The sequence below is a fragment of the Vibrio sp. 10N.239.311.G01 genome, from assembly GCF_041465805.1.
GTDB lineage: Bacteria > Pseudomonadota > Gammaproteobacteria > Enterobacterales > Vibrionaceae > Vibrio > Vibrio crassostreae_C.
The window spans coordinates 191,066-240,117 of the sequence record NZ_JBFSRM010000005.1 but is presented as its reverse complement, the minus strand read 5'-3'; the positions used below and the strand labels follow the sequence as shown (position 1 = coordinate 240,117).

48 protein-coding genes and 4 tRNA genes (1 of these 52 cut by a window edge) are annotated in these 49,052 nt (G+C 44.3%); 17 read left to right on the top strand and 35 right to left on the bottom strand.

Annotated features, from left to right (window positions below; translation table 11 throughout):
- Positions 1-130: 130 nt before the first annotated feature.
- The 8 genes from AB6D06_RS06345 to lolB form a co-directional block, all read right to left on the bottom strand.
- Positions 131-205 (bottom strand) — tRNA-Gln (locus AB6D06_RS06345).
- Positions 206-233: 28 nt separating this feature from the next.
- Positions 234-318, bottom strand: a tRNA-Leu gene (locus tag AB6D06_RS06340).
- A gap of 65 nt (positions 319-383) precedes the next feature.
- Positions 384-460 (bottom strand) — tRNA-Met (locus AB6D06_RS06335).
- A 280-nt stretch (positions 461-740) separates the two neighbouring features.
- Positions 741-1,832 carry a redox-regulated ATPase YchF gene (gene ychF, locus AB6D06_RS06330; RefSeq protein WP_372074751.1) on the bottom strand — a complete coding sequence of 364 codons (1,092 nt, stop codon included), beginning with the start codon at positions 1,830-1,832 and terminating at the stop codon, positions 741-743.
- A gap of 10 nt (positions 1,833-1,842) precedes the next feature.
- Complete coding sequence (gene pth / locus AB6D06_RS06325) at positions 1,843-2,433, bottom strand: aminoacyl-tRNA hydrolase (protein WP_004739815.1); 591 nt, start codon at positions 2,431-2,433, stop codon at positions 1,843-1,845.
- 223 nt (positions 2,434-2,656) lie between these two features.
- Positions 2,657-3,601 carry a ribose-phosphate pyrophosphokinase gene (locus AB6D06_RS06320; protein WP_004739814.1) on the bottom strand — a complete coding sequence of 315 codons (945 nt, stop codon included), beginning with the start codon at positions 3,599-3,601 and terminating at the stop codon, positions 2,657-2,659.
- A gap of 27 nt (positions 3,602-3,628) precedes the next feature.
- Positions 3,629-4,504, bottom strand: a complete 876-nt coding sequence (ispE, locus tag AB6D06_RS06315) for a 4-(cytidine 5'-diphospho)-2-C-methyl-D-erythritol kinase (protein WP_170962373.1) — start codon at positions 4,502-4,504, stop codon at positions 3,629-3,631.
- Complete coding sequence (gene lolB, locus AB6D06_RS06310) at positions 4,501-5,148, bottom strand: lipoprotein insertase outer membrane protein LolB (RefSeq protein WP_372099497.1); 648 nt, start codon at positions 5,146-5,148, stop codon at positions 4,501-4,503. The genes ispE and lolB overlap by 4 nt, the downstream gene beginning before the upstream one ends.
- Positions 5,149-5,308: 160 nt before the next feature.
- On the opposite strand from lolB, the gene hemA reads away from it, so the two are divergent.
- The 8 genes from hemA to ybaK all read left to right on the top strand — a co-directional run bounded on the left by hemA (position 5,309) and on the right by ybaK (position 13,533).
- Positions 5,309-6,568 carry a glutamyl-tRNA reductase gene (hemA, locus tag AB6D06_RS06305; RefSeq protein WP_372099495.1) on the top strand — a complete coding sequence of 420 codons (1,260 nt, stop codon included), beginning with the start codon at positions 5,309-5,311 and terminating at the stop codon, positions 6,566-6,568.
- A gap of 28 nt (positions 6,569-6,596) precedes the next feature.
- Positions 6,597-7,685, top strand: a complete 1,089-nt coding sequence (prfA, locus tag AB6D06_RS06300) for a peptide chain release factor 1 (RefSeq protein WP_017062313.1) — start codon at positions 6,597-6,599, stop codon at positions 7,683-7,685.
- A gap of 5 nt (positions 7,686-7,690) precedes the next feature.
- On the top strand, positions 7,691-8,551 hold the full coding sequence (gene prmC / locus AB6D06_RS06295; RefSeq protein ID WP_372110040.1) for a peptide chain release factor N(5)-glutamine methyltransferase: 861 nt from the start codon (positions 7,691-7,693) through the stop codon (positions 8,549-8,551).
- A gap of 194 nt (positions 8,552-8,745) precedes the next feature.
- Positions 8,746-9,129, top strand: a complete 384-nt coding sequence (locus AB6D06_RS06290; protein WP_009848726.1) for a SirB2 family protein — start codon at positions 8,746-8,748, stop codon at positions 9,127-9,129.
- Between the two features lie 6 nt (positions 9,130-9,135).
- On the top strand, positions 9,136-9,945 hold the full coding sequence (locus AB6D06_RS06285) for a SirB1 family protein (RefSeq protein ID WP_372110039.1): 810 nt from the start codon (positions 9,136-9,138) through the stop codon (positions 9,943-9,945).
- A 22-nt stretch (positions 9,946-9,967) separates the two neighbouring features.
- Positions 9,968-10,822 (top strand): 3-deoxy-8-phosphooctulonate synthase, encoded by an 855-nt coding sequence (gene kdsA, locus AB6D06_RS06280; RefSeq protein WP_372110038.1) that lies wholly within the window; start codon positions 9,968-9,970, stop codon positions 10,820-10,822.
- Between the two features lie 457 nt (positions 10,823-11,279).
- Entirely contained in the window at positions 11,280-12,941 is a 1,662-nt protein-coding gene (gene ushA / locus AB6D06_RS06275) for a bifunctional UDP-sugar hydrolase/5'-nucleotidase UshA (protein ID WP_017064163.1), read from the top strand.
- Between the two features lie 118 nt (positions 12,942-13,059).
- Positions 13,060-13,533: a Cys-tRNA(Pro) deacylase gene (gene ybaK / locus AB6D06_RS06270; RefSeq protein ID WP_050651812.1), complete on the top strand. Its 474-nt coding sequence runs from the start codon at positions 13,060-13,062 to the stop codon at positions 13,531-13,533.
- Between the two features lie 103 nt (positions 13,534-13,636).
- Here the strand turns inward: ybaK and rluF are convergent, their stop codons facing one another.
- The 3 genes from rluF to AB6D06_RS06255 all read right to left on the bottom strand — a co-directional run bounded on the left by rluF (position 13,637) and on the right by AB6D06_RS06255 (position 15,839).
- Positions 13,637-14,770 carry a 23S rRNA pseudouridine(2604) synthase RluF gene (gene rluF, locus AB6D06_RS06265; protein ID WP_017064161.1) on the bottom strand — a complete coding sequence of 378 codons (1,134 nt, stop codon included), beginning with the start codon at positions 14,768-14,770 and terminating at the stop codon, positions 13,637-13,639.
- A 176-nt stretch (positions 14,771-14,946) separates the two neighbouring features.
- Entirely contained in the window at positions 14,947-15,528 is a 582-nt protein-coding gene (gene smrA / locus AB6D06_RS06260; RefSeq protein ID WP_017062320.1) for a DNA endonuclease SmrA, read from the bottom strand.
- 170 nt (positions 15,529-15,698) lie between these two features.
- Complete coding sequence (locus AB6D06_RS06255) at positions 15,699-15,839, bottom strand: DUF3149 domain-containing protein (RefSeq protein ID WP_017062321.1); 141 nt, start codon at positions 15,837-15,839, stop codon at positions 15,699-15,701.
- A gap of 255 nt (positions 15,840-16,094) precedes the next feature.
- On the opposite strand from AB6D06_RS06255, the gene AB6D06_RS06250 reads away from it, so the two are divergent.
- Positions 16,095-16,171, top strand: a tRNA-Pro gene (locus AB6D06_RS06250).
- A 102-nt stretch (positions 16,172-16,273) separates the two neighbouring features.
- Here AB6D06_RS06250 and AB6D06_RS06245 read toward each other — a convergent pair.
- The 3 genes from AB6D06_RS06245 to AB6D06_RS06235 form a co-directional block, all read right to left on the bottom strand.
- Positions 16,274-16,942 (bottom strand): LuxR C-terminal-related transcriptional regulator, encoded by a 669-nt coding sequence (locus AB6D06_RS06245; RefSeq protein ID WP_017064159.1) that lies wholly within the window; start codon positions 16,940-16,942, stop codon positions 16,274-16,276.
- A gap of 494 nt (positions 16,943-17,436) precedes the next feature.
- Entirely contained in the window at positions 17,437-18,294 is an 858-nt protein-coding gene (locus AB6D06_RS06240; protein ID WP_102428680.1) for a curlin, read from the bottom strand.
- 85 nt (positions 18,295-18,379) lie between these two features.
- The gene (locus tag AB6D06_RS06235) at positions 18,380-18,991 is read right to left on the bottom strand and encodes a hypothetical protein (RefSeq protein WP_017064156.1); all 612 of its coding nucleotides are present in this window, start codon (positions 18,989-18,991) and stop codon (positions 18,380-18,382) included.
- 313 nt (positions 18,992-19,304) lie between these two features.
- Here AB6D06_RS06235 and AB6D06_RS06230 point away from each other — a divergent pair, with 313 nt between their 5' ends.
- The 3 genes from AB6D06_RS06230 to AB6D06_RS06220 are packed head-to-tail and all read left to right on the top strand — an operon-like array spanning position 19,305 to position 21,055.
- The gene (locus AB6D06_RS06230; protein WP_017064155.1) at positions 19,305-19,781 is read left to right on the top strand and encodes a curli production assembly/transport protein CsgE; all 477 of its coding nucleotides are present in this window, start codon (positions 19,305-19,307) and stop codon (positions 19,779-19,781) included.
- A 10-nt stretch (positions 19,782-19,791) separates the two neighbouring features.
- On the top strand, positions 19,792-20,202 hold the full coding sequence (locus tag AB6D06_RS06225; protein WP_102333662.1) for a curli assembly protein CsgF: 411 nt from the start codon (positions 19,792-19,794) through the stop codon (positions 20,200-20,202).
- A 16-nt stretch (positions 20,203-20,218) separates the two neighbouring features.
- Positions 20,219-21,055, top strand: coding sequence for a CsgG/HfaB family protein (locus tag AB6D06_RS06220; protein ID WP_102428681.1), 837 nt, complete (start codon positions 20,219-20,221; stop codon positions 21,053-21,055).
- 84 nt (positions 21,056-21,139) lie between these two features.
- Here the strand turns inward: AB6D06_RS06220 and AB6D06_RS06215 are convergent, their stop codons facing one another.
- The gene (locus tag AB6D06_RS06215; RefSeq protein ID WP_102321503.1) at positions 21,140-21,562 is read right to left on the bottom strand and encodes a hypothetical protein; all 423 of its coding nucleotides are present in this window, start codon (positions 21,560-21,562) and stop codon (positions 21,140-21,142) included.
- 131 nt (positions 21,563-21,693) lie between these two features.
- Positions 21,694-22,572: a TraB/GumN family protein gene (locus AB6D06_RS06210; RefSeq protein ID WP_029235194.1), complete on the bottom strand. Its 879-nt coding sequence runs from the start codon at positions 22,570-22,572 to the stop codon at positions 21,694-21,696.
- A 404-nt stretch (positions 22,573-22,976) separates the two neighbouring features.
- Between AB6D06_RS06210 and AB6D06_RS06205 the strand changes: the two genes are divergently transcribed.
- The gene (locus tag AB6D06_RS06205) at positions 22,977-25,628 is read left to right on the top strand and encodes a beta-N-acetylhexosaminidase (protein WP_372099493.1); all 2,652 of its coding nucleotides are present in this window, start codon (positions 22,977-22,979) and stop codon (positions 25,626-25,628) included.
- 533 nt (positions 25,629-26,161) lie between these two features.
- Entirely contained in the window at positions 26,162-26,854 is a 693-nt protein-coding gene (locus AB6D06_RS06200) for an oligogalacturonate-specific porin KdgM family protein (protein ID WP_017064150.1), read from the top strand.
- A gap of 261 nt (positions 26,855-27,115) precedes the next feature.
- On the opposite strand, the gene AB6D06_RS06195 is transcribed toward AB6D06_RS06200, so the two are convergent.
- Both AB6D06_RS06195 and AB6D06_RS06190 read right to left on the bottom strand, forming a co-directional pair.
- Positions 27,116-27,556 (bottom strand): DUF411 domain-containing protein, encoded by a 441-nt coding sequence (locus tag AB6D06_RS06195; protein WP_372110037.1) that lies wholly within the window; start codon positions 27,554-27,556, stop codon positions 27,116-27,118.
- On the bottom strand, positions 27,546-30,350 hold the full coding sequence (locus AB6D06_RS06190; protein WP_372099490.1) for a copper-translocating P-type ATPase: 2,805 nt from the start codon (positions 30,348-30,350) through the stop codon (positions 27,546-27,548). Before AB6D06_RS06190 ends, AB6D06_RS06195 begins: the two co-directional genes overlap by 11 nt.
- Positions 30,351-30,650: 300 nt before the next feature.
- Between AB6D06_RS06190 and gltX the strand changes: the two genes are divergently transcribed.
- Positions 30,651-32,078 carry a glutamate--tRNA ligase gene (gene gltX / locus AB6D06_RS06185; protein WP_017064147.1) on the top strand — a complete coding sequence of 476 codons (1,428 nt, stop codon included), beginning with the start codon at positions 30,651-30,653 and terminating at the stop codon, positions 32,076-32,078.
- 84 nt (positions 32,079-32,162) lie between these two features.
- On the opposite strand, the gene AB6D06_RS06180 is transcribed toward gltX, so the two are convergent.
- From AB6D06_RS06180 to AB6D06_RS06100, 17 genes are all read right to left on the bottom strand, one after another.
- Complete coding sequence (locus AB6D06_RS06180; RefSeq protein ID WP_017062286.1) at positions 32,163-33,386, bottom strand: beta-ketoacyl-ACP synthase; 1,224 nt, start codon at positions 33,384-33,386, stop codon at positions 32,163-32,165.
- Complete coding sequence (locus tag AB6D06_RS06175) at positions 33,383-34,108, bottom strand: 3-ketoacyl-ACP reductase FabG2 (protein WP_017062285.1); 726 nt, start codon at positions 34,106-34,108, stop codon at positions 33,383-33,385. The genes AB6D06_RS06180 and AB6D06_RS06175 overlap by 4 nt, the downstream gene beginning before the upstream one ends.
- The gene (locus AB6D06_RS06170; protein WP_102428626.1) at positions 34,105-34,569 is read right to left on the bottom strand and encodes a hotdog family protein; all 465 of its coding nucleotides are present in this window, start codon (positions 34,567-34,569) and stop codon (positions 34,105-34,107) included. Before AB6D06_RS06170 ends, AB6D06_RS06175 begins: the two co-directional genes overlap by 4 nt.
- Positions 34,562-35,761: a beta-ketoacyl-[acyl-carrier-protein] synthase family protein gene (locus AB6D06_RS06165; RefSeq protein WP_102428627.1), complete on the bottom strand. Its 1,200-nt coding sequence runs from the start codon at positions 35,759-35,761 to the stop codon at positions 34,562-34,564. The genes AB6D06_RS06170 and AB6D06_RS06165 overlap by 8 nt, the downstream gene beginning before the upstream one ends.
- Before the next feature lie 5 nt (positions 35,762-35,766).
- Positions 35,767-36,390: a DUF3261 domain-containing protein gene (locus tag AB6D06_RS06160; RefSeq protein ID WP_102428628.1), complete on the bottom strand. Its 624-nt coding sequence runs from the start codon at positions 36,388-36,390 to the stop codon at positions 35,767-35,769.
- Positions 36,387-38,759: an MMPL family transporter gene (locus AB6D06_RS06155; RefSeq protein ID WP_372110036.1), complete on the bottom strand. Its 2,373-nt coding sequence runs from the start codon at positions 38,757-38,759 to the stop codon at positions 36,387-36,389. The genes AB6D06_RS06160 and AB6D06_RS06155 overlap by 4 nt, the downstream gene beginning before the upstream one ends.
- Positions 38,731-39,411, bottom strand: a complete 681-nt coding sequence (locus AB6D06_RS06150) for an outer membrane lipoprotein carrier protein LolA (protein ID WP_017064143.1) — start codon at positions 39,409-39,411, stop codon at positions 38,731-38,733. The genes AB6D06_RS06155 and AB6D06_RS06150 overlap by 29 nt, the downstream gene beginning before the upstream one ends.
- Complete coding sequence (locus AB6D06_RS06145) at positions 39,398-39,901, bottom strand: thioesterase family protein (RefSeq protein WP_017062279.1); 504 nt, start codon at positions 39,899-39,901, stop codon at positions 39,398-39,400. Before AB6D06_RS06145 ends, AB6D06_RS06150 begins: the two co-directional genes overlap by 14 nt.
- A 39-nt stretch (positions 39,902-39,940) precedes the next feature.
- A complete protein-coding gene (gene hutH, locus AB6D06_RS06140; RefSeq protein ID WP_102428630.1) occupies positions 39,941-41,488 on the bottom strand; it encodes a histidine ammonia-lyase in 1,548 nt (515 codons plus the stop codon).
- Entirely contained in the window at positions 41,466-43,265 is a 1,800-nt protein-coding gene (locus tag AB6D06_RS06135) for a glycosyltransferase (protein ID WP_102428631.1), read from the bottom strand. The genes hutH and AB6D06_RS06135 overlap by 23 nt, the downstream gene beginning before the upstream one ends.
- Positions 43,258-43,620 (bottom strand): 3-hydroxyacyl-ACP dehydratase, encoded by a 363-nt coding sequence (locus AB6D06_RS06130; RefSeq protein ID WP_017062276.1) that lies wholly within the window; start codon positions 43,618-43,620, stop codon positions 43,258-43,260. Before AB6D06_RS06130 ends, AB6D06_RS06135 begins: the two co-directional genes overlap by 8 nt.
- A gap of 88 nt (positions 43,621-43,708) precedes the next feature.
- Positions 43,709-45,097 (bottom strand): AMP-binding protein, encoded by a 1,389-nt coding sequence (locus AB6D06_RS06125; protein ID WP_372110035.1) that lies wholly within the window; start codon positions 45,095-45,097, stop codon positions 43,709-43,711.
- A gap of 6 nt (positions 45,098-45,103) precedes the next feature.
- Entirely contained in the window at positions 45,104-45,661 is a 558-nt protein-coding gene (locus AB6D06_RS06120; RefSeq protein WP_048669155.1) for a septation protein IspZ, read from the bottom strand.
- Positions 45,661-45,918: an acyl carrier protein gene (locus AB6D06_RS06115; RefSeq protein WP_004739745.1), complete on the bottom strand. Its 258-nt coding sequence runs from the start codon at positions 45,916-45,918 to the stop codon at positions 45,661-45,663. Before AB6D06_RS06115 ends, AB6D06_RS06120 begins: the two co-directional genes overlap by 1 nt.
- Before the next feature lie 10 nt (positions 45,919-45,928).
- A complete protein-coding gene (locus tag AB6D06_RS06110) occupies positions 45,929-46,189 on the bottom strand; it encodes a phosphopantetheine-binding protein (RefSeq protein WP_004736154.1) in 261 nt (86 codons plus the stop codon).
- Positions 46,190-46,294: 105 nt separating this feature from the next.
- Positions 46,295-47,065 (bottom strand): 1-acyl-sn-glycerol-3-phosphate acyltransferase, encoded by a 771-nt coding sequence (locus tag AB6D06_RS06105; RefSeq protein WP_017062273.1) that lies wholly within the window; start codon positions 47,063-47,065, stop codon positions 46,295-46,297.
- Complete coding sequence (locus AB6D06_RS06100; protein WP_198599058.1) at positions 47,065-47,811, bottom strand: beta-ketoacyl synthase chain length factor; 747 nt, start codon at positions 47,809-47,811, stop codon at positions 47,065-47,067. The genes AB6D06_RS06105 and AB6D06_RS06100 overlap by 1 nt, the downstream gene beginning before the upstream one ends.
- Positions 47,812-47,883: 72 nt before the next feature.
- On the opposite strand from AB6D06_RS06100, the gene AB6D06_RS06095 reads away from it, so the two are divergent.
- Both AB6D06_RS06095 and AB6D06_RS06090 read left to right on the top strand, forming a co-directional pair.
- Positions 47,884-48,273, top strand: a complete 390-nt coding sequence (locus tag AB6D06_RS06095) for a hypothetical protein (RefSeq protein ID WP_017062271.1) — start codon at positions 47,884-47,886, stop codon at positions 48,271-48,273.
- A gap of 28 nt (positions 48,274-48,301) precedes the next feature.
- On the top strand, positions 48,302-49,052 hold the 5' portion of the coding sequence (locus AB6D06_RS06090) for a methyltransferase (protein ID WP_017062270.1). It continues 323 nt past the right edge of the window; 751 of the gene's 1,074 nt are visible here — the first part of the coding sequence; it begins with the start codon at positions 48,302-48,304; its stop codon lies off the right edge, out of view.

The following is a 49,052-nucleotide window of genomic DNA, read 5'->3' as shown; positions in this document are numbered from 1 at the left end:
CTGCGACCCCATCATTATGAGTGATGTGCTCTAACCAACTGAGCTAAGTAGCCATCTGAGAGCGAGACAATATAATATAATCTTGCTTTCAATGCCATTATCTTTTTAAAGATAATTACACTTTAAATTGTGGCTGGGCTACCTGGATTCGAACCAGGGAATGCCGGCATCAAAAGCCGGTGCCTTACCGCTTGGCGATAGCCCAACAATGATATCTTAAAGATATCTCAATATGGTGCGGTCGGAGAGACTTGAACTCTCACACCTCTCGGCGCCAGAACCTAAATCTGGTGCGTCTACCAATTCCGCCACGACCGCGTTATTTCCTAAAAACTCTTTGTTACTAAAGACAAACTTTAATATCAAATAGAGTGCTTAGGAAATGGTGGCTACTGCGGGATTTGAACCTGCGACCCCATCATTATGAGTGATGTGCTCTAACCAACTGAGCTAAGTAGCCATTTCCATATTGTTGCTCATTTCGAAACGTTGCCGCTTCGCTGTGAACGGGGCGCATTATGCGGAGTTGAGTGAAACCCGTCAACTTTTTTTTTGAATAAATCGCGAATAAACATCTGTTCGGTTTCTTTTTAGGCAAAGAGGCGTATTTGTCGACAAAAAACAGGTCTAAAAGGCGATATATATAGGAAGTTAACTTTCTGGTGAGGGACAATTTAGAAAGGGGAAAAACAAAAAGGCCAGTGAATTCACTGGCCTTTTTTCTAGATGTTTAATCAGAATTATACATTGAAGCGGAAGTGAACAACGTCACCATCTTTAACGATGTATTCTTTACCTTCAAGGCGCCATTTACCTGCGTCTTTCGCACCGCTCTCACCGTTAAATTCGATGAAGTGATCGAATCCAACAACTTCAGCACGGATGAAACCTTTCTCGAAGTCTGTGTGGATCTTACCCGCTGCTTGTGGCGCAGTTGCACCTACAGGGATTGTCCAAGCACGAACTTCTTTAACACCAGCTGTGAAGTAAGTCTGAAGAGTCAGTAGTTCGTAACCAGAGCGGATCACTCGGTTAAGACCTGGTTCTTCGATACCCATATCCGCAAGGAACTCTTCGCGATCTTCGTCATCAAGCTCAGAAAGCTCTGATTCGATTGCTGCACAAACAGCAACAACAACGTTGTTTTCGTTTTCTGCGTATTCACGAACAGCGTCTAGGTATGGGTTATTTTCAAAACCATCTTCTGCAACGTTTGCGATGTACATTGTTGGCTTAAGCGTTAGGAAGTTTAGGTAGCCGATTGCTGCCGCTTCTTCTTTGCCAAGTTCAACAGTACGTGCCATACCACCTTCAGTTAGAACTGGAAGTAGCTTTTCTAGTACAGTGATTTCGAATTTAGCGTCTTTGTCGCCGCCTTTCGCTTTCTTTGCGTTACGTTGAATTGCACGCTCACAGCTGTCTAAGTCAGCCAGTGCAAGTTCTAGGTTGATCACTTCGATATCTTCAATTGGAGATACTTTGCCAGCAACGTGAACAATGTTTTCATTTTCAAAGCAGCGTACAACGTGACCGATAGCGTCAGTTTCACGGATGTTAGCTAGGAATTTGTTACCAAGACCTTCACCTTTAGATGCGCCAGCAACTAGGCCCGCGATATCTACGAATTCCATTGTCGTTGGAAGGATCTTCTGTGGATTAACAATTCTTGCTAATGCATCTAAGCGTAGATCTGGAACCGGAACGATACCTGTGTTTGGTTCGATCGTACAAAATGGAAAGTTTGCTGCTTCGATGCCTGCTTTAGTCAGTGCGTTAAACAGAGTTGACTTACCAACGTTTGGTAGACCAACGATGCCACATTTAAAACCCATGATATAAACCTTATTCTGCTTTGAACGTATGTAAGCGATTTTGTGCTTTTGGTAGGCCATCTTTTAATAAGATGTCTAGGCTGCGAACCGATTCGTCAACGACGGCCTCGATACACTCTTGCTCTTTTTGAGGAGCTTTGCCTAATACATAACCTGCAACTTTATCTTTGTGTCCTGGATGGCCGATGCCTAATCTAAGACGATAGAATTCTTTATTGTTACCCTGCTTGCTGATGATGTCTTTCAGACCATTATGTCCGCCATGACCACCACCTTTTTTAAACTTTCCAATACCAGGAGGCAGATCTAACTCATCGTGAGCGACCATGATCTCTTCTGGTTTAATTTGGTAGAACTTTGCTAAGGCTGCAACTGCTTTGCCTGACAAGTTCATAAAAGTCGTTGGGATCAGCAAACGAAGATCTTCACCGTGAACCATGATACGACCCGTTAGGCCAAAGAACTTTGGTTCGTTCTTTAGTGTCACGTTATGTACACGCGCTAATTCTTCAACTACCCAAGCGCCCGCGTTGTGGCGAGTTTTGGCGTATTCTGGACCTGGATTAGCCAGTCCAACGAGAAGTTTTATTTGTTGGCTCAAGGTATGGATCTCTCTTGGGATTTCAAAAAGCGCCGTATGATATCACAGTTTATGAAAAAGGTGCGAGCTAGCTGATAGCTGCGCGATTATTCCTGTTTGTGATAACTAGCAGTGCAATATTACTCAGACATAAAAAAAGCACTTCATTGACTGAAGTGCTTAATATCTTTCTCTCGCGTGTTTCTAAAACCAAGCTTTTGTAAAAAAAGCTATTGGGCTTTGATTAGTTGAACATCGCTGAGATTGATTCTTCGTTGCTGATACGACGAATCGCTTCAGCAAGCATGCGAGAAAGGCTAAGTGTTGTCACTTTACCCGTCGCAGCCATCTCTGGAGATAGAGAGATAGAATCCGTTACGATAACTTGGTCTAGAACAGAGTTCTTGATGTTGTTCGCAGCAGTACCAGAGAAAACAGCGTGAGTTGCGTAAGCGAATACACGCTTAGCACCGCGCTCTTTAAGCGCTTCAGCTGCTTTACATAGTGTGCCACCCGTATCGATCATGTCATCAACGATAACACAGTCACGACCTTCAACATCACCGATTAGGTTCATTACTTCAGAAACGTTAGCACGTGGACGACGCTTATCAACGATAGCGATGTCAACATCACCTAGCGCTTTAGCCGTTGCACGAGCACGTACAACACCACCAAGGTCTGGAGAAACCACTACTGGGTTTTCTAGGCCACGGTTAGCCATGTCTTCTAGAAGAACTGGAGTGCCGAAGATGTTATCAACAGGTACATCGAAGAAGCCTTGGATTTGCTCTGCGTGTAGGTCGATAGTAAGAACGCGGTCAACGCCAACGTTAGAAAGGAAGTCTGCAACAACTTTTGCAGTAATTGGCACACGAGCAGAACGTACACGACGATCTTGACGGGCATAACCGAAGTAAGGGATTACAGCAGTAATACGGCCAGCAGAAGCACGGCGCATTGCGTCAATCATTACCACCAATTCCATAAGGTTGTCATTGGTTGGTGCACAAGTTGATTGAATCAGGAATACATCGCTACCACGAACGTTTTCATTGATTTGAACAGCGACTTCGCCATCAGAAAAACGGTCTACAGTAGCATCGCCAAGAGAGATGTATAGACGATCAGCAATACGTTGGGCTAGTTCAGGTGTTGCGTTACCAGCAAATAGCTTCATATCAGGCACGGTGGAAACCTCGGGTTGCGTCCAGTTTTAAATAGATTGTGGGTGGGCTGATTGGTATTCAGCCAGAGTTTCTTTTAAAGGAGAAATGTTTCTTCCTTTCGCTACGAAAGCGGAAACTGTGTCAGGCAGTTGTTCTCGCACCAATTCGGCTTCTTTTTTGCTGTTAAATTCAGCAAAAACGCACGAACCTGTACCAGTCAATCTCGACGGCGCGTATTGTAGCAGCCATGAAAGTTGCTTATCAACCTCTGGGTACAGCATTCGCACAATTTTTTCGCAATCGTTTACGTATTCTTGCTCTAGAAGCGTTGCTAGCGCTCGCTTTGGCGTATTTCGAGTTAATTCTGAATGTTTGAATATGTCTGCAGTTGCTATGCTCACTTGAGGTTTGGCGACTAGATACCATTTTTCATCCGGATTAGCTGGTGACAATTGTTCTCCAACCCCTTCAGCAAAGGCGGCGTGGCCTCGAACGAAGACAGGAACGTCAGCACCAAGCTTCAAACCGATCTCGGCGAGTTGATCGTCTGACAGGTTGAGTTGCCATAAATAATTCAGAGCGACCAACACGGTTGCTGCATTTGAAGAGCCTCCGCCAATACCGCCACCCATAGGCAGTACTTTCTTGAGTTCAATATCGGCACCGAAACAGGTTGAGGTATATTGCTGTAGCGCAGTAGCGGCTTTCCAGATCAGGTTGTCTTCAAGTGCTACCCCAGGGATTTCTGGTGTGATTGTTATCGAGCTAGTTTCTGAGTTTGCGGTAACCGTCAGTTCATCACCAAAATCGACAAACTGAAATAAAGTTTGAAGTTCGTGATAGCCATTGTCACGTCGACCAGTGATATAGAGAAATAAATTCAGTTTAGCCGGAGAAGGCCAATGGGTTGGCGTTGTTATCATCTTTTCAGTGTCCACTTCGAAACTACAATGTTGATTTTGTTATTGTCTTGCTTGAATGACAATCGAGTAGGGAGGGGGATGCTTTCTACATTAGTGTTGTCTTCATCTGAGAGGTGTTTACTCTGCATCTCAGTATTTCGATAATTAGCGAAGTTCAGTGTCCATAGCTGGCTGCTGACTTGTTTGGTTAGAGACTCAAGCGTGTTAGTTGTATTTAACTGGTAGCTGTCAGCTTGGTCTGGAATGCCAAGGAACCATTGTGGCAGGTGATCAATAGGGATCTGTAAACCTGTCAGCTGCTCAACCAAGACTGAAGCGCTCGCATGAGTAAATACTTGATCGCCATAGGTCACGACTTTTGCACCCGATGGATCTATGGTTAGGTTCAGTGCAGTTTGACCGAGAAAAGTAGTGAGCCTTAATTGACTTTGATTTGGTGAATGTTTCCAAATGAAATTTAGGCTTTGACGTTGCTCTGGGGAAATGTAAGCGAGCTTGCCTGAGGCTTGATAGTTGTCTATCTGTAAAAGCCGATCTTGATGACTTTGCCATTCAACGCTGGTTGGTTGTTCTGGGATAGACGAGCAACCCACCATAGTTATGGCCATAAAAATAAGAGACGCGATTTTGAGAAGCTTGCTCATGTTTGCTCACAACTTGTTCAAATTTATCTAAAAAACGCTTCAACTATAGCATTGAATTCACGAACTCAGGAAAACAAATCCCGCTTGCTCTTTAAATAGAGCCATGCATCAAGTAAAATTCGCCCCTTGTTTCCATTCCCTGATCGAGAACTTCTGATACATGTCTTTGCTTGCCGTAGGTATCAATCACAATACAGCGTCGGTTGAATTGCGAGAAAAAGTCGCTTTTGGTCCAGATAAATTATCTGAGGCACTCAAGCAACTTAACGCAAATGCACACGTGAATGGAAGTGTCATACTTTCTACCTGTAATCGAACTGAAGTGTATTGCGACGTTAAAGGCGTGGCTAAAAACAAACTCATCGATTGGTTGTCGGTTTTCCATCAAGTTAGCCCAGAAGAGCTAAAGCCAAGCCTTTATATCCATGAAGAGCAGGCGGCGATTAAACACTTAATGCGCGTTGCTTGTGGTTTGGACTCTTTAGTCTTGGGTGAACCGCAGATCTTAGGTCAGGTGAAGCAAGCGTATACGGACTCGCGAGAGAACAAATCCGTTGATGCTTCAATGGAAAAACTATTCCAGAAATCATTTTCTGTTGCGAAGCGTGTTCGAACTGAAACTGAAATCGGCGGAAGCGCGGTTTCTGTAGCTTACGCAGCCTGTACCTTAGCCAAGCATATTTTTGAATCCATCGCAGATTCAACCGTGTTACTGGTTGGTGCGGGTGAAACCATTGAGCTGGTGGCTAAGCACCTTTCGGCGAATGGCTGTGCAAAAATGATTGTGGCGAACCGAACTCGAGAACGTGCTCTAGGGCTAGCAGAAGAATTTGGTGCTGAAGTGATCAGCTTGAATGAGATCCCTGATCATCTTCATCGAGCGGACATCGTAATTAGCTCAACCGCAAGTCCATTGCCTATTATCGGTAAGGGTATGGTTGAGACTGCTCTAAAAACAAGAAAGCATCAGCCGATGTTATTGGTTGATATTGCCGTTCCACGTGATGTGGAATCGCAGGTTGGTGATCTAAATGATGCCTACCTTTATTCGGTTGATGATTTGCAGTCGATTGTTGATGGCAATATCGAACAACGTAAAGTTGAAGCGATTCAAGCTGAAGCGATCGTCAGTGAAGAAAGTGCCGCGTTCATGAGTTGGATGCGCTCTTTACAAGCGGTAGACAGTATTCGAGATTACCGTAAATCGGCTAACGAAATCCGCGAAGAATTATTAAGTAAAAGTTTACAATCGCTTGCCGCTGGCGGTGACCCTGAAAAAGTTTTACTCGAGCTCAGCAATAAGCTCACAAACAAATTGATCCATGCTCCAACGCGCGCACTTCAAAGTGCAGCTGAGCAAGGAGAACCTGCAAAATTAATGGTCATTAGACAGAGTTTGGGCTTAGAAAACCCTCAATAATATTAGACCTCCAACAAGATAAGACATTATGAAAGCCTCGATTCTAGTAAAGCTTGAAACACTTGTTGAACGCTATGAAGAAGTTCAACATCTACTTGGTGATCCAGATGTAATCGGGAATCAAGACAAATTCCGTGCACTTTCGAAAGAATACTCTCAACTTGAAGAAGTGACAGCTTGCTTCCAGTCATACCAGCAAGCGAAAGAAGATCTAGAAGCTGCTGAAGAGATGGCAAACGAAGACGACGCAGAAATGCGTGAAATGGCTCAAGATGAAATCAAAGATGCGAAAGCAGCAATTGAGCGTCTGACTGATGAGCTACAGATTCTTCTTATTCCAAAAGATCCAAACGATGAGCGTAACTGTTTCCTAGAAATCCGCGCAGGTGCGGGTGGTGATGAAGCAGGTATCTTCGCGGGCAACCTGTTCCGTATGTACTCTAAGTTTGCTGAGAAGAAAGGTTGGCGTGTTGAAATCATGAGCAGCAATGCTTCTGAGCAAGGCGGCTACAAAGAGATGATCGCTAAGGTTAGTGGCGACGCTGTTTACGGCACCATGAAGTTTGAGTCAGGCGGTCACCGTGTACAACGTGTACCTGAAACCGAATCTCAAGGCCGTGTTCACACGTCAGCATGTACGGTTGCGGTTATGCCTGAGATCCCAGAAGCGGATCTTCCAGAAATCAAAGCGGGCGACCTTAAAATTGATACTTTCCGTGCATCAGGCGCGGGTGGTCAGCACGTTAACACCACGGATTCAGCAATCCGTATTACTCACTTACCAACGGGTACAGTAGTAGAGTGTCAGGACGAGCGTTCTCAGCATAAAAACAAAGCGAAAGCGATGGCTGTTCTTGCTGCTCGTATTGTTCAAGCAGAAGAAGAGCGCCGCGCGGCAGCGGTTTCTGATACACGTCGTAACCTACTAGGTTCGGGTGACCGTAGTGACCGTATTCGTACGTACAACTACCCACAAGGCCGTGTTTCGGATCACCGTATCAACCTTACAATTTACCGTCTTAACGAAGTACTTGAAGGTGACATGCAAAGCTTGCTTGATCCTGTACTTCAAGAGCACCAAGCCGATCAGCTTGCTGCACTTGCAGAGAACAACTAACCAGTATGCAGTCAGCATATACGGTTGAAAGTGCTTTAAAAGCAGCAATCGTAAAGCTTCAAGAGGGTGATAACACATCACCCTCTATTGATGCCGCGGTACTGCTTTGTCACGCCTTAGATAAACCAAGATCTTACCTACTGACTTGGCCTGAGAAGCATCTCACCTCTGAGCAAGAGTCTGAATTCAATGCCCTTCTAAAACGTCGCTTAACCGGTGAGCCTGTGGCTTACATTATCGGTGAGCGTGAGTTTTGGTCACTGCCGTTAAAAGTTTCCCCTTCTACATTAATCCCACGCCCAGATACCGAGCGTTTGGTTGAAGTAGCGTTGGATAAAACCTTTGGCAAGCAAGGCGCGATTCTCGATTTAGGGACAGGTACAGGTGCTATCGCGTTAGCATTGGCGTCTGAGATGCCGAATCGACAGGTGACGGGTATTGATCTTCGCCCTGAAGCGCAGCAGCTTGCGACAGAGAATGCACAGCGTCTCAACATCACCAATGCGACTTTTTTGCATGGTAGTTGGTTTGAGCCTTTGATCTCTGAAGGCGTTGTGAAATTCTCTCTGATTGTTTCTAACCCGCCATACATTGAGAAGAATGATCCTCATTTGTCTCAAGGCGATGTGCGTTTTGAGCCGATCACAGCACTGGTTGCTGAAGAGAAAGGGCTTGCAGATATTCGATACATTTCTGAAAACGCACGTGGCTTTTTGGAAAATGAAGGTTGGTTAGCATTTGAACACGGCTATGACCAAGGTTTGGCAGTTCGTGAGATTATGCAGGCGCTCGGTTATCTCGATGTTGTCACAGAGAAAGATTACGGTGGTAATGACCGAGTGACATTGGGTCGTTACTGTTCATAGTTAGTGATTGTTAATCGTCTTGTGAGCAATGGATGATGAACTTGCTAAATTGATACCTTTAACTCGACAATACATTTAACCCGATAATGCATTTAACGCAGAAATACAGAGATTTTATGCAGAACTACAGAGCATTAACGGGTATTGTGAGGCTCGTGTTAACGAAAGCACATATAAAAATATAAAGGAATACCATGTACGAAGGTCTAAAACATTTTCACCTATTAACGATTGCTATAAGTGCGCTACTTCTCTCGATTCGTTTCGCTCTTATGATGGCTAACTCACCTAAGCTTAAGCATCCTTTCTTGCAGCGTTTCCCTCATATCAATGACTCGTTGCTATTGCTATCGGGTATTGGTTTGATTTTCATCACTGGCTTTATTCCATTTACACCAGCAGCACCATGGTTAACCGAAAAACTAACTTGTGTTATGGCTTACATCGCATTAGGTTTCTTTGCGCTTAAGCTAGGTAAAAACAAGCTACTGAGAGTATTCTCTTTCTTTGGTGCGCTTGGCTGGTTAGCGATGGCAGGCAAAATCGCAATGACCAAGACACCAACATTTTTCGGTTAACTATCTATGTACGAATTTTTTGATGAAGACTTTGACCAGCTAGAGTTAGCTGAAGGTGCATTGATCTTAAATAAAGCGATTAACCCAGAAACTCAAGACAGTTGGGCAGAGCAAGAGCTGGCGAGATTGTTAAAAGACGCCGAGTTTGCTTTGGTTAATGAAACCGATGAACAGCAGAAGTTTGAATCTTTTATTCGACTATTCTTTTATGAATGGGGTTTTGCTGGCGATAAAGATGCGTATTTCTCTTCGGAAAACGCGTTCATCGATAAAGTGCTTGAGAGAAAGAAAGGCATTCCAGTGAGTCTGGGGGCGATCTTTCTTTTTCTAGGTCGCAAGCTAGGCTTTCCTGTAGAGGGCGTCTCTTTCCCGACTCAATTCTTACTTAAAGTAAGTTGGTACGGGCAAGCTGCAGCCTATATTAACCCTTATAACGGTGAGTATGTTGGCGAACAAACGCTGCGAGCATGGTTAATTGGCCATGATGGCCCATTAGCTAAGGTGAAACCTGAGCACCTAGAAGTCGCCGACCACCCAACGATTATTGGTAAGTGGTTAGCCCTGCTCAAGAGTGCACTGCTGCGAGAAGAGCGTTATACACTTGCATTGAAGTGTACCGATCTTGCGTTAACGTTTGTGCCGGATGATCCGTATGAAATCCGTGACCGCGGTTTTATCTATCAGCAGCTAGACTGTCACCAAGTAGCCGCAACCGATTATCAATACTTTATCGACCAATGCCCAGATGACCCGGCATCTGAGTTACTGAAATCTCAAGTGAACGTCATGAACGCAAAGACAGTGGTCGTTCACTAATTAATAATTATTTAGAGAGAATATGATGGAACAAAAAACAGTTCACATTGGCGATATGCCAATTGCTAACGACAAGCCATTTACGCTATTTGCAGGCATGAACGTTCTTGAATCTCGTGATCTTGCTATGCAGATCTGTGAGCACTATGTAAAAGTAACCGAGAAGCTGGACATCCCTTACGTATTTAAGGCGTCTTTTGATAAAGCGAACCGCAGCTCAGTTCATTCATACCGTGGTCCAGGAATGGAAGAAGGTCTCAAAATCTTCCAAGAGCTGAAAGATACTTTCGGCGTGAAGATCATTACTGATATCCACACAGAAGCTCAAGCTCAGCCAGTTGCGGATGTGGTTGATGTAATCCAACTACCTGCATTCCTAGCTCGTCAAACTGATCTTGTTGAAGCAATGGCTAAGACTGGCGCAGTAATCAACGTGAAGAAGCCTCAGTTCATGAGCCCGAATCAAGTTGGCAACATCGTTGATAAGTTCGCTGAGTGCGGTAATGACAACATCATCCTTTGTGAGCGTGGCGCTTGCATGGGTTACGATAACCTTGTTGTGGATATGCTTGGCTTTGGCGTAATGAAGAAGTCTTCAAACGGTAGCCCAATCATCTTCGACGTGACGCACTCTCTACAAATGCGTGACCCATCAGGTGCTGCATCTGGCGGTCGTCGTGAGCAAACGGTTGAACTTGCTAAAGCGGGTCTTGCTACGGGTATTGCGGGTCTGTTCATTGAAGCTCACCCAAACCCAGACCAAGCTCGTTGTGATGGCCCATCTGCGCTACCTCTAGACAAACTAGAGCCGTTCTTGAAGCAGATGAAAGCACTTGATGACCTTATCAAAGGCTTTGAGCACATCGATATTAAATAATCGAACTGCATATAATTAACAGCCGGCGCAACTGCCGGCTTTTTTGTACCTATCGGTCAGCGAGTTGCGGTTAAGTTGATACTTTCAAACCAGTTAACCTATCAGTTGATATGTTATAACGTATCAACCAAAGCTTTGATAAATAGAATAAATTTAACGAAGGTCACTTTCGGGGATGTTGAATTGAGCCAATCACAAATAATCTAAAAAATTATGAAAACGTTTGCCTGTGATCACTTATTTGCTCAAATGCAACTTTGCCGCTTTGTTACACTCTCGATAGGAGATTAAGGTGATCTATCCTACATAAATATGAAATCACTCTGTTAGGTTTACCGTCTTAATTTAAACTACTTCATGTTTTACTAACTTATAACGATGTTTCCTTAGCGGACATTTGTTGAGTTTGAGTGATAAAAAAGCAGTGGATTCCCCTAAAAAGTTCAAAGGTATGACAATGAAGCAACGCCTTATTCTAAAGACAGCACTAAGTGCTGCAATTCTAGCTACTCTAGCTGGGTGTGCGTCTCAATCAGCTCATGATTGGAACCAAGACGAAACTTACAAGCTAACGATTCTTCACACAAACGATAACCATGGTCGTTTCTGGCAGAATAAATATGGCGAATACGGCATGTCTGCACGTAAAACGCTAGTTGACCAACTTCGTTCAGAAGTTGAAGCAGAAGGCGGTAGCGTGTTGCTTCTATCTGGCGGTGACATCAACACGGGTGTTCCAGAGTCAGACCTTCAGGACGCAGAACCTGATTTTAAAGGTATGAACAAAATTGGTTACGATGCCATGGCATTGGGTAACCACGAGTTTGATAACTCTTTAGACGTATTACAAAAGCAGATCGACTGGGCTAACTTCCCAATGCTATCTGCAAACATCTACGATAAAGCGACAGGTGAACGTAAGTTCCAAGCTTACGAGATGTTCGAAAAGCAAGGCATCAAGATTGCGGTTATTGGTTTAACAACTGAAGATACCCAAAAGATTGGTAACCCTGAATTTATCGCAGGCATCGACTTCCGTGATCCTAAAGAAGAAGCGAAGAAGCTAATCGCTGAACTTAAAGAAACAGAAAAACCGGATCTAATCTTTGCTGTGACTCATATGGGTCACTACGAAAATGGCCAACGTGGTGTTAATGCTCCGGGTGATGTCGCACTTGCTCGTTACCTAAACGAAGGCGATCTAGACATGATCGTTGGTGGTCACTCTCAAGAGCCTGTATGTATGGAAGGCCCTAACGTTGCGAAGAAAAACTTCAAGCCGGGTGATGAGTGTAAGCCTGACGTACAGAACGGTACTTACATCGTTCAAGCTCACGAGTGGGGCAAGTACGTAGGTCGTGCTGATTACGAATTCCGTAATGGCGAGCTAGAGATGGTGAGCTACGACCTGATTCCAGTTAACCTTAAGAAGAAAGTTAAGATCGACGGTAAGAAGCAACGTGTTCTTATTCAAGATGAAATCGCACAAGACCCAGAGCTACTTGAATTCCTACGTCCTTTCCAAGAGCAAGGTCAAGCACAGCTAGAAGTTCAAATCGCTGAGACAAATGGCAAGCTTGAAGGCGATCGTAACGTCGTTCGTTTCCAACAGACCAACCTAGGTCGTTTGATTGCGACTTCTCACATGGAGCGTGCAAAAGCAGACTTCGCTGTGATGAACTCTGGTGGCGTTCGTGACTCAATTGAAGCCGGTAATGTTACTTACAAAGATGTACTGAAGGTACAGCCTTTTGCAAACATCCTGACTTACACAGACATGACGGGTAAAGAAGTTCTGGATTACCTAAATGTAGTAGCGACTAAACCAATCGATTCTGGTGCTTACGCTCAGTTTGCTGGTATCTCTATGACAGTAGCGAACGGTGAAGTATCGAATGTATTCATCGGTGGCAAACAGCTTCGTCTAGACGAAACTTACCGTTTCACAGTACCAAGCTTTAACGCTGCTGGTGGTGACGGTTACCCTAAACTGTCTGATCACCCAGGTTACGTAAATACTGGTTTTGTTGATGCTGAAGTACTGAAAGAGTACCTAGAAGCAAACAGCCCGGTTGACGTGAACAAGTACGCGCCTTCAGGCCAAATGGTTTACAAGTAATTGAATCCAAGCAATTGTATCAATAGGTGCTAAATTAGATTGACTCTAGCACCATGATAAATTTAACTAAAGCGACGCCTCGGCGTCGCTTTTTGTTTATCTATCGTTTGGATTTGTTATGACCCCAGCAATCAATCTCGCCAAGAAAAAGAAAATCGCTCATAGCGTGCATCAGTACCATCATGATGCCAATAATACGAACTATGGTTTAGAAGCCGTTGAAGCGCTTGGTCAAGATCCCAAACGTGTATTCAAAACGCTGTTGTTCTGCTTGAATGGTGTGGCGAAAGATTTGGCAGTCGCCGTTATTCCTGTCGACCAGAAGCTAAACCTAAAGCTGGCAGCAAAAGCGGCGAAAGGCAAAAAAGCAGAGATGGCTGATCCAGATATTGCTCAGAAAACCACGGGTTATGTCGTGGGGGGAATTAGTCCGCTTGGTCAGAAGAAAGCACTACCTACCTTCGTTCATTCCAGTGCGACAGGTTTTGAAACGATATGTGTGAGTGCAGGTAAGCGTGGGCTAGAGATTGAATTAGACCCAAAAGACTTAACACTGCTGACTCGCGGCCAGTTTGCTGATCTATGTTTATAGATTGTTGTCATGATGATAAAACTATCGAATGACAAACAAAAACGCCCGCTAGACTAATCTAGCGGGCGTTTTTATATCGAGTGTCTCGTCTTACTGATTCAGACTACTTCTTCAGACCTAAAGTACCACCAACACGCTTTGGTGCAGGTTTGTTCGGTCTGTTTGAATCTTGGCTGCGGTTTGCCGGCTTACCGCTTCTACGATCGGTATTATCGCGATCTGTGCGATTGCGATCCGAACGATTTCTATCTGAATTAGAACGCTCTGAACGAGAGTTCGATTTCCAGTTCTCGGTATTACCACCGCTTTCACCATTCGATGAATTGCGGCCACGCTTTGAATTAGGTGCATGACGGAATTCATCCGCATTGTTACCGCGGTAGGTGCGTGTACGGTTCTCGTTTTGATTACGGCGCGCTGTTGAAGCTTGGTTCTCTTCACGGCTATCAAAAAGTTTCGCGTCAGTCGCTTTGCGAATGCGTTGACCTTTCGCGTTCATTTTTGACGCATCTTCCGTACTTACTGAGCCTTCACACATCGCTAAAATTTCAGTGATCTCTTCGTCGCTCAGGTAGCGCCATTTGCCGTTAGGAATACCGTCTAGTGAGATATTCATAATACGAACACGACGCAGTTTAAATACTTCATAACCGAGCGCTTCACACATACGGCGAATTTGGCGGTTAAGGCCTTGTGTTAGCGTAATTCGGAATGAGAACTTAGTCTCTTTCTCTACTTTACATGGCAAAGTGACTGTATCGAGAATGTGAACGCCAGCGCCCATTTGCTTCAAGAATTCCGTCGTAATCGGCTTATCTACACGCACCACGTATTCTTTCTCGTGGTTGTTACCTGCACGTAGGATCTTGTTTACGATGTCGCCGTCATTGGTTAGGAAGATAAGGCCATCAGAAGGCTTATCTAGACGACCAATCGGGAAAATGCGCTTGTGGTGGCCAATAAAGTCGACGATGTTGCCAGGAATATCACGCTCAGTCGTACAGGTGATACCTGTTGGTTTATTGAGAGCAATGTAAATCGGCTTCTCTTTTGAGCGAACAGGCTTATTGTCGATCTCAACATCATCACCTGGCAAGACTTTAGTACCCATTTCAGGGATCTTACCGTTAATAGTAACTCGGCCTGCATCAATCAGTTTATCGGCTTCGCGGCGTGAGCAAAAACCAGTTTCACTGATGTATTTATTAAGGCGTTTAGCTTGGGATTCTTGTGACATGATATTCTCTTAGCGTTTCACAACGGAAATGTAGATAAACAAAAAGCAACCTTTGGATAGTTGCTTTGAGTTGAAATTCGTTAACTGAGGTAATTTTAGCACTTGGTGTGAGTCTAGGCACGAAATATCGATCTTGATGCAAAATCGTTACTAGTCCATTTATCTATCTCAACCTATTAACTGGTGCGTTTTTGATGGCGCTCTCTGTTCTCTAGCTTTTTCTCATTACTCTTTCTGAGCATTACGTAGACTGCGCCCGTACCACCATGAAATTGCTGAGCAGAATGAACACATTGAACGTCGTTGATTTGTGTTAGCCAATTTGCCACGTAGCTTTTCATCATTGCAGGTGGATTCGAACGCTCACCCTTACCATGAACAATGATGACGGTACGAACATCCATTCTTAAACACTGACGCAAAAATGAAAGCACTTCGTTACGTGCGTCTTTCAGTGTTTTCCTATGAAGGTCGAGCTTGGCTTGAATAGGGTATTTTCCTAGGCGCAGCTTTTTGTATACGCCTTCTTGTACACCGTCTTTTTTATAAGCAACAACATCGTCTGGCTTGATCATTGGCGAATAGTCTAATGATAAGTAGTCTTTCTCGTCGTCAGACAGCCACATAGCGGCTTCACGCTTAGCAAGGTGAGATTCGGTGACTCGGTGTACTTTCTGGTGTTCAGCGGTGTCATGGTCGATACGTTTAACATCGCCCATCATTTCTTGGAATAGATCTAAGTCATCATCATGAGACATAGTGTGTATCTCAAGTTGGAGAAGGATAGGGTAAGTATACCTAAGTTGAGGTTAGGTTTAAAAATGAAAAAACCGGAGAAGACAATAAGTCTGCTCCGGTGCAAAGCGTTTTGACATTTACTTATAAAGTAAAAGAATACTTAAAAGTAAATGATTTAGGCAGAGCGATTCTAGTGAGGAGATTTTTCAGTCATAACTTTGTATATGAAGAAGCCTCCATAAAACATCATGAGACCCAGAGCCCCGAAGATTACTATCATTGAAGATAGTCCCACCGCATTACCAAATAGGAGATCTAGCCAAAAGTCCATGTGTATACCTCAAAGTTATATGACATGGCTTAGTGTATTAACAAGCATTATCAATTCACTGATCTGGATCAATCCTGTTTCATAAGTTAAATACTTGTTGGTAACTGTGTGTTTTTCGTCACATCATGCTCGTTGTTGTATGTCTTTTGTTCGAACGATTCAAAATCGCAATAAATATGAGAAAAAGCCCTTGCGGATAAATTCAGAACCCGTATTATACGCTCCATCGACAGGCAATGAGCCAGTTAGATATCTCGGTGAATAGCGCAGCTTGGTAGCGCATCTGGTTTGGGACCAGAGGGTCGGGGGTTCGAATCCCTCTTCACCGACCACATTAGAAAAAGCCGTAGCAGAAATGCTACGGCTTTTTTGTATTTGGGATTTCCACATTCTAACTGCATTGACTGTTTATGGTTGAGGGCAGAGAGTTAGGTCTATTGGACAAACTCATTTGTCGCAACGTTGTTCTTAACCCAGATCAAAGCTTGTAAGCGATTCTTCACCTTGATTTTTTTAAACGTGTTGTGAAGGTGTGCTTTGACCGTATTCTCACTGACATAGAGGGTATCTGCTATCTGAGTGTTAGATGCTCCATCACCGAGTAACTTAATGATCTGCTGCTCGCGTTTGGTCAGCTTGAGGTAATAAGGACTGGTTTTCGCGCACTGCCTCTCTCTGTAGAAGCTAATGTACTGGTAAATGAGCTTTCTACTCATCCACATCTCGCCTTGCAAAATGCAGTTAAAGCCGGCCACGAGCTTTTCAAGCGTGTCCGACGTATAAAAAATGCCGACAAGATACTGCCATTTAAGCATTTCAGAGTGCGGGAAATCGCCTGGTGTATTGAGTAGCACTTCATGGACATCACTTGCTACGTCATCTCTGAGCTCCTGGTATTTCTCAATGTATTGCTTACTCATTGTCGGGAAATCAATAATAATCAGAACTAAGTCATCGTTTTTTAGGGATTTAGCACTGAGCCTTTCCGGTGATATGAGTTTTATGTTCAGGTTAACTTTCTGTTCTATAGACTCTTTTAGTAGTATCGATTGTAAATTGTTCTCCGCAAGTAAAATGGCGTTATGAGCCTCCAGTTTAGCCATGTGGAACTCCTTTTCTTAACTCATTACTTGAACTTTAGGTGTTTTAGTTTAAAGCACGTATTGTTATTTTGCTAATTTTTAAAGCTAATTATTCATCAAATTTATGAAATTAATTTAATAGTATTGTCGAAGGTAAAATAATACTTAAGTAGAAAGAGGGAATTACCGAGATTTATGGTTTTATTTTATTGATTGTACAGTCTTTATGAATTTTCCAGATCCCCTTGTTTGGGTGAAGTTTTATAGTGGCAGGAAACTGATTTATATTAATAATCAACGTTGTAATACCACTATTCGTATTCTGGTTGAAATTAGAGTTGGTGTTCGTACTCAACGTTAATGAAGATGCCACACTGTTATTTATGGTCAGAATAAGACTTTTATTTTTTATCAGGCACTGTACTGAATTTAAATCAGAAGAAAATCCATTAAAATGGAAAGAAATAAATAAAACGGCGATCAACGCCGTTTTAATATATGCACTCTTTATCATATTAATTCTGATAAATTATACCGACATTACCACTTGCGCCATTACCTGAAACGAGAGCAGTATCATAAGAGGTTTGTTCAATCATAAATTGGTTTGAACTGCTGTTTGTTAAGCTAACAATGGCATCTGAATGAGATCCTGTTTGTAACGTGAATACTCGGTTATCGCTACTGCTCACGAGATCGATATCGACATAGTTATCGTCGCCACCACCAACATCGGTGTTGACTATCGTTTGAACATAGTTATTATCGCCGCTGATATCGATGTCTACATCATTATTATCAACACTCGCGTTACTAAACTCGGTATAGGTTGTATTGGAGTTACCAGAGACATTCACATCAGCTTCATTGTAGTCAGCACCACCTAGAGCATTGACGACAGAGATGTTCTCGTTACCCACTTGTGTAACTCGTAAATCATTGCTTCGACCATAAGGTTGAACTGTAATTTGGGCTTGGTTACTAACACCATCTTGATCAACCCAGGCGTTGTTGTTTACATAGCGTAACTTAACGTGAGCTTCATTGAGATTGCCATCTTGTTGAACCACTACGTCAGAGTTATAGCTAGCATGTGTGTCAACTAGTGCAACATGCCCATCAGTAACACCAGACGTGTTCTGGTTAATGGTGACATTGGCATTATCGCCACTACCCATTTGCCAAACGGCAGTATTATCCATCGCTAAAGGTTGAATACCGGCTACTGTCGATGATATGCCAAGATCGGTTGTTCCTTCTATTGTCCCCAACGCTGGCTCAGAGGCTGGAAAAGGAGCAGGTAAATTATCTGCGTATGCTGCATTAAAGCCCAGAATAGCACCGACTATAATTCCAATTTGTGTAACTTTCATAAGTTGTATCCTTATACATTTCCATGTCGACTATGTTGTTACTTCATCGAGAAGCAACGGTGAATCAAGCTTTCCATACTGCGCGCTAATTGGCTTGATTGATGTGAATTCTCATTGAGCTAGACGCTTTCACTAAAGCAAAGTCGTTGCCGTCTTGAGAAATTCCTAAATTACTTCTTCCAGAACCAACCAAATAAGCAGTATTGCCATTGCCTTTTTGGTCAATGCTCAGCTGACTACTCTGTCTTGAGAAGTTAGCTTGTCCGATAACTGCTAAATTGTTATTCCCGTCTTGGGAAATAAGCGCTTCAGAATTTACTCCGAGTTGCCCAATTGCGGCATCGTTATTTGAACCATTCTGGTCTATTAAGGCGGTATTATTGCGCCCTGTTTGACCAATGTATGCGGAGTTAGAACTTCCGCTTTGCGTTATCTTCGCTCTGTTGTTCGCGGTAATACCAGGACTGCGTTGCTTTATTATTGCTATTGAATCAGTAGCATTAGATATATTTAATTCTGAATAATTATCTAAATCTCCAGAAGAGAAGCTTTCTAAATAATTATAATCATTGACTATATCTTGATTAACATTATGTAAAAAATCCCCTTCTATATCTGACGCGATAGCATTATTAAAACCTCCTGATAAAAAATATAAACAAGTTAAGCTGATAAGTGATGCTTTCCCAATTACCATCATCTTTACCTTAAAGTGTTCGTGATTATGATCCCTACGAAAATAAACTGCGTAGGGAATGAGTGAACCTTTGTCTTATCGAAATCCTAGGCCTTGAATTTACGAACAGCTATAAACTTAAAGTTGAAAATATTTAGTTGTTCATATGAAATTTAATTAGTATTTGACCGAATCCTACCAACCTTAGTTAATCAATTCCCTTCAGTAATTAATTCGAAAGTTTATATATGCCACTGTAAGCATGAATTACGCTTTATTCAGTTTCAACGAATCACATTCTCATTTTGTAAATAGACTTTGAATGGGAGCACATATGAAAATCAAGCTGCTTACAATAACTCTGCTTTCCTTTGCTCTTCATGCAGAAGAAAAGAGTCATGGTCTTGAAAATGCTGCTCCTTTAGAAAATGGACAAAAACTTGAGGACTCGACAAATAATCTTAAGGAAAAATTCAATGACTTCAGTGAAGTCGATGGAATCATTGTGGACAGAACCATTACGCGGTTGGGAGAGGATTTCTATTTTTTCTTCTCGCAATCGCTCAATGATAGTTATCCCGACCTTAAGGAAAATTTGACGGTAAAAGAAAGGCCAACGGCGTTATCAGGAAGCATCATAGAGGTTCAACACTCTAGAAAACCGATCTTCCGTACGGCGTTGTCCCCTGGTCGTAGACAAGCGAAAGAACGCGCTGCCGATGCAACACGAGTGGTTGGGAATTACATCATCCGATGGCAAGCGGAACGGATCTTTCAGGACACTTACGATCTAGACCATGATGAATTTTAAGGAGCCAAGGATGTCGATATTTTTCAGAAAGGCCGCGCTCATTGCGCTGATAGTTTCGCCTTCGGTTTACTCAAGCGAATTAGTTTATACGCCCGTAAATCCAAGTTTTGGCGGAAACGCTTTAAACAGTTCTCACCTTTTTAATCACGCTAATGCTATCAATGATTATGAAGACCCAAGTGCAAGGGATATCTTTGATGAGCAAGAATCAGCCTTAGATCGTTTAGCGTCTAGTTTAGAGTCCCGTTTAATTAGCCAATTGCTTGCTGACGTGGGTAATGGAAACACGGGGCAGTTGGAAACTGATGATTTTTTCCTGAATATTGTGGATGATTCCGGGACTTTGTTGGTTCAAATCGTCGATAAAGAGACTGGGGAATCGACAGAAATCAGTGTCTCTGGATTAAACCCCGACCTCTAATCACAAGGATTGTGTTATGAAATCGATCATTATCGTCTTCTTGACCTTTGTGTTGGGAGGGTGCACTTACTCTATGCAAATTCCAGAGACTTCTGAAACGCCAAAGTTGATGCCGAGAGGATCGACTTATACGGACCTGATCTCATTACCTCAGCCTCGCGGTAAAATACTTGTTTCGGTTTATGATTTTAGAGATCAAACGGGACAGTATAAACCTCAGCCAAACAGTAACTTTTCGACAGCGGTACCACAGGGTGGAACGTCTTTACTGACCACGGCATTGATAGATTCCCAGTGGTTTGTTCCTCTAGAGCGTGAAGGGCTCCAGAACTTGTTGACGGAACGTAAGATCATTCGTGCTGCTCAGAAAAAAGACAAGGTAGTGAACAATCACGGAGCCGACTTAACATCGTTGAGCTCTGCGAATATCGTTATTGAAGGCGGTATTGTTGCTTATGACTCTAATATTGTTACAGGTGGGGCTGGTGCGAAGTATCTTGGCATTGGTGGCTCAGGGCAGTATAGAACCGATCAAGTGACAGTTAACTTAAGAGCCGTTGATGTAAGAACAGGGCAAGTTCTGTTGAGTGTGACTACGACAAAAACCATTTCATCACATGAGATAGGATTCGGCGCATTCAGGTTTGTTGACTACAAAGAACTATTAGAAGTTGAAATGGGCTACAGCCAAAATGAACCCGTTAATATCGCTGTGATGTCAGCGATTGATGCTGCGGTAATACATCTTATTGTAAAAGGCATGAAGCGTGGAATGTGGTCGCCGGGCGATCCTAATGCACTACAAAATCCAATTATTGCTCGTTATTCCGAAGAGAGCGCCGACATATTGTAAGCAACCGAGTAAGCAGCAAAATAGGGCTATGCGGAAAACGGACCTTTCCCTTAGCCCTGTTTTTTTCTTCAAGCAACTCAATGATCAATTCACATCGCACGTAATATCTTTTATCGGTGTTTCCGAGGTAACAAAACAAACATACGCTTCCGCTGGCTTATTCGGGCCTATTCGAATGTAACCTGCCTTTATTTCATCTTCATCAAACGTCACCGAGTGAGAGCTTCCCGTTTGGTTGTCGTAAAAGTTTGCTTCAAAATTGTTGTTCATTTGGCTTGCGATACGGTTTCGTGTTGTAGATGTTGTGAACGTAATATTGGCGCAGCGCATCGGTGGTTTCTCTGTAATCAAAAACTGTCCGCTTTCTTTATCTAATACACCGCCTTTGGTATCCGGTTGTATGTCTATCGCCTGAAACTGTTCGATGGTGCATGTTTCTTTGGCTGAGGCTATTGAGGGCATCAGCATCGTGAGGGCTAAAGGGAAAGCAAAAAGTACTGGTTTCATTAGAACAACGCCATAGGTAAAAAGAGCGAAAGATAATAGCACTGCAATGGTGCTATTAAATGTAAAGATTCTGTTATTAAGGAAATGCTTTTATAACGAAAACAAAATGAGGTTGAGCATCGTTAGCTTTTTTAGCTAGTCTCAAATTGACATTGGGCTGATTGGCTTTGTGATTGCTGAATGACACTGAAGCCTTTCTTTTCTAATAACTGTATAAGGTTACCTTCTCCAATTAGGTGCAAGGTACCAACTACTATCATGTAGTTCCCTTTAGTCTTAAGCTTCCAATCATTGGAGGATAGTTTGTTTGCCCAGTCTATGTTGCGATCGGTTAAGAATGCTTTCTCAAGTTCAGGCGACATCTCTGACAGTTCTGAGAAGGCTTCCAGCTTCGCTAAATCACCCGCTTTCCAGCTTTCAATCAGGCAATGAACCACGCGATCAGTTTGGTCAAATTCTTCAAGGCTACTGACTAACCACTCTTTACCGTCGTCCTTTTGTTTTGTCATCAGGTCTATTTGGAATTGCAGAGGCTCCAAACTGATAACCGGAACATCTTGGGTAGTCGCTTTGTTCGCTAGCGTCGCATCAACGCCGCTGGCGGAGCCATAACCAAGGTTTTTTAACTGCTGCATTTGTATGGAGAGAGAAGTTGCCCAAGGCGGTGAGCGAAGCAGTTGTTGCGTCGGCATGCCCAATGATTTTGATATGTCGGTTAATAATTGCAGCTGTTCTGTATTGAGTACATCGGCAGTCGTGAGTTTGTTGCGGGGATATACAACGCCATCAGACTTTCTGATATCCGTTTCGATAATTAAGCCATCACTGTTTTTTAGCGCGTCGGTGATCGCCGAAGGAAGGGGGTACATACTCTCGTCTCCAACGTGCACTGAACCTAAGATAGTGAGTGTCAGATCATCCTTTTGTGCTTGCCAATAAAGGGGCTCGGCGACCGCTTGCCTAGCTGAAAAAGCGAGAACGAATAAAACCATGTACCAGAGTGGACGCAAAGGGAGCTCCTTAAGGAAGTATTAAACTCGTCAAAATCGATTTTGACGGTGTTTTTTAACGGTTTTTTTTGAGAACAATGTCACGTTGTTTGTACTAAAAGTATAATAATACGCTGAAACTCTAAATCCTTTCTGACTACCAATGACACGATTTTATGAAATCGGTAAAAAAGATTGTGATTCATTTCTCAAATTTTACGTCAAAATTAAAATGACGGAAGTGCCGTTGCTTGTAACTTGATGATTTTATTTAAATTAAATTTATCAATATTTTTGAGATTTGAAGCCGATCACTTTATTAGCTCGATTTAATTCACGGTAAAAAATAAGCCCATATAGTTTATCTAACTTTCGAAGCGCTCCATTTTGCTTCTTACTCAATTTTTAATTTATGGGTGAATACGATGTTGAAGAGAAACTTACTATCTGTAGCGGTATTGGCTGGCCTAACAGGTTGTGCAGTAACGCAAGCACCAGAACAAAAAGTAGTGAATGCACTGGCTGATAATCTTGATGTTCAGTACGAAATTCTAACTAATCATGGTGCGAATGAAGGCTTGGCTTGTCAGGACCTAGGTGCTGAATGGGCGTCATGTAATAAAGTGAACATGACGCTAACCAATGACGGTGAAGCGATTGACTCTAAAGATTGGAGCATCTACTTCCACAGTATTCGTCTTATTTTAGATGTTGATAATGAGCAATTTAAGATCACTCGCGTTACTGGTGACCTTCACAAGCTAGAACCTACTGAAAAATTTGACGGCTTTGCGGCTGGTGAAGAAGTGGTTCTTCCGTTAACGAGTGAATACTGGCAACTGTTTGAAACTGACTTTATGCCAGGTGCATTCGTGACGGCGCCAAACGCAGAACCTAAGATGATTGCATCATTGAATACAGAAGATGTTGCATCGTTCGTAACTGGTCTAGAGGGTAATAACCTTAAGCGTACGCCTGATGATAATAACGTAATGGCGACAGCGGTGACGCGTTTTGAAAAGAATGCTGATCTAGCAACGCAAGACGTATCAACTACTTTACTACCAACGCCAATGTCGGTAGAAGCGGGTGAAGGTTCTGTAAGTATTGCTGGTGGTATTGCTTTACCAAACGACGCATTCGACGCTGATCAGTTCGCTGCAATTGAAGAACGTGCAGATGTGGTAAACGTAGATGTGAGTGGCGACCTACCTGTGAGTGTCGCTGTTGTTCCTACTCAGTTTACGGGTGATTTAGCGAAATCTGGCGCTTATGAACTAAGCATCTCGGAAGAGGGGATTGCAATTAAAGCGTTTGATAAAACGGGTGCTTTCTACGCAGTTCAGTCTATTTTTGGCCTAATAGATAGTCAGAACGCTGAATCATTACCACAACTGTCAATTAAAGATGCGCCGCGCTTTGATTATCGTGGTGTGATGGTGGACGTTGCTCGAAACTTCCACTCAAAAGATGCCATCCTAGCAACGCTAGATCAAATGGCGGCATACAAGATGAATAAACTGCACCTTCACCTAACGGATGATGAAGGTTGGCGTTTAGAAATTCCAGGTTTACCAGAGCTAACGGATGTAGGGTCTAATCGTTGTTTTGATTTGGATGAACAAAGCTGCTTACTGCCTCAGCTAGGTTCTGGTCCAACAACAGACAACTTTGGCTCTGGTTTCTTTAGTAAAGCGGATTACGTCGAGATCCTAAGCTACGCTAAAGCGCGCAGCATCGAAGTTATCCCTGAAATTGATATGCCAGCACACGCTCGTTCAGCTGTGGTATCAATGGAAGCGCGTTACACTCGTCTCATGGCGGAAGGCAAAGAAGCAGAAGCGAACGAATACCGCTTGATGGATCCGCAAGATACATCGAATGTAACCACGGTTCAGTTCTACGATAAGCAAAGCTTCATTAACCCATGTATGGAGTCATCAACTCACTTCGTCGATAAAGTAATCTCTGAAGTGGCGGCAATGCACCAAGAAGCGGGCGTACCGCTAACGACTTGGCACTTCGGCGGCGATGAAGCGAAAAACATCAAGTTAGGCGCAGGCTTACAAGATATTAATGCAGAAGATAAAGTGGCTTGGAAAGGCAACATCGATTTGTCTAAGCAAGATAAGCCGTTCCAACAATCACCACAATGTCAGTCATTGATCGCTGATGGTACTGTAAGCGATTTCGGTCATCTACCAAGCCACTTCGCAGAACAGGTTTCTAAGATTGTTGCTGAGAAGGGTATTCCCCACTTCCAAGCATGGCAAGATGGTCTGAAATACAGCGAAGGCGAGGAAGCATTTGCGACCGAAAGTACACGCGTGAACTTCTGGGACGTTCTTTACTGGGGCGGAACTTCATCAGTATACGATTGGTCAGCAAAAGGGTATGACGTGATTGTCTCTAACCCAGACTACGTATACATGGATATGCCATACGAAGTTGATGCAGCTGAGCGTGGTTACTACTGGGCAACACGTGCAACCGATACTCGTAAGATGTTTGGCTTCGCACCAGAAAACATGCCACAAAACGCAGAAACATCATTAGACCGTGATGGCAATAGTTTTACTGGTAAAGGTGAGGTTGAAGCGAAACCTTTCTACGGTCTGTCAGCTCAACTTTGGTCAGAAACAGTACGTACTGACGAGCAATATGAATACATGGTGTTCCCTCGCGTATTGGCAGCAGCAGAGCGCGCATGGCACCGAGCAGATTGGGAAAACGACTACAAGGTTGGTGTTGAATACTCTCAAGAAACTAACTTAGTGAATAAGCAAGCGTTGAACAGCGACTTTAATCGCTTCGCGAATATTCTTGGTCAACGTGAGCTAGCTAAGCTAGAAAAAGCGGGTATTGATTACCGACTACCAGTTCCAGGTGCGAAGGTTGTTGACGGTAAGCTAGCGATGAACGTTCAATTCCCAGGTGTAGAGCTGCAATACTCTGCTGATGGCGAAAACTGGCTAACATACGATGAGCAACAACGTCCATCAGTTTCTGGTGAGACTTACATCCGCTCTATTTCAGAAAGTGGTGAGAAAGTAAGTCGAGTGACCTCAGTTAAATAATCGATAAGCACTATTAGTAGAAGAGCTCCTGACCTTTATCTTATTCAAGATAAAACGGGAGCTCTTTTTGTTTACAGCGAATTAGGTGCATATCCAAAACTGAAACATATAGAAATCGCCTTTGGTAATATCATCAACAATGCACATAAGGTGACTTTAATCCCAAAAGTGACGCGCTTCTCATTATTCTCTTCAAAAAATAAGCCCCCTGTAAAAAACTCTAAATCAGATGTGATTCAACTATCTAGATCTAATTTTTCTTCGTGAAATAACGTGATCCCGATCTGTATATTTTTCCATCTTAAGTTTTTTATCAATTTTTATGTTTTTAAGTTGTTGATTTTAAAGTTTTAAATAACTTGTCTTTTTTTGATAGTGAGAGGGATCACTCTGCTGTCCCTTTTATTTTTAAACGCGAATTAATTCGAGCAACATAGATTTCATGCCAGGGAGGCTACCAACTACTCAAGCGGTGAAGGTGAATGATGTACCGAAGATGTGCCGCTGAAAAAATTAAACTAAGGCAGTTTACTATGAAAAAAATTATCGCTCTAAGTGCTCTTTCTCTTGCTTTCGCTTCTAGTGCTTTTGCTGGTTCTTCTTACGTAACGGGTAACATCCAAATTCATGACGATGGCCGTATCCACGGTTCTGACATGACTTCTACGCTAGAAGCTGGTCACACGTTTGACAACTCTCTAGGCGGCTTCACGGTTTATTCTGAGTTTGATGGTATCCAACTGGGCAAACTTGAATCTGAAAATGGCGGCGCAGGTAATACTACTCCTGGTATCACTGTAGGTGGTGAGCAATCTTTCAATATCACTGACAACCTATGGGTTGCTGCTGGTTACCAACATCTATTCTCTGCGGGTGAAAGCATTCAGTTCCGTCCATTAGTTAAGATCGGTTACAACTTCGACAACGGTATCTCTATTAGCAACCGTACTCGTGCACACATTGATGATACTTCTGCTAACGCTGACACAGACTACCGCATGGATAACCGCATTGCTTACACAGTGAATGCTGACCTAGCGCTTAGCTACAACAACGTATACATGATTGATGCTGAAGCGATGGACCACGAGTTACGTGCAACATGGACTCGTCAAGGTGTTCAACCTTACTTTGAATTCCGTAGCCAAGCTAACGGCGTAGACTTCGCGAACGGCGATTCTAAGCAGAACAACGCATTCGTATTCGGTGCTTCTTACGGCTTCTAAGCTGATTCGCTTGGTTGCTTAGTCTATTAGATTATTAGCCGAGTGAGCTTCTTCGCTAAATAGCTTTTTGCTAAATAGCTTGCTAGCTAATTAGCGAGGGGAACATAGCGGTACTAACAGCCCGGTTGGTGCCGCGACAAGATTTGCTTTACTGTCCAAAAGCAAAGAGCCTAGCAAGTAAACCACAGTCTTGGGATTACTGAATGCTAGGCTCTATTTTTATGACTTCTTTTTATTGCTGTGTGTTGGTCTGTTTAGGTTCTATTTCCCGTTGTAGTGACGGTATTCAAACACCTGACCTTTTTCATTAAACGCATACACAGAATACTCGTCTTTCTTATCGCCATATTCCATGCCTGGCGAACCCATTGGCATACCCGGAACCGCTAAACCAATCGCATTACGTGGTGGGTTTTCTAGAAAGGCTTTAATGTCATCTGCTGGAATGTGTCCTTCAAATACGTATCCGTCGATCTCTGCAGTGTGGCAAGAGGCTAGCTCTTGTGTTATCCCTAGTTTCTGCTTGATTGGGTTCATATCATCGTGGAGCTTCTCAGTAACATCGAACCCAGCATCTCGCATATGTTCAGTCCATTCTGTGCAGCAGCCGCAGTATGGAGATTTGTGGTTTAGCACATCAGTAGCCAAAGCCTGTCCTGAAATTGCAGCGAGTGCAGTAAGAGTCATAACTTTACGAATCATGGTTAACCTCATGAATATGGTTATTATTGATATTAGAATGAGTGGGTTTGAACAATCTCAGCCTGTTGGCGTTGCTTACCACAGTAATTGACGACATCGCCATTGCTGCACCTGCAACTACTGGGCTAAGCAAAAATCCAAAAAACGGGTAGAGCAGACCGGCCGCAATAGGAATGCCAAGCGAGTTGTAGATGAAGGCACCAAATAGGTTTTGCTTCATGTTTCTCACGGTCGCTTGGGACAGTTCTATCGCGTTACTTACAGACAGTGGCGACGAGTTGAGGAGTGTCATTTGTGCACTTTCAATCGCAACATCACTGCCACTGCCCATTGCGATACCTATGTCGGCCTGAGCAAGCGCTGGTGCATCGTTAATGCCATCTCCAACCATAGCCACACTCTTATATTGTTGTTGAAGCTGAACAATATGCTGAGCTTTCTGCTCTGGTAGTACTTCCGAGATAACCTCATCAATACCGACGCTTTTGCCAATCGCTTGAGCAACAGAATCGTTGTCGCCTGTTAATAGCACAGTGTGAATTCCGGCGGATTTTAGTTGAGCAATGGCTTGTGTGCTATCTATTTTTAATGCGTCTGAAATGCCTAATATGCCTACCAGTTTTTGGTCGATGACTACGAAGATTGGCGTCCATGCTTGTGTACGGCAAAGTTCGATAAAGTCACGGCCTATTTGAGTATCAATACCAAGTTGGGTTAGGTATTTAAGAGAGCCGACTTGGACGTGTTTTCCGTTAATGTTGGCTTGTACTCCAAGGCCTCGGCGGTTTTCAAAGTCGCTGTGTGGGAGTGCTGAAACTTCTAGGTTTTCGGCATACTGACAAACGGCTTTGGCGAGTGGGTGCTCAGATCCTACTTCCACTGAATAAGCGTAAGCCAGTAATTCCCGTTCCGTTAGATTAGGGTAAAAGGCCTGTTGAACGGTTGGTTTTCCTTGGGTCAATGTGCCTGTTTTATCAAACACGACAGCATCAATTTTGCTTGCAGATTGCAACACATCGGCATCTTTGATCAGAACGCCAAACTCAGCGGCTTTGCCAACGCCGACAGTAATTGAAAGTGGTGTCGCAAGGCCTAAGGCACATGGACAAGCGATGATCAGCACGGTAGTCGATACCACAAGCATGTAGCTTGCACTGGGTTGTGGGCCAACAAAAAACCAAACTAGGGCGGCAAAAACTGCGATCGCAACCACAACTGGAACGAAAACGGCAGAGATAGAGTCGGCAAGCTTAGCAATCGCAGGCTTGCTGCTTTGCGCTTGGCGAACCATTTGAATGATCCGAGCCAGCATAGTGCTTGAGCCAATTCCCGTCGCTTCAATGATCAGGCTGCCATCACCATTAATGGTTCCTGCTGAAACGCCATCATTAATCGATTTAACGTTGGGCAGTGGTTCGCCAGTCAGCATCGATTCATCGATATAAGATTCACCCGAAACCACGACACCATCGACAGGGACTTTTTCTCCCGGCTTTACTCGAACTTGCATGCCAACTTGGATGGCCTCTACGGCGATGGTTTGCTCTTTACCATCGACGATAACCACCGCTTTTTGAGGCTGTAAGTTTATCAGCGCCTGTAAAGACTTAGTGGTGCGTGCTTTGGCTTTGGCTTCAATGTAGTGACCTAAAGAAATAAGGCCAACAATCATCGCACTTGCTTCAAAATAGACATGACGAGAAGCTTCAGGGAACCACGATGGAATGAGCACAACCAACATTGAGTAGAACCATGCTGCGCCTGTACCCAAAGCTACTAGCGTGTCCATGGTCGCGCGTTTATGCATCAAGGATTGCCAAGCATTGGTGAAGAAGCTGCGTCCAGAAGTGGCTAACAACACTAAACAAACCACACCAATGAATCCCCAAGCCAGTTGGTCGTTAAATGTAGTAATGGTCATGCTGCCGCCGAACACGCCCCATGCCATTAGCGGTGCCCCAAGCAGTAGCGCACTCACTGAATTTTTTAGGAAGGCCTGTTGAGTGCGAAGTTGTTGCTCTTGCTGTTTTTGTTGTTGTGTTGCCGCATCATCAACAAACTCGGCGCCATACCCCGCAGCTTTGACTGATTCGATGAGCTTGTTTTCAATGAGATCACGTGTTTTGGAGGTGAAAACCAAGGCAGTTTGTTCGGCAAGGTTGATCTGAGCTTGGTCGACAAACTCATTCTTTTTCAGTGCTTTCTCTATCGAAGAGACACAACTCGCACAAGTCATCCCCTCAAGAACAAGGTGATAGGTATATTGGCTAGCTGCGGTTTTATCTTCACTCTTTTTATCTGCTTGTTCGTCTTCTAAATCTGAACTCGATGAAAGGTCATTCGTTTCTGAGTAGGGAGCTGCGTGGTAACCCAGGCTTTCGACCAGCTTAATCACCTCAGACTCAGAAAGCAGAGTAACCAGTGATAATTCCTGTTTGCTGACTTCTAGGTTTAAGGCTTGCTCAGTTTGTTCAAGCGCTTTAGTCAGTTTGCTCACACACTTGCCGCAACTCAGACCGGATAGCGAAAGGTGCAGCTGATTACCCATAGAATAGCCAAGCGTTGCTAACTGTTCGTTGAGCTGAATGTAACTAAATGGAGTCGAAATATCGATGTAGGTCGGCGATATGTCATTAATCATCGTGCTGTCGAGATCGCTAAACAGTGTGCGAACTTTCTTCGCGCAACCCATGCAATTTAGGCCGTTGAGCGCCGTTGTGTAGTAGTTCATATCGATACTCCAATTCTCATCTACGCCTAACATAAACCTTCCCGTAAGGGTAAGGTCAAACATAAATTCAAGAATTTGATCTTGGTGGAGTGCTAGCTGGTGGTTTCAGTTTGGAATGGAAGAGGGAAATTAAGAATGTGCGGCTATAATCTACTTGCTAAGACTATCTATTTACGACTTTAAGGGCGTAATTGGCCTTTCAATAACGGCTTTCGTACAACAACAGCGCATTAATCATTCACTACTGATTGTAGATTTAAGCGGTGGTGATAAAATAGCGCCCAAAATTTAGTGATGTTTGACTATTGCAGGCCTTGTAATGGCGAGCACTAAAAGAATCACCTACATAATCAAGGTATTTAAATGACGGTTAAAACTCGTTTTGCTCCTAGCCCAACTGGCTATCTTCACGTTGGTGGTGCACGTACTGCACTTTACTCTTGGCTATTCGCTAAGAACCAAGGTGGTGAATTCGTTCTACGTATCGAAGACACGGACCTTGAGCGTAACTCTCAAGAAGCGGTTGATGCAATTCTAGAAGGCATGCAATGGATGGGTATGGAATGGGATGAAGGTCCTTACTACCAATCTAAGCGTTTTGACCGTTACAACGAAATGGTTGATAAGCTACTTGCTGAAGACAAAGCATTCAAATGCTACGCGTCTAAAGAACTGCTTGATGAAATTCGTGCAGAGCAAGAAGAAAACAAAGAGATGGCTCGTTACGATGCTAACCACCCTAAAATTGTTGCAGCAAACGAAGCAGCAAAAGAAGGTGATGCATGCGTTATCCGTTTCCGTAACCCTAAAGAAGGCAGCGTAGTATTTGATGACCAAATCCGTGGTCGCATTGAAATCGCGAACAGCCAACTTGATGACCTAATCATTCGTCGTACAGACGGTGCACCAACATACAACTTCGTAGTTGTAGTGGATGACTGGGATATGGGTATTACACACGTTGTTCGTGGTGAAGACCACATCAACAACACACCTCGTCAAATCAACATCTATGAAGCACTAGGCGCGCCAGTTCCAACTTTCGCTCACTGTGCAATGATTCTTGGTGATGACGGTGCGAAACTTTCTAAGCGTCACGGTGCTGTTTCTGTAATGCAATACCGCGACGAAGGTTACCTACCAAATGCACTAAACAACTACCTAGTTCGTTTAGGCTGGTCTCACGGTGACCAAGAGATCTTCTCTCAAGAAGAGATGATTGAATTCTTCAGCCTGAAGGCTATCAGCAAGTCTGCTTCTGCATTCAACACTGATAAGCTACTTTGGTTGAACAACCACTACATCAAGACTTCTGAGCCTGAGTACGTTGCTAAATACCTGCAATGGCACCTAGACGCACAGAAGATCGATACAACAAATGGCCCAGCTATCACTGAAGTGATCAAGCTAGTTGGCGAGCGTTGTAACACGCTTATCGAACTTGCTGAGCAATCTCGTTACTTCTACGAAGATTTCTCTGAGTTTGAAGCTGGTGCAGCGAAGAAGCACCTACGTGGTGTTGCTAAAGGCCCACTAGAGCTTGCTCTTGCTAAGGTTGAAGCACTTGAAGATTTCACTACTGCAAACATCAAAGATGGTGTAATTGCAGCTGTATGTGAAGAGCTAGAGATCGGCATGGGTAAAATCGGTATGCCACTTCGCGTAGCAGTAACAGGCGGCGGTCAGTCTCCTTCTGTTGATGCAGTGATGGAGCTTGTTGGTAAAGAGCGCGTAATCGCTCGTATCAAGATGGCTCTTGAGTTCATCGCTGAGCGTGAAGCTAACGCTTAATTTGAGCGATTGATAGAATCAAAAAAGGGTCAGTAACTTGGTTACTGGCCCTTTTTATTTACTTAGCGTTTTATGTAGCTAAGCTTAGACTTTCTTGAAGATGATAGAGGTGTTGATTCCACCAAAAGCAAAGTTGTTGCTCATCAAGTATTCAACATCCAATTCGCGACCTGAGCCCGTGATGTAATCGAGCTTGCCGCACTGTTCATCGACATTCTTAAGGTTTAGGGTTGGGCTGAACCAACCGCTATGCATCATCTCTAGGCTGAGCCACGCTTCAATTGCACCACACGCACCAAGCGTATGGCCAAAGTAACTCTTAAGAGAGCTGATTGGTACTTCACCAAAGATATTCGCTGTCGCGTTACTCTCTGCAATATCACCTTTTTCAGTCGCAGTACCGTGCGCAGAAACATAGCCAATCTTCTCAGCTGGAAGTTGTGCGTCTCTCAATGCTTTCTCCATACAGATTTGCATGGTTTCCATCTGAGGTTGAGTCACATGAGCCGCATCACAGTTGCTCGCAAAACCTATGATTTCTGCGTAGATCTTTGCGCCACGAGCAACAGCATGTTCGTACTCTTCAAGGATCAGGGTTCCAGCGCCTTCGCCGATAACCAAGCCATCACGCTCGCTGTCGTATGGGCTAGGGGATTTCTTGGGTGTGTCGTTTTTTAAACTGGTAGCGAAAAGGGTATCGAAAACGGCAGACTCAGTTGGGCATAACTCTTCACCACCACCGGCAACCATTACGGTTTGGTAACCATGCTTGATCGCTTCATAGGCGTAACCAATGGCTTGGCTTCCTGAAGTACAGGCGCTGCTGGTGGGAATCACGCGGCCACGCAGACCAAAGAACAGACCTACGTTTACCGCGGCTGTGTGTGGCATCATTTGAACGTAAGTGGTTGCTGTGATTGCTCGTGTCGACTTCTCGTTCAGCATTACTCCGAAAGCACCAACCGCATCGGTACTGCCAGTTGAAGAGCCGTAAGCGATACCAGTTTCGCCATTGGTCAATACATCGTGACCAATTAAGCCGGCTTGCTCCAATGCATTCTCAGTCGCAACGGTAGCTAGGCGTGATACACGGCCCATGCCACGCACTTGCTTACGCTTGTAGTGTTTAGGCAGTTGGAAGTCATCAATAGGCGCGGCAAGTTTTGTGTTGAGACCATCATATTGCTCGAAGCTTGGCATATATTGAGTCGCATTTTCACAGGCCTTTAGCTTAGGCTCTATCTGTTGCCAGTCGTTACCAAAAGCAGTAACACCAGACATTCCAGTTACAACAACGCGGCGGGTCATACTAAGCCTCCATTTACTGAAATCACTTGGCGAGTTACGTAGCCTGCAATATCAGACATTAGGTAGCTGACTAGGCCGGCTACTTCTTCCGGCTCACCCATACGGCGCAGTGGTACTTGAGGAAGTGCATGATCTTTCACGTGCTCGTCAACCATACCTGTGTCAATTAAGCCAGGAGCGACACAGTTTACCGTGATCTTGCGTTTTGCGAGTTCTAGAGCAAGAGACTTAGTTGCGCCAATCACCCCCGCTTTTGCTGCAGCATAGTTAGTTTGACCACGGTTACCCATAATGCCGGATACCGACGCTAGAGTGACGATACGGCCACCTTTACGCTTTTGAACCATAGGCATTACACAAGGGTGAAGTACGTTGTAGAAGCTATCTAGGTTGGTATGGATCACACCATCCCACTCTTCTTCCGTCATCGCGGGGAATGCAGTGTCACGAGTAATGCCCGCGTTGTTCACTACACCATAGTAAGCACCATGTTCAGCGATATCAGACTCAAGCTTTTCGCGACACTCGCTTCGTTTGCTGATATCAAATTGAATAAGACGTCCAGCGCCACCCAGTTCGGTGATCGACTTTAGCGTCTCTTCAGCACCTTGCTTGTCACCCATGTAATGAACGGCGATTTCAAACCCGTCTTTCGCGAGTTGAATAGCGATCGCTTTACCAATACCTTTACTGGCACCAGTGACTAAAACCTGACGGCTCATGATGGGCTCCTAGTTTTCATTTCTTGTAATTTTTGTTCGGTCGGCACGTAGACGTTGAGTTGGCATTGAGCCACTAACTCACCTCGGTCTTCGACTCTTGCGGTAAACACAGCCATACCGCTGTCTTCCATCATCTGTTCGGCGTAGATATCAAGGGTCTGACCTTGAGTAAACTCATCACACAGTGATTTATAGCGACGAGAGCCGAGTAAGAATCCGATTGGGGGCGTGGTGCCGTTTTTAAGTGCGTGATATCCAGACCATGCCGCTACAGACTGCGCCATAAACTCGATTCCAACATATGCTGGTACCGTTTGAGATTCGGCGTCAAAGAACAGATTATGGTCACCAATATCGACCTGACAGTGGGTCGACAACGCCTCTACGCTGATAGCACGATCGATTAATATCATCGGATCATCGTGAGGGAGAAGTTGGTCTACAGAAGGGATATCAGTCATTTACTACACCAAAAATCAGGCTAATGTTGTTGCCACCAAAAGCAAACGAGTTGCTTAAGATGTTCTTTGCTTTAAGTTTCTGTGAACAGTTTACCAAATCAATCTCAATATCTTCAGCTTTATCCTGACATTTTTGTAAGGGAAGCGGTAAGTCATATTTCAAAATATGCCACGCAATTGCAGCCTCAATCGCACTTGCTGCGCCTAGAGTATGCCCGGTCAGCGGTTTGGTAGAACTGACGGGAACCTTGTTTGCAAAAATACGATGAATGGCTTTACTTTCCATCGAGTCATTGAGTGGCGTTGCTGTACCATGTGCATTGATATAACCAATGTCTTCTGCGTTTAACTGTGCAGAATGTAACGCTTTTTTCATTGCTTGTTCAGCACCATTGCCTTCAGGGTGAGGCGCTGAAATGTGGTGTGCATCAGAGCTATCACCACAGCCTAATAAGGCAATTTGAGGTGTGTTTTGAGTAGAATGAACACGCTTGATCTTGGTTTTACTGAGCAACATAAATGCGGCTGCTTCACCAATATTGATGCCATCTCGAGATTCGCTAAATGGCTTACAATGTTTGGTTGAAAGGGCTTCAAGACCATGGAAACCATTGAGTGTCAGCTTACACAAGGTATCCACGCCACCGACTAACACGGCATCAGACATGCCTGAATCTAACAAGCGCTGGGCGGTCAGAAACACGCGGCCGCTGGATGAGCAAGCCGTAGAGATGACGTAGTTTGGTCCTGTTAACGCGCAGTATTGGCTAATGAACTCAGAAGTGTCACCAAGCTCTTGTTTTGAGTAATGGTAATCTTCTGGAAACTCACCGTTTGTCAGTTTTTGTTTGAAGGCCGCTTCACCATCGGAGATACCAGAGGTGCTGGTGCCTATAACAACAGCAATACGGTCTGCGCCAAACTGTGCCTTGGCAAGTTCAATAGAATCTTTGATTTGGTTGAGAGCTGACAACGCCAGCTGATTGTTGCGAGTGGCATACTTCACGAGGGTGGATGGAACCTCTGGTAGCTCACCTGCGATTTTGCCAACGACAGTGTGTTTGCCGTCGTTCAGCATATCGCTCACTTCAACCATGTTTGGTTCACATTCGCCTTTTAGGCAGCTATGAATGTCAGTAATACTTGAGCCTAGCGCTGAGTGGAAACCACAGTCTTGGATATAAATAGGCATAGTGTTTAGCTCTTACTTGGGTTATCGACAATCGTTGAATCCAACGTTTGTATAGTAATGGTGTAGCCTTGGGTCAAATGTTTAAAAACAATGTTGCCTGCCGTTTTGTGTGTATTCGGTTCGGCTTGGTAATCAATTCGGATGATTGCCTGCTTTTTGTCATTAAACACTGTGCGGCTGTTATCTGTATCGACCAAATGCCAACCTATGCCTTGCAGAGACTGAGCCCATGCTTCAATTGGCCATAGAGTCAGCATTAAATTAAAAAGCACCTGTTCGGGTTGCGGTAAAGTCGCGCCAAGGCCAGATAGCACTTGCGTTTCAATGGCTTGATTTTGATATTGCAGCGATAGGATGCGCGTTCCCCAAGAGGAAAAACCCGCTAACACGACTTTATCCGCTGTGACTTCGACTTGAACAGGAAGCTGCTGTGTGTCGGTTTCCCACGTGGCGCTAATCAGCTGACTGGCCGTGAGGGAATACCCTAGTTCAGCTGGCATTGGTAGTGCTAGCTCGGTGTCATTGTCGATAGACACACTGGCACCACTCGGTTGCTGAGAAACCATCGAGCAGGCAGTAAGTAGAATACCCACTAGTGTGACGAAGGTTACCTTTAATGTCTGGATCATCTAAAAGCCTCTCGAGTAATTGGTCCTTCTACGTTTTTACTACTGTTGATCGCGAGTGGAGAAAGCAGCCAAGCGACAAAGATCCCTGTCAGAACCGTCACCCCGAAGCTATGAATAGCATGAGTCTGGCTCAGCGACAGTAAGCCGAATGAAAGTAGTGTTGTGAGACCTGACAAGGTGATCGCTAATAAGGTGCTCAGCGATTTCTTTTGCTCAGCAAAGAACAGGGTGTAGTCTATGCCAATCCCTAAAATCAGAATCAAACCAAGCAGGTTAAATAGGTTCAGTGTCGAGCCTAAAATGCCCGTGACCGCCAAACCTGCTACGCCTGCAATCAATGAAGGCAACAGCATTAACAGGCTTTGCTTCACACCATAGCGCCAGCCTAACAGCATGCCAATAGCTGCCAATGCTATCAATAACAGCTCGGTAATCTTGACGCGGTACTCAGCAAAAAGAGAGGAGATTTCATCCGCTTTATTGAGGTGTTTCACACCTTGCTTCTGAGCAAAATCTGACTCCAACCACTGTGAGAACAGCTCAGCATCAGTGACGTCTTTTATCAAAATGACCGACGCTGCTTGCCCGTCGATAGGTTTTAACCAAAGTGGTCGAACAGGCTCTGAGACTGGAGACTCCAAAAATCCAGATACCGTGATTGGTTCGAATTTTGGTAGTTCTGGAAACGTAGACCAACCGAGAGAGCTTTGTAATATATGGCTTTGTTGACTATAGAGTTGTTCAACCAACTGATAGTTATCATGCTGTTCTTGTTTACTTAACAAGTGTTGATTGATGCTGCGATACCCGGAGATACCTTGGCTATTGACCAGCGAATCTAAGCTTGTGGTGATTTCTGTCAATTTTTTGAGTAGCTTTTGGTCGCTCTGAGCTGTGACCAAAAGCATATTTTGACCACTGCCTAACCCTGATATCTCAGTAATGGCTTGCTCTTGTTGTTTGAGTTGTTCGGGCATAGCCTGAAGCTGGCGAATATCGTCGTCGTAACGAATTTGACTGAGTGACATCAAGCTAACGACAGTCACTGTTAACGGTAAGCCAATTCTAAATTTTTGGTTGCTCCAAAGGCTTAACCAAGTATGCCAAAGTTTCGACAGGGGAAGAGGGCGCTCTTGGCCTGGTTTTACCGCTAAAACGGGGTACCAGCACACCACACTGGCGTAAGCTGCGATCAGTCCAATCGACGAAAACAGAGCCAGTTGCTGCAAGCCTGGGAATGGCGCAACCAGTAGCCCTAAGTATCCGATTAAGCTGGTGATTAAACCTAGAGTGATGGCAATGAAAATATGCTTTAGGCCTTTATCGCTCTGCCAGTGGCTTCCTGCGGCCAAACGGTCAGTGAGATAGTGAAAAGAGTAATCGATGGATACGCCAATCAAGCTAGCGCCAAACACCAAGCTGAATAGATGCACCTTACCAAAGATAGCGATAGTGCTTGCCAGTGCAACCAATAATCCTGTACTGATTGAGAGTAAAGATAAGGCAAGTGGTAGCGCACTACGAAATGTCAGCCACACCAATAAAATAACGCCTGCCAATGAGCCCAAACCAATGGTACTGATTTCTGATTTCGCGCTTTCGGTACCGTAATTGGCGTAGAACACCACACCAGTATGCTGCACCTTGACGCCAAATTGTTTTTCGACCTCGCGCTCAATTGAATCAAGATCTGGAAGTTGTTCTTGAATCGCCAAGCTATAAGGTGATTCCGCCAGAGTAGCCGTGACTAAAATATGAGTTTGCTCATTCGACTGGGCCGTGAGATAGCCCTCTTTCAGAACAAAGTTACTTGATTGGACGCCAATAGCACTGATGTAGTCGCGAAATAACAAGAATGGGTCGAGAGATAACTCTGCTGCAGTGACGCCTGAGAATGGATTGTACAGAGACTGAATCACATATTGAGCTCGTGAATCAGGCGAGTGGGTCAGCGTCTCTTTTTGTTGCTGGGTAAGCAGTTGAGCTCGGTGACGAAAGTAGAAATCGCTCCACTGGCTTTGGGTGCTGGCGCTGATTTTGCCTTGAACTTGCTGAAACAGAGTTGGCTGACTTGAAAAGGCTCTTTGGTTGAGAGCTTTTTCAAAAGCGTCGGTCGCAACCATGGTTTGTTCGATGTCGGGGGCGCTGATGATAAACACCACTTGCTCGCTCATCGAGCTGGATATCTGCTGAAAGGCTTGCTCTACCATTGGGTCTTGCTGGTTTTCTGGTAGTAACTTTAGGATGTTGCTTTCAATGGGTACCGACGAAGAAAAAGCGAATTGTTTTATCAACAACCCGCTAAACAGCATTACAACAACAAGCCAAACAAGGGCAAGACTAGAGTTGGAATTGTTTCGCTTCAGCATCTGATAATACTTCCGGTAGATGGCTTAACTGACTGAATTCGATCACTGTGCTATCTCCACGAATCTCTTTCAACTCAATACGTTCAATATCGCTGTTGCCTTGCAGCGTGATAGCCTCAAACACCGCATTCATCGGTGCATTTTTGGGCTTTAGAGTCAGTGTCCATGCTTGTACATTTTCATCAGAGCTGGTGTTAGTTGCGGGCTCAAAATTGAGTGCGAACTGTTCCTGAAGTTTTTGCGTGTCCCCATGAAACACTGACAAGAAGATATGGCTGAAATAAAACGCCATTGGATTTTCTTTGTCGGTGATGATTTTTGCGGGTTGATCGGCAAACCTTTGGCTCAGTTTGTTATCGGTGAGCACTAAGTTCACGGGAAACGGAGTGGTTTGTGTCCAGAGTAAGCCACTTGATTTGTCTAACAGAAATGTACCTTGTGACGTTAAAGGCTGGGCGAACATCTCCATATTGCGTGTTTGAGTGAACTCACCACGCACAATACTATTTTCGCTGAGCACCGTCTGCAGCTCTGAAATAGAATTGACAGCAGCAGAGTTTTCTTTGGCGCTTACAAGGCCGCTTGCCATCATCGCAGTAAGTCCAATTAGCGCGATATTGATGTATTTGCGACTGCGTTTAAACAGATTCATGGTTCACCTGCTGTGGGTTAGAGGTTTGTGTTTGATGTTCAGTTGCTAGAGGTAAGCAACCAAATTGGTGCCAGTGTTCGACTTTGTCAGTAAACACTTTGGGTGAGGCAAAGCACATCTCTTGTTCTTCGATGGTGACGGCAACCTGCATGGTGTGAGCACGTGTCATTCGAGCACCGGTTAGAGCATCATGAATTTCATAATCGACGCGCAGGCGATTTTCCCACTCGGTGAGTTTCGCCGTTACCTTAATCTTGTGATTAAACGGTATCGCCTTAATGTATTTCACGCGGGTATCGATGATAGGCCACATGTAGCCAGAATCCTTCATCTCATGGTAGTTGTACTCAATCTTATCCATCATGATGCGCCTAACTTCTTCAAAGAATCGGAAGTAGTTGCCGTGATAGATCACGCCCATTGGGTCGGCATCTTGGAATGAGGTGATAAGCGTCACCTCAGATTGTAATGGGTGAAGGATTTCAGACATAAATCGCTCTCAACAATATTGCGTAAAGGGTTGGCTACTTTATGAGTAAAGTGACCAGTGCTGACTTTGAATACGAGCAATGAAGTGGCGTAGATCGCCTTCAAGTGGTCGATCTTCTACGATAAATTCAAACTCCTTAAGCACTTCGTCGCGAATGTGCTTGAGGTTCTCACTCATGTGGTGCTCATCAAGCTCATTGTGGCGCTTACGAAGTTCGAGTGCTTGTGTCCCCGCCAGTAGTGACGCTGCTGCCACTTGTTCGGTTAGCTCTAGAACGCGTAAACAGTCACGAGCTGCGATGGTGCCCATACTCACTTTATCTTGGTTGTGACACTCAGTTGAGCGAGAGAATACGCTTGCTGGCATGGTGTGTTTCAATGCTTCTGCTGTCCAAGCTGAAACGCCAATCTGTACTGCTTTAAAGCCGTGGTTGATTGGCTTACGTTCGCCTTCAGCACCCGTTAGGTTGAATGGCAAACCGTTGTTGAACTTGTAGTCCATCAGCTGAGCCATTTGACGGTCAAGCAGATCAGCAAGGTTCGCAACTGCAGTTTTTAACGTATCCATCGCCATTGCAATGTGTCCACCGTAGAAGTGTCCACCGTGCAGTACGCGCTCATTATCACCATCGATAATTGGGTTGTCGTTGGCACTGTTTAGCTCGTTCTCGATCATTTGGCGTAGCCAAGGCAGAGAGTCTTGAACCACGCCGATAACATGTGGAGCACAGCGCAGAGAGTAACGATCTTGGAGGCGATCACTGTTACGTGGCGGGCGATCCGCTTGCAGATCATCACGCAGCCATGCAGCAACTTGTTGTTGACCAGGATGAGGTTTGACTGCAAACAGCGCTTCATCGAAATGGAAGTCATTGCCGTGCATACCGACTGATACCATAGCGGTGATCTTAGTTGATAGCTGAGCTAGATATTCCGCACGCTTGTAAGCGATACAAGCTAATGCCGTCATTACAGACGTACCATTCATCAACGCCAAGCCTTCTTTTGGCTTAAGTTTGATAGGGCTAATTCCTAACTCTTTGTAGACGTCACTGGTTGGGCGCACTTCACCTTTGTAGATTACATCACGCTCACCAATCAGTGCTGCGGCTAAGTAAGACAGAGGTGTTAAGTCGCCACTGGCACCCACCGATCCTTCTTGAGGAATGCGTGGTGAGATGTCTTGGTTGATTAGGGTAACGATCTGGTTGAGTAGATCGTGAGTCACACCAGAGACACCTTGTGATAACGAACAAAGACGAGTTGCAAGGACTGCACGAGCTTGTTCGTGAGACAATATTTCACCTAAACCACAGCCGTGAAAACGTGTTAAATGCAGTGGTAGCTCGTCAACTAGGTTTGGCGGAATCGCAACCGTACATGAGTCACCGTAACCCGTCGTTACACCGTAAATCACACCTTCTTCTTTCAATAGGCGTTCTAAGAAAGCGACACCACGGTCGATCTTAGATGTGAATGCTTCACTTGTGTTCATCGAGGCTTTTGCGCCTTGTGAGATAGCGACAACATCCTCAATCGTGAGGCGCTCGGCACCAAAGGTGATGCTATTTGAATTCTTTTTCGTCATGGTGCTTGCTCAATGTCCAAAAATTAAAAAAGTTGTACCACTGAAGCGGTGCTTGCAGTGTGTAGTGCTGAAGTCGATTTGCGTATTTTTGCACGACTTGCTGTAAAGATTGTTCGCGAGTCTTTCTTGGTAGCTCGATCTTGTTGCTAAAATGCTCGAAATAGACATTAAAATGCGGCTTAGATTGTGAGTCGTCACGTAACCCAAACAGCAAAAATACGGGTGCTTTGAGAACCGAGGCTAACATAAATGGACCTTGAGGGAATGGAGCTTCCTTACCTAAGAACTCAGCCCATACTGAGCGGCTCTCTTTGCTGGTGGAAGTTCGATCGCCAACAATCACGATCCATTCGCCTTGCTCTAGTTTCTGTTGTAACAAGATAGCGGTATCAGGCCCCATCGATGTCACCTGAATCAGATTTAAATCAGACTGCGGGTTAACCGCTTTCATCACGGAATTAAAACGTTCGGCGTGTTCTGTAAAAACCAGGGCGTTGATTTTGATGTTCGAGTGTCTGCGACCTAAAGCTCGGCACAGCTCAATATTGCCAAGGTGAGATCCAAGGATTAGCACACCTTGCTTATTTGCCACCATGCTCTCGAACTGGTCTTGGCCATGAATAGTCAGGTTATCTGCCGAGAAATCACCTTTCCATGCCGCGAGCTTGTCGAGCATCGTATGGCCAAATGAAAGCAGATGGTTGTAACTGGTTAGTTCTCCGGGGAGCTCAATATTTTGCTGTTCCGCATAGGCTTTTAATTGGAATAGATATTGTTCGGAAGCGTTTCGCGCACGCTGGCCCGTCAAGTGGTAGTAACGCATCACACCACGCAGAATGAGGTTGAACACACCGCGACCTAACAAGGTATAAATGGCTAATAACAGCTTAATGCCTAATACTGTGCCGCGTTCTTGAGTGCGGGACCAGTGTGGTTGTTCAGAAGCTTGCGGCTCTGAATCAGTCGATAAATTTGGGTTATTATCAGCTGAATCGGATTTGAAATGGCGAGCAATCAGTTTTGGTGCTCTTGGCAGCATGCTGAAGAATAGACGTGTATGCATCCAACTGATTTTGACGTTATCCCACAACGCATCGAAATGAGAGATGCCGTTCTCAGGATAGATAACGCGCGTTTCAACGAAGTCTATGTCGCAACCTTCCCAATACAGGCGAACCAAAATCTCGATATCGAAGTCCATTCTCGAACCAACATCGTACTTATTCAACACAGTTTGAGTTTGGTTGATAGGATACGCTCTAAAGCCACACATGCTGTCTTTAATTGATAAAGAAAGGGTTTCTATCCATACCCAGATATGTGTCGCGTAGCGCCCATAGAGCCTTGCTTTGGGTACGCTGTCGTCGTAGATAGGCTGGCCTGATATCAGACGTTGTGGCTTAGCTTGTGAGGCCTCAATCAATGTTGGCAAGGCTTCCAGGTCGTGTTGCCCATCAGCATCTATCTGAATAGCGTGGCTAAAGCCTAGTTGCTGCGCTTTTTTGATTCCGGCTTTTACTGCGCCGCCTTTACCTTGGTTCTGTTCAAGCGTCACCAAGGTTACGTTTGAATTCTCTGCTAGGGGAGACAGAAACTGTTTTGTTGTGAGTTCACTGCCATCGTCAACGATGATGATCGGTAACTCAAAATGATGAAGTGACGACACCACAGCCGGCATGGTTGCGCCATGGTTAAAGCACGGGATAAGGAAGCAAGCCTTGTAGCTGCTTTCTTTTGTGTGGTGTTGAGAAGTAGCCTCGACGGGAGCGCTATTCACTTTTTTCTCCCAGCTTCATTTTGCCTGAAGAGTGGGTCTGTTCACCGTTGTTTGATGTGTAACTAAAGCTCAGCTTGTCTTTGTCAGCATCCCATTTGAGTGATAGCTGGATTGTAGCGTCAGGCAGGATAGGCTCTTGGAACTTAATGACTTCCATTCCTTTAAAGAAACCAGGAACGCCTAACTCTTGGACTGCGTAGTGAAGTGCCCAATCAATTTGCGTGACGCCAGGTAGAATAGGGAAGCTCTTGAAGTGCCCATTAAAGTCGGTGATATCTCCGCTAACATGAAGTGTCAGGGTCGATTCATTTTCTACCGTGTCTACAGCAATGATGTTTGGTTTTCTTTTATCCATAGGGCGTGCTTAGAATCCTTGGGCAAATATTGGTTCTTTGACAAAAATATAAAAAGATAATCTCAGTGTAAAATACGATCAGCGGTTTCTATGATTTTATTAGCTGTTCTATGTGAGATGTTAATCGCTTACCTTGGCTGTTGAGGGGGATCTCATCGACAACACGGTATTTTCTCGGGATTGCGATTGGCTCTAACCACTTTCTGAGTTCTGTACGCAGCATCAACCAGAATTTACCTTTGCTCATGGTCGATAGAGCGGCTTGGCCTTCATCTGATAATACCAAAACAGAGGCTAATATTAATCGCTCAGGCTCCTCAAATGGAATAACCACGCACTCACTTATCCAAGGCAGTTGCTCCAGTCGCTTTTCCACTTCAACCAGTGATACTCGCTTTTCTTCTATCTTGATCACTCGGTCCGTTCGGCCCTTCAATATGAATTGATTCTCCGAGACCATCTCGCACTCATCAGAGGTTTGATACCAGTTATTCTTATCGATGTACGGCGACAATAACTTAATGCAATTCTCACTGTTGAGACTAGCCTCAATACAGGCAAAAAGCTGCCAAGGCGTTTGAGCGCTCTCTTGCTGACGAAATGCGATGCCACCGGTTTCTGTGCTACCAAAGACTTCAATCGGTAAATGACCAAGCAGATCTCGTGACTGGTGAGCCGACTCGGTAGGCAATGGACCACCCGAAGAGAAGATTCCTGCAAGTTGTACCTTGTTGGTCTCATGCTTTAATCGTTTAAGTAGCGCTGGGCTGCTGATCAGTACACAGTTTTGATTTGCGTGAGATAAGATCTGTTCTGGGTATTCAAGGTTGTGTCGAGCAAATGGAACACCAGAGCATAGTGGCCATAAGATTCTAAACAGCAAACCATAGATATGTTGATGAGAAACTGTGCTTTGGATTTGGTTTCCCTTGAGTAACTCACCCCAGTTCTTGTGTACCTGAGCGGTCTCAATATCGAGGTGCTCTAACGTTTTATCTATCGCTTTTGGCGTGCCACTTGAACCTGAAGTGAACAGAGTTAATGGGACTGTTGCCAAATCAATGGTCGTAAGATTCTCGGTTAGAGGTTTTTGTGCTTCAGTGTTTGAATCCAATAAGGTTTGGATATTACGAACGTCATTCACCTCAACTTCGCCAATCGAGTTATCAACTAGCAGGCAATCAAACTGCTTACTTAACTCAGCAAGCGCACATGGCTGGTAGTTGCCCGGTAAGATGATGTGTTTGTTGGCTGCTGTACATGCCAAAAAGGCCACCGAAAATAGGTAGCTGTCTTGGGTACAAATCGCGATTCGTTGAAAAGGGGATAAAGACAAAAATTGTACGAGTTGAGATAAGTCGTCGTTAAATGTTTGCCACGTAATCTCGCTATTGTCGTCAAAGCAGACAATAGATTCAGGGGCTCTGTCCTGGCTAAGAAGCTCAGACAACGAGGTGTAAGATACGGTTTGGGTCATAACAATTTAACTCTGACGAATGCGCTGTCTTACTACCCACTCTCCTGCAAAGAGTAACCCTGCAAACAGATAGCTGAGTAAGCCATTGTATAGGGTCCATACTTCTAGCGGTTGGAAGCAGGTGTAAAGGGCAATAGAGCCATTGATAACAAAGAACAAGCACCACACTTTGGTGACTTGTCGTGTGTAATCAACGCCACTTTGCGGAAGTTCAGGCTCTTGAAGGCGAGCAAGACGTTCGATAATCGTTTGTGGTTGCCATAGGCTCGAAGCGAATACAACCAGCATACAAACATTAACGATAACGGGATAATAGGTTAGCCAGCCGTGCTGCTTAAAGGCTAAGCCTAAAGCCAGCAGAACAATACCGGCACTTCCACTGATCCAAGCTAGGTGTTTTAGCTCTTTGATTTTAGCCTGACCGCCGGTGAAAATGCGTACAGCAAAGATAGCGGCTAAGGCAATACCAACGGTTTGTAAGCCAAACTTGTTGAGTCCAAAGTAAACCGCTATTGGATAAGTGAAAAGTATAATTGCCGACAGTAAAGTCAGCAGAGGACGCATTAGGCGTCCTTCAATAGTTCAACCACAGATTCGACAACGTCATTAACGGTGCGCACTGCTTTGAACTCTTCAGGTTTTATCTTCTTACCTGTGACGTTCTGTAGGTGAACGACCAAATCAACGGCATCAATGCTGTCTAGGTCTAGATCAAGATAGAGATGAGCTTCAGGGGTGATATCTTCAGCATCAAGCTCGAACAGCTCAATAAGCGCATCTTTAACCTGGTTGTATACTTCTTGTTGGTTAGCTTGTGTCATAAAGATCTGTCTAGTTATTCGTTTGAGAAGAGATGTAGTTCGCTAGATTTTCAACTGACGCAAAGTGCTGTCGAGTGTTTGAATCATCTGCATCGATAACAATGTTGTACTTTTTCTTGATAGCAAGGCCAAGCTCAAGGGCATCGATAGAGTCTAGTCCAAGTCCATCACCAAATAGTGGAGCTTCCGTTTCAATCTCATCAATGCTCATGTCTTCAAGGTTCAATGCGTCGATGATCAGTTGTTTCAGTTCGTTGTGTAATGTTTCCACTTTGGCCTACTTAATGCTTTATCTGAATGCTGCTTTAAGGGGGCGATTCTACATTATATGAGGTATTTTCGAAATGCCGATATCGCCTGTTATGTTATTGATACGCTAAATGTTTTCTTCGGAAGGGAAAATTGTTTGTGCAAGATGATGATTAAGGCGCCTTGCTGCCGAAGTTAAATTATTTGAGCCTTCAATAAATGGTTCGACTTCTATTTTACCTTTCACCGCGACATGAAAAAAGGGCTTCGACGCAGGAACTTGATACCATTTTTTCTCTTTCGTTAAGAATGTCGGAGAAACCGTAATATGAATCACGCGTAAATCGGTTTGTGTTCGAGTCGCGATTTGTGCCGCCCCACGCTGTAAGGATGGTTCAATTCCTGGCGTTGTGCGAGTTCCTTCGGGAAAAATCAGCATGACATTGCCACGTGAGAAGCGTTCTTCACAGCGCTCTAAAAGATCGTCAGGGGCTTGGTTCGGTATATAACCTGCCGCTTTGACAATCCTTTTCATAAAAGGGTTTTCCCAAATGGCCGCTTTGACGAGGCAATCACATTGAGGAAGTTGAGAGGCGATCAGCACATAGTCAATCAAACTTGGGTGGTTGGCGACGATAATGCAGTTACGGTCGTTACGCAGTAGTTCTGCACCATCAATTCGGTAATCGATTGCTCCGGTGAACTTCATGATTTGGCAAAAGGCGTTGAATGAGAAACGGATTAATCGCTGTGCTTTAAGCTCTCTTTTAATGGTATTGGGATTGGTTAGCGCGATAGTCGGTAAGATTAAGAAGCTTAATACTAAGCCACCTAGACCAAAGATGGTAAAGCACAGCCCTGTCGCGAATACTCGCCAATACTGGTCTACTCTGCTCATTACGCTGTACCTGTCTCGGTGTTATTTACCCAAGACCAAGTTTGGTGCTTGCCAGCAATAGCCCACCTATTTGTACCTAATAAGATATGTTGGAGCGTTTGTAACCCTTGTGGTAACACGGAAGGTGCTTGGTTGGTCTCTACTGTCCTAGTAATAGAGTATTCACTGCCAGCGGTGAGCACTAAGCCCAGCGCATAATCAGCAAAGTTCTGTGTTTCGTACTCTTGGTAGAGCTCGGGCAGAGGTTGGTCGAAATCGATAACTAACACTCGATGCGACGGATATTGATGAAGGTAAAGATAAGCTTCGATCAGAGCGTTATGGAAAGTATCTTGCCCTGCGGCTATTGAAGTCAGTGGAATCGGTGCTTTGGCGGCAATGGTGGTTAGACCAGCTGCGGTATTATGTACCGACTGCGAGAACGCCATTGGTGAGGCATCATCACCTTCCAATATCGACTGGATCAAGGTTGCGGTTCGGTGCAGTTCACCATGTCGACTGGCAAAAACCAGATAATCAATCGAGTTGTCTTTTAAGAGTGTCAATGCAGTTTGAACGGCCAATTTACTTTGTAGGCTCATTCGGCGGCGCATCATCGGTGGGATCGCTTTAAATTCAGTTGAGCCATCTTGTGGCCAATCTAAATTAGTGCTCCACGCTTGCCATTGGGCAACAGAATTGAGACCAGCCGAATTTGCAGACCATTTCTCAATATTAAACGACATTAATTGGGATTGATTTGACATAGAGTATTGATTTGCTTTGAGTCTAACTAAATACTATGCGCGCTTATAAATAAACACAGATAAGGAATTTAAATGAAATTACTAAAAATAGCAGTTTCAATGTTATTCATATTCGTTCTTGCAGGGTGTGGACGCGTCCAACCTGTAATGAATGTTGAGGATACTCCAGTTGCACTGAATCTTCAAAGTAAACAGGTTAAATCAGCTATTTCTGAATCTGCTGAAAATCGAGGCTGGTTGGTTTCAGAAATAAAGCCTGGTTTGATCCGCGCTGAATTGTATGTTCGTTCGCACCACGCTGTGGTTGAAATTCCTTATAGTGATAAGTTTTACTCTATTCTTTACGTTGAATCAGAGAATTTGAAGTACGACGATGGTGAAATACACCGTAATTACAACCGTTGGGTTAATAACTTAAACGTTGATATTAAACGTAAGCTTGCGCAAATGGCAGCTGAGTAACTCTCTATTATTTAAAGTTAGGTTTTTCGTGTCGGAATATAAATTAGATCCATTCAACGCATTAGAAGCAAAAACAGAAGCGCAGAAATTGTCTTTCGCTCCGATTGTTTTTCATACTGCTCGTACACTTCGTGATTTAGGCATTTTGAAAGCGTTAGATGACGCGGGCAACGAGGGTTTACCAGCAGAGTCTATCTCTGAATCGACCGGTGTCTCTGAGTACGGCGTGAAAGTCCTGCTCGATATGGCGTTAAGTGCTCATATTGTGACTTGGGAAAAGCCTAACTACAAAATGGCTAACCTTGGTTTCTACCTTCTGCATGATGGTATGACTAACGCAAACATGGATTTCACAGCCGATGTTTGTTATGCCGCGATGATGCATCTAACAGAAGCGATTGAAGAAGGCACACCTGCAGGCTTGAAAGAGTTGGGTGATTGGGAAACCATTTACCAAGGCTTGTCTCAATTGCCAGAAAAAGCAAAAGAGAGTTGGTTCAAGTTTGATCACTTCTATTCGGATCGCTCGTTCCCTGTGTTACTTGAAAAAGTCTTCAGCAAGAAACCTAAGTCGCTGGTGGATATCGGCGGCAACACGGGTAAGTGGGCGATGCAATGCTGCAACCATGATGCGGACGTTGAGGTGACGATTGTTGATTTGCCACAGCAGCTAGAAATGGCAATGGCAAACGCGGCAAAGCATGGTCATCAAGAGCGAGTCACGCCATTCCCAGCGAATATGCTCGATAAACAGCAAACTCTGCCAACGGGCGCGGATG

Excerpts from the sequence above, each read along its gene's own strand:
- AB6D06_RS06200 (WP_017064150.1), top strand. The coding sequence starts at position 26,162 with ATGAAAAAAATTATCGCTCTAAGTGCTCTTTCTCTTGCTTTCGCTTCT.
- prfA (WP_017062313.1), top strand. The coding sequence starts at position 6,597 with ATGAAAGCCTCGATTCTAGTAAAGCTTGAAACACTTGTTGAACGCTAT.
- AB6D06_RS06125 (WP_372110035.1), bottom strand. The coding sequence starts at position 45,097 with ATGACCCAAACCGTATCTTACACCTCGTTGTCTGAGCTTCTTAGCCAG.
- AB6D06_RS06215 (WP_102321503.1), bottom strand. The coding sequence starts at position 21,562 with ATGAAACCAGTACTTTTTGCTTTCCCTTTAGCCCTCACGATGCTGATG.
- AB6D06_RS06170 (WP_102428626.1), bottom strand. The coding sequence starts at position 34,569 with ATGACTGATATCCCTTCTGTAGACCAACTTCTCCCTCACGATGATCCG.
- AB6D06_RS06230 (WP_017064155.1), top strand. The coding sequence starts at position 19,305 with ATGAAAATCAAGCTGCTTACAATAACTCTGCTTTCCTTTGCTCTTCAT.
- AB6D06_RS06205 (WP_372099493.1), top strand. The coding sequence starts at position 22,977 with ATGTTGAAGAGAAACTTACTATCTGTAGCGGTATTGGCTGGCCTAACA.
- AB6D06_RS06155 (WP_372110036.1), bottom strand. The coding sequence starts at position 38,759 with ATGCTGAAGCGAAACAATTCCAACTCTAGTCTTGCCCTTGTTTGGCTT.
- AB6D06_RS06225 (WP_102333662.1), top strand. The coding sequence starts at position 19,792 with ATGTCGATATTTTTCAGAAAGGCCGCGCTCATTGCGCTGATAGTTTCG.
- ychF (WP_372074751.1), bottom strand. The coding sequence starts at position 1,832 with ATGGGTTTTAAATGTGGCATCGTTGGTCTACCAAACGTTGGTAAGTCA.
- AB6D06_RS06150 (WP_017064143.1), bottom strand. The coding sequence starts at position 39,411 with ATGAATCTGTTTAAACGCAGTCGCAAATACATCAATATCGCGCTAATT.
- AB6D06_RS06255 (WP_017062321.1), bottom strand. The coding sequence starts at position 15,839 with ATGGACTTTTGGCTAGATCTCCTATTTGGTAATGCGGTGGGACTATCT.
- AB6D06_RS06290 (WP_009848726.1), top strand. The coding sequence starts at position 8,746 with ATGTACGAAGGTCTAAAACATTTTCACCTATTAACGATTGCTATAAGT.
- AB6D06_RS06095 (WP_017062271.1), top strand. The coding sequence starts at position 47,884 with ATGAAATTACTAAAAATAGCAGTTTCAATGTTATTCATATTCGTTCTT.
- AB6D06_RS06145 (WP_017062279.1), bottom strand. The coding sequence starts at position 39,901 with ATGTCTGAAATCCTTCACCCATTACAATCTGAGGTGACGCTTATCACC.
- AB6D06_RS06130 (WP_017062276.1), bottom strand. The coding sequence starts at position 43,620 with ATGGATAAAAGAAAACCAAACATCATTGCTGTAGACACGGTAGAAAAT.
- kdsA (WP_372110038.1), top strand. The coding sequence starts at position 9,968 with ATGATGGAACAAAAAACAGTTCACATTGGCGATATGCCAATTGCTAAC.
- AB6D06_RS06285 (WP_372110039.1), top strand. The coding sequence starts at position 9,136 with ATGTACGAATTTTTTGATGAAGACTTTGACCAGCTAGAGTTAGCTGAA.
- AB6D06_RS06195 (WP_372110037.1), bottom strand. The coding sequence starts at position 27,556 with ATGATTCGTAAAGTTATGACTCTTACTGCACTCGCTGCAATTTCAGGA.
- AB6D06_RS06115 (WP_004739745.1), bottom strand. The coding sequence starts at position 45,918 with ATGACACAAGCTAACCAACAAGAAGTATACAACCAGGTTAAAGATGCG.
- rluF (WP_017064161.1), bottom strand. The coding sequence starts at position 14,770 with ATGTCACAAGAATCCCAAGCTAAACGCCTTAATAAATACATCAGTGAA.
- ushA (WP_017064163.1), top strand. The coding sequence starts at position 11,280 with ATGAAGCAACGCCTTATTCTAAAGACAGCACTAAGTGCTGCAATTCTA.
- AB6D06_RS06245 (WP_017064159.1), bottom strand. The coding sequence starts at position 16,942 with ATGGCTAAACTGGAGGCTCATAACGCCATTTTACTTGCGGAGAACAAT.
- AB6D06_RS06100 (WP_198599058.1), bottom strand. The coding sequence starts at position 47,811 with ATGTCAAATCAATCCCAATTAATGTCGTTTAATATTGAGAAATGGTCT.
- AB6D06_RS06235 (WP_017064156.1), bottom strand. The coding sequence starts at position 18,991 with ATGGTAATTGGGAAAGCATCACTTATCAGCTTAACTTGTTTATATTTT.
- smrA (WP_017062320.1), bottom strand. The coding sequence starts at position 15,528 with ATGTCTCATGATGATGACTTAGATCTATTCCAAGAAATGATGGGCGAT.
- prmC (WP_372110040.1), top strand. The coding sequence starts at position 7,691 with ATGCAGTCAGCATATACGGTTGAAAGTGCTTTAAAAGCAGCAATCGTA.
- hemA (WP_372099495.1), top strand. The coding sequence starts at position 5,309 with ATGTCTTTGCTTGCCGTAGGTATCAATCACAATACAGCGTCGGTTGAA.
- ispE (WP_170962373.1), bottom strand. The coding sequence starts at position 4,504 with ATGATAACAACGCCAACCCATTGGCCTTCTCCGGCTAAACTGAATTTA.
- AB6D06_RS06180 (WP_017062286.1), bottom strand. The coding sequence starts at position 33,386 with ATGACCCGCCGCGTTGTTGTAACTGGAATGTCTGGTGTTACTGCTTTT.
- AB6D06_RS06220 (WP_102428681.1), top strand. The coding sequence starts at position 20,219 with ATGAAATCGATCATTATCGTCTTCTTGACCTTTGTGTTGGGAGGGTGC.
- gltX (WP_017064147.1), top strand. The coding sequence starts at position 30,651 with ATGACGGTTAAAACTCGTTTTGCTCCTAGCCCAACTGGCTATCTTCAC.
- AB6D06_RS06165 (WP_102428627.1), bottom strand. The coding sequence starts at position 35,761 with ATGCCTATTTATATCCAAGACTGTGGTTTCCACTCAGCGCTAGGCTCA.
- hutH (WP_102428630.1), bottom strand. The coding sequence starts at position 41,488 with ATGACGAAAAAGAATTCAAATAGCATCACCTTTGGTGCCGAGCGCCTC.
- AB6D06_RS06160 (WP_102428628.1), bottom strand. The coding sequence starts at position 36,390 with ATGATCCAGACATTAAAGGTAACCTTCGTCACACTAGTGGGTATTCTA.
- AB6D06_RS06105 (WP_017062273.1), bottom strand. The coding sequence starts at position 47,065 with ATGAGCAGAGTAGACCAGTATTGGCGAGTATTCGCGACAGGGCTGTGC.
- lolB (WP_372099497.1), bottom strand. The coding sequence starts at position 5,148 with ATGAGCAAGCTTCTCAAAATCGCGTCTCTTATTTTTATGGCCATAACT.
- AB6D06_RS06240 (WP_102428680.1), bottom strand. The coding sequence starts at position 18,294 with ATGAAAGTTACACAAATTGGAATTATAGTCGGTGCTATTCTGGGCTTT.
- AB6D06_RS06175 (WP_017062285.1), bottom strand. The coding sequence starts at position 34,108 with ATGAGCCGTCAGGTTTTAGTCACTGGTGCCAGTAAAGGTATTGGTAAA.
- AB6D06_RS06120 (WP_048669155.1), bottom strand. The coding sequence starts at position 45,661 with ATGCGTCCTCTGCTGACTTTACTGTCGGCAATTATACTTTTCACTTAT.
- AB6D06_RS06190 (WP_372099490.1), bottom strand. The coding sequence starts at position 30,350 with ATGTTTGACCTTACCCTTACGGGAAGGTTTATGTTAGGCGTAGATGAG.
- ybaK (WP_050651812.1), top strand. The coding sequence starts at position 13,060 with ATGACCCCAGCAATCAATCTCGCCAAGAAAAAGAAAATCGCTCATAGC.